The organism is Neorhizobium galegae (genome assembly GCF_017877055.1).
Lineage (GTDB): Bacteria > Pseudomonadota > Alphaproteobacteria > Rhizobiales > Rhizobiaceae > Neorhizobium > Neorhizobium galegae_D.
The window spans coordinates 229,486-287,156 of record NZ_JAGIPG010000001.1 but is presented as its reverse complement, the minus strand read 5'-3'; the positions used below and the strand labels follow the sequence as shown (position 1 = coordinate 287,156).

Annotated in this window: 46 protein-coding genes (2 of these 46 only partly in view); 23 read left to right on the top strand and 23 right to left on the bottom strand. The window is 62.0% G+C overall.

Going from position 1 to position 57,671, the window contains the following annotated elements; all coding sequences use genetic code 11:
• The 3 genes from J2857_RS01145 to J2857_RS01135 all read right to left on the bottom strand — a co-directional run.
• Window positions 1-47, bottom strand: partial view of a carbohydrate ABC transporter permease gene (locus J2857_RS01145; RefSeq protein ID WP_210009980.1) — the start only. 751 nt of this gene lie to the left of the window's left edge; only the first 47 of its 798 coding nucleotides appear in the window; the start codon lies at window positions 45-47; its stop codon lies beyond the left edge, outside the window.
• Between the two features lie 79 nt (window positions 48-126).
• Window positions 127-990: a carbohydrate ABC transporter permease gene (locus J2857_RS01140; RefSeq protein ID WP_432420134.1), complete on the bottom strand. Its 864-nt coding sequence runs from the start codon at window positions 988-990 to the stop codon at window positions 127-129.
• Window positions 991-1,163: 173 nt separating this feature from the next.
• A complete protein-coding gene (locus J2857_RS01135) occupies window positions 1,164-2,459 on the bottom strand; it encodes an ABC transporter substrate-binding protein (protein ID WP_210008158.1) in 1,296 nt (431 codons plus the stop codon).
• 230 nt (window positions 2,460-2,689) lie between these two features.
• On the opposite strand from J2857_RS01135, the gene J2857_RS01130 reads away from it, so the two are divergent.
• From J2857_RS01130 to J2857_RS01120, 3 genes are read left to right on the top strand one after another with little or no spacing between them, the layout of a single operon-like run.
• Window positions 2,690-3,889, top strand: coding sequence for an ROK family transcriptional regulator (locus tag J2857_RS01130; protein WP_210008157.1), 1,200 nt, complete (start codon window positions 2,690-2,692; stop codon window positions 3,887-3,889).
• Between the two features lie 48 nt (window positions 3,890-3,937).
• Window positions 3,938-5,041: a Gfo/Idh/MocA family protein gene (locus J2857_RS01125; RefSeq protein WP_210008156.1), complete on the top strand. Its 1,104-nt coding sequence runs from the start codon at window positions 3,938-3,940 to the stop codon at window positions 5,039-5,041.
• A gap of 18 nt (window positions 5,042-5,059) precedes the next feature.
• Window positions 5,060-5,701: a ThuA domain-containing protein gene (locus J2857_RS01120; RefSeq protein WP_210008155.1), complete on the top strand. Its 642-nt coding sequence runs from the start codon at window positions 5,060-5,062 to the stop codon at window positions 5,699-5,701.
• A 230-nt stretch (window positions 5,702-5,931) separates the two neighbouring features.
• Here the strand turns inward: J2857_RS01120 and J2857_RS01115 are convergent, their stop codons facing one another.
• Both J2857_RS01115 and J2857_RS01110 read right to left on the bottom strand, forming a co-directional pair.
• Window positions 5,932-7,980, bottom strand: a complete 2,049-nt coding sequence (locus J2857_RS01115) for an alpha-glucosidase (RefSeq protein ID WP_348635668.1) — start codon at window positions 7,978-7,980, stop codon at window positions 5,932-5,934.
• Window positions 7,946-8,650, bottom strand: coding sequence for a GntR family transcriptional regulator (locus J2857_RS01110; protein ID WP_210008153.1), 705 nt, complete (start codon window positions 8,648-8,650; stop codon window positions 7,946-7,948). Before J2857_RS01110 ends, J2857_RS01115 begins: the two co-directional genes overlap by 35 nt.
• A gap of 102 nt (window positions 8,651-8,752) precedes the next feature.
• Between J2857_RS01110 and J2857_RS01105 the strand changes: the two genes are divergently transcribed.
• The 4 genes from J2857_RS01105 (at window position 8,753) to J2857_RS01090 (ending at window position 12,608) form a co-directional block, all read left to right on the top strand.
• The gene (locus tag J2857_RS01105; RefSeq protein WP_210008152.1) at window positions 8,753-9,910 is read left to right on the top strand and encodes an LLM class flavin-dependent oxidoreductase; all 1,158 of its coding nucleotides are present in this window, start codon (window positions 8,753-8,755) and stop codon (window positions 9,908-9,910) included.
• A 14-nt stretch (window positions 9,911-9,924) separates the two neighbouring features.
• Window positions 9,925-10,812 carry an aldo/keto reductase gene (locus J2857_RS01100; RefSeq protein WP_210009979.1) on the top strand — a complete coding sequence of 296 codons (888 nt, stop codon included), beginning with the start codon at window positions 9,925-9,927 and terminating at the stop codon, window positions 10,810-10,812.
• On the top strand, window positions 10,809-11,345 hold the full coding sequence (locus J2857_RS01095; protein ID WP_432420133.1) for a flavin reductase family protein: 537 nt from the start codon (window positions 10,809-10,811) through the stop codon (window positions 11,343-11,345). The genes J2857_RS01100 and J2857_RS01095 overlap by 4 nt, the downstream gene beginning before the upstream one ends.
• Window positions 11,346-11,438: 93 nt before the next feature.
• The gene (locus J2857_RS01090; protein ID WP_210008151.1) at window positions 11,439-12,608 is read left to right on the top strand and encodes a pyridoxal phosphate-dependent aminotransferase; all 1,170 of its coding nucleotides are present in this window, start codon (window positions 11,439-11,441) and stop codon (window positions 12,606-12,608) included.
• 539 nt (window positions 12,609-13,147) lie between these two features.
• On the opposite strand, the gene J2857_RS01085 is transcribed toward J2857_RS01090, so the two are convergent.
• Window positions 13,148-15,601 carry a DNA translocase FtsK gene (locus J2857_RS01085; protein WP_210008150.1) on the bottom strand — a complete coding sequence of 818 codons (2,454 nt, stop codon included), beginning with the start codon at window positions 15,599-15,601 and terminating at the stop codon, window positions 13,148-13,150.
• 152 nt (window positions 15,602-15,753) lie between these two features.
• Between J2857_RS01085 and J2857_RS01080 the strand changes: the two genes are divergently transcribed.
• The 10 genes from J2857_RS01080 (at window position 15,754) to cysG (ending at window position 28,924) form a co-directional block, all read left to right on the top strand.
• Window positions 15,754-16,341 carry an ANTAR domain-containing response regulator gene (locus J2857_RS01080; protein WP_210009977.1) on the top strand — a complete coding sequence of 196 codons (588 nt, stop codon included), beginning with the start codon at window positions 15,754-15,756 and terminating at the stop codon, window positions 16,339-16,341.
• 37 nt (window positions 16,342-16,378) lie between these two features.
• Window positions 16,379-17,656, top strand: a complete 1,278-nt coding sequence (locus J2857_RS01075; protein WP_210008149.1) for a CmpA/NrtA family ABC transporter substrate-binding protein — start codon at window positions 16,379-16,381, stop codon at window positions 17,654-17,656.
• A 349-nt stretch (window positions 17,657-18,005) separates the two neighbouring features.
• The gene (locus tag J2857_RS01070) at window positions 18,006-19,304 is read left to right on the top strand and encodes a CmpA/NrtA family ABC transporter substrate-binding protein (RefSeq protein ID WP_210008148.1); all 1,299 of its coding nucleotides are present in this window, start codon (window positions 18,006-18,008) and stop codon (window positions 19,302-19,304) included.
• Between the two features lie 62 nt (window positions 19,305-19,366).
• On the top strand, window positions 19,367-20,260 hold the full coding sequence (ntrB, locus tag J2857_RS01065; RefSeq protein ID WP_210008147.1) for a nitrate ABC transporter permease: 894 nt from the start codon (window positions 19,367-19,369) through the stop codon (window positions 20,258-20,260).
• A 10-nt stretch (window positions 20,261-20,270) separates the two neighbouring features.
• On the top strand, window positions 20,271-21,068 hold the full coding sequence (locus tag J2857_RS01060) for an ABC transporter ATP-binding protein (RefSeq protein ID WP_210008146.1): 798 nt from the start codon (window positions 20,271-20,273) through the stop codon (window positions 21,066-21,068).
• Window positions 21,069-21,073: 5 nt separating this feature from the next.
• Complete coding sequence (gene nirB, locus J2857_RS01055; protein ID WP_210008145.1) at window positions 21,074-23,524, top strand: nitrite reductase large subunit NirB; 2,451 nt, start codon at window positions 21,074-21,076, stop codon at window positions 23,522-23,524.
• Window positions 23,525-23,528: 4 nt separating this feature from the next.
• A complete protein-coding gene (nirD, locus tag J2857_RS01050) occupies window positions 23,529-23,864 on the top strand; it encodes a nitrite reductase small subunit NirD (protein WP_152564228.1) in 336 nt (111 codons plus the stop codon).
• Window positions 23,865-23,912: 48 nt separating this feature from the next.
• The gene (locus J2857_RS01045) at window positions 23,913-24,764 is read left to right on the top strand and encodes a formate/nitrite transporter family protein (RefSeq protein ID WP_210008144.1); all 852 of its coding nucleotides are present in this window, start codon (window positions 23,913-23,915) and stop codon (window positions 24,762-24,764) included.
• 31 nt (window positions 24,765-24,795) lie between these two features.
• Complete coding sequence (locus J2857_RS01040; protein ID WP_210009976.1) at window positions 24,796-27,471, top strand: nitrate reductase; 2,676 nt, start codon at window positions 24,796-24,798, stop codon at window positions 27,469-27,471.
• Window positions 27,443-28,924 carry a siroheme synthase CysG gene (cysG, locus tag J2857_RS01035; protein WP_210008143.1) on the top strand — a complete coding sequence of 494 codons (1,482 nt, stop codon included), beginning with the start codon at window positions 27,443-27,445 and terminating at the stop codon, window positions 28,922-28,924. Before J2857_RS01040 ends, cysG begins: the two co-directional genes overlap by 29 nt.
• A 38-nt stretch (window positions 28,925-28,962) precedes the next feature.
• On the opposite strand, the gene J2857_RS01030 is transcribed toward cysG, so the two are convergent.
• From J2857_RS01030 to J2857_RS00995, 8 genes are all read right to left on the bottom strand, one after another.
• On the bottom strand, window positions 28,963-31,299 hold the full coding sequence (locus J2857_RS01030; protein WP_210008142.1) for a polysaccharide biosynthesis tyrosine autokinase: 2,337 nt from the start codon (window positions 31,297-31,299) through the stop codon (window positions 28,963-28,965).
• A 76-nt stretch (window positions 31,300-31,375) separates the two neighbouring features.
• Window positions 31,376-32,281, bottom strand: coding sequence for a UTP--glucose-1-phosphate uridylyltransferase (locus J2857_RS01025; RefSeq protein WP_210008141.1), 906 nt, complete (start codon window positions 32,279-32,281; stop codon window positions 31,376-31,378).
• Window positions 32,272-33,297 (bottom strand): glycosyltransferase family 2 protein, encoded by a 1,026-nt coding sequence (locus J2857_RS01020; protein WP_210008140.1) that lies wholly within the window; start codon window positions 33,295-33,297, stop codon window positions 32,272-32,274. Before J2857_RS01020 ends, J2857_RS01025 begins: the two co-directional genes overlap by 10 nt.
• Complete coding sequence (locus J2857_RS01015; RefSeq protein ID WP_210008139.1) at window positions 33,294-34,223, bottom strand: glycosyltransferase; 930 nt, start codon at window positions 34,221-34,223, stop codon at window positions 33,294-33,296. Before J2857_RS01015 ends, J2857_RS01020 begins: the two co-directional genes overlap by 4 nt.
• A complete protein-coding gene (locus tag J2857_RS01010; protein ID WP_210008138.1) occupies window positions 34,223-35,233 on the bottom strand; it encodes a glycosyltransferase family 2 protein in 1,011 nt (336 codons plus the stop codon). Before J2857_RS01010 ends, J2857_RS01015 begins: the two co-directional genes overlap by 1 nt.
• Window positions 35,234-35,241: 8 nt before the next feature.
• Window positions 35,242-36,450, bottom strand: a complete 1,209-nt coding sequence (locus J2857_RS01005; RefSeq protein ID WP_210008137.1) for a glycosyltransferase — start codon at window positions 36,448-36,450, stop codon at window positions 35,242-35,244.
• Between the two features lie 20 nt (window positions 36,451-36,470).
• A complete protein-coding gene (locus J2857_RS01000; RefSeq protein WP_210008136.1) occupies window positions 36,471-37,268 on the bottom strand; it encodes a glycoside hydrolase family 16 protein in 798 nt (265 codons plus the stop codon).
• Window positions 37,269-37,271: 3 nt separating this feature from the next.
• Window positions 37,272-38,420, bottom strand: a complete 1,149-nt coding sequence (locus tag J2857_RS00995; protein WP_245362973.1) for an acyltransferase family protein — start codon at window positions 38,418-38,420, stop codon at window positions 37,272-37,274.
• 847 nt (window positions 38,421-39,267) lie between these two features.
• Between J2857_RS00995 and J2857_RS00990 the strand changes: the two genes are divergently transcribed.
• Window positions 39,268-40,236, top strand: a complete 969-nt coding sequence (locus tag J2857_RS00990) for a glycosyltransferase family 2 protein (RefSeq protein WP_210008135.1) — start codon at window positions 39,268-39,270, stop codon at window positions 40,234-40,236.
• Between the two features lie 44 nt (window positions 40,237-40,280).
• The gene (locus tag J2857_RS00985; protein ID WP_210008134.1) at window positions 40,281-41,222 is read left to right on the top strand and encodes a polysaccharide pyruvyl transferase family protein; all 942 of its coding nucleotides are present in this window, start codon (window positions 40,281-40,283) and stop codon (window positions 41,220-41,222) included.
• On the opposite strand, the gene J2857_RS00980 is transcribed toward J2857_RS00985, so the two are convergent.
• Window positions 41,213-42,217, bottom strand: a complete 1,005-nt coding sequence (locus J2857_RS00980) for a glycosyltransferase family 2 protein (RefSeq protein ID WP_210008133.1) — start codon at window positions 42,215-42,217, stop codon at window positions 41,213-41,215. The two genes, J2857_RS00985 and J2857_RS00980, sit on opposite strands and share 10 nt — an antisense overlap.
• Before the next feature lie 87 nt (window positions 42,218-42,304).
• Entirely contained in the window at window positions 42,305-42,601 is a 297-nt protein-coding gene (locus J2857_RS31215; protein ID WP_210008132.1) for an exopolysaccharide production repressor protein, read from the bottom strand.
• A gap of 729 nt (window positions 42,602-43,330) precedes the next feature.
• On the opposite strand from J2857_RS31215, the gene J2857_RS00970 reads away from it, so the two are divergent.
• The 3 genes from J2857_RS00970 to J2857_RS00960 all read left to right on the top strand — a co-directional run bounded on the left by J2857_RS00970 (window position 43,331) and on the right by J2857_RS00960 (window position 46,641).
• Window positions 43,331-44,011 (top strand): sugar transferase, encoded by a 681-nt coding sequence (locus J2857_RS00970; protein ID WP_210008131.1) that lies wholly within the window; start codon window positions 43,331-43,333, stop codon window positions 44,009-44,011.
• Between the two features lie 106 nt (window positions 44,012-44,117).
• Entirely contained in the window at window positions 44,118-45,374 is a 1,257-nt protein-coding gene (locus J2857_RS00965; RefSeq protein ID WP_210008130.1) for a polysaccharide biosynthesis/export family protein, read from the top strand.
• Between the two features lie 7 nt (window positions 45,375-45,381).
• Window positions 45,382-46,641: an O-antigen ligase family protein gene (locus J2857_RS00960; protein ID WP_210008129.1), complete on the top strand. Its 1,260-nt coding sequence runs from the start codon at window positions 45,382-45,384 to the stop codon at window positions 46,639-46,641.
• Here the strand turns inward: J2857_RS00960 and J2857_RS00955 are convergent.
• The 3 genes from J2857_RS00955 to J2857_RS00945 all read right to left on the bottom strand — a co-directional run bounded on the left by J2857_RS00955 (window position 46,631) and on the right by J2857_RS00945 (window position 50,903).
• On the bottom strand, window positions 46,631-48,241 hold the full coding sequence (locus J2857_RS00955) for an FAD-dependent oxidoreductase (RefSeq protein ID WP_210008128.1): 1,611 nt from the start codon (window positions 48,239-48,241) through the stop codon (window positions 46,631-46,633). The genes J2857_RS00960 and J2857_RS00955 overlap by 11 nt on opposite strands.
• A gap of 218 nt (window positions 48,242-48,459) precedes the next feature.
• Entirely contained in the window at window positions 48,460-49,476 is a 1,017-nt protein-coding gene (locus J2857_RS00950; RefSeq protein ID WP_210008127.1) for an aldo/keto reductase, read from the bottom strand.
• 272 nt (window positions 49,477-49,748) lie between these two features.
• Window positions 49,749-50,903 carry an ABC transporter substrate-binding protein gene (locus J2857_RS00945; RefSeq protein WP_210008126.1) on the bottom strand — a complete coding sequence of 385 codons (1,155 nt, stop codon included), beginning with the start codon at window positions 50,901-50,903 and terminating at the stop codon, window positions 49,749-49,751.
• 262 nt (window positions 50,904-51,165) lie between these two features.
• Here J2857_RS00945 and J2857_RS00940 point away from each other — a divergent pair, with 262 nt between their 5' ends.
• On the top strand, window positions 51,166-52,143 hold the full coding sequence (locus J2857_RS00940; protein WP_245362972.1) for a transglutaminase-like cysteine peptidase: 978 nt from the start codon (window positions 51,166-51,168) through the stop codon (window positions 52,141-52,143).
• A gap of 40 nt (window positions 52,144-52,183) precedes the next feature.
• Here J2857_RS00940 and J2857_RS00935 read toward each other — a convergent pair whose 3' ends face one another.
• The 4 genes in view from J2857_RS00935 to J2857_RS00920 are tightly spaced (at most 38 nt apart) and all read right to left on the bottom strand, a layout consistent with a single transcriptional unit that may run on beyond the window.
• A complete protein-coding gene (locus J2857_RS00935; RefSeq protein WP_245362971.1) occupies window positions 52,184-52,813 on the bottom strand; it encodes a ribbon-helix-helix domain-containing protein in 630 nt (209 codons plus the stop codon).
• A gap of 30 nt (window positions 52,814-52,843) precedes the next feature.
• Complete coding sequence (locus tag J2857_RS00930; protein WP_210009973.1) at window positions 52,844-54,094, bottom strand: HlyD family type I secretion periplasmic adaptor subunit; 1,251 nt, start codon at window positions 54,092-54,094, stop codon at window positions 52,844-52,846.
• Window positions 54,095-54,132: 38 nt separating this feature from the next.
• Complete coding sequence (locus J2857_RS00925) at window positions 54,133-56,289, bottom strand: type I secretion system permease/ATPase (protein ID WP_210008124.1); 2,157 nt, start codon at window positions 56,287-56,289, stop codon at window positions 54,133-54,135.
• Window positions 56,290-56,307: 18 nt separating this feature from the next.
• Window positions 56,308-57,671 carry the 3' portion of a TolC family outer membrane protein gene (locus J2857_RS00920; protein ID WP_210008123.1) on the bottom strand. 76 nt of this gene lie beyond the right edge of the window, so the window shows 1,364 of its 1,440 coding nt (coding positions 77-1,440); its start codon lies off the right edge, out of view — the gene reads right to left on this strand; the stop codon is at window positions 56,308-56,310.

Sequence of the window (57,671 nt, the reverse complement as noted above, 5' to 3'; positions counted from 1 at the left end):
AGCGGCACGACCACGATGGCCGCCACGATGATCAGCGACACGTACATGTAGACCTGCGTGCCGGCGCGGATGCGCTGGCCGGAGGTCGGGGCGCTGGCGGCATCGATGGGCGGTGCTGTCGAAATCTCAGTCATTGCGCATGAATACCCGCTTGTAGCTGAAGGCGAGCGTCACGCAGATCACGAACAGCACCACGCCGACGGCGCTGCCGAACCCGACCTGCATGCGGGTCACCCCGAAATTGTACAGGAACGTCACCATCGTCTGCGTCGAGTTCGACGGCCCGCCGCCTGTGAGCGGCATGATCATGTCGAAGAGCTGCAGCGAACCGACGACCGCAAAGAAGACGGAGAGGCGCACGGTGGAACCGAGCAGCGGCAATGTCACAAGCCGGAACTTCTGGAAACCGGTCGCGCCGTCGATGTCGGCCGCCTCCAGCACGCTCTTGTCGATCGCCTGCAGGCCGGCGATGAAGAGCATCATGTGAAAGCCGAAATACTTCCAGACGACGACGCCCAATATCGCGTACATCGCCGCGTCCCGGTCGGCCAGCCAGAAGGGCGCCTCGACACCGAGCATCTGCGAGATACCGGCGACGAGACCGAAATCCCCGTCATAAACGAAACGCCAGATCATGCCGGCCGCAACGTCCGCGAGCACGTAGGGCAGGAAGAAGATCAGCCGGAAGAACAGCGCACCCTTGATCCGGCTGGAAATCATCGTCGCCAGCCAGAGCGCCAGCGGCACCTGCACGCAGAGCGAGGCGAGCACGATCAGGCCGTTGTTGATCAGTGCCTGCGTGAAGGCGCTATTGCGGAAAATGAGCTGGTAGTTGCGCCAGCCGACCCACTGCGTCGGACTGCCATAGCCGTTCCAGTTGTAGAAGGAATACCAGGCGGCCTCGCCCATGGGCAGAATGACCAGCACCGTGAACAGAAGAAGCGCCGGCGGCAGGAACAGGATCAGCACCGGCCACTTGCTATTGGCCATGGACCGCTTGCGGTGCCGCGATACCGCAATTGGGTTCCCGGCAGGCACTGCGTTGGCAGACATCAGCGTATCGCTCATCGATTTTTCGAGCCTTTCGGGCTGCAAAACGGCGTCAGGCGAAAACAGGAACCGACGCTCCCGGGGTCATGACCTCAGGCGCGCCGGCACTGCGCTTACTTGCGCTCCAGAGAATAGGCATCCTCGATCTGCTGGGCCGCAGCCGCCGGCTTCATGCCGCCGGAGACCACTTCGACGCTGATGTCGTTGACGATCGCACCGACATTGGGACCGAGATCCTGGTCGAGGAAGTTCTGGTGCCAGGTTTCCTTGCCAAGAGCCTCCGCAACTTCCTTCAGCAGCGGCTTGGAGATCGCTTCGCTCGCACCCTTGGCGACCGGCATGATCTGCGTATCCCTGGCGAGCACCTTCTGCACGTCGACGCTCGCCATGTAGCGGAGGAAGTCCTCGGTTTCAGGCGGCGCGTTCTTGGTGACCGCCCATCCGTTGAGACCGCCGAAGCTGTCGGTGGTAACCCCGGCCCCACCGCTGACGACGGGGAACGGGAAGCGACCGATATTGTCGTCGGGCAGGCCTTTGCGGCTCGTCGAATTCGACGCCTGGGTCGCGGGCGTATTCTCGAAGCTCAGGATGAGCGCGGCACGGCCATCACCGAACGTGGCAAGTGCATCGTTCCAGGTCGCACCCAGATAGCCATTCTGGAACGGCTCAAGCTTGCCGAGCTCGGCCATGCGCTCGCCAGCCTTGACGAAAGGCTTGCCGGCGAAGCCGTCGTTCTTGCCGGCCTTGGCATCGGCAAAGCCCTTTTGCCCGGCTTCACGCATCGAGAGATAGCTCCAGTAGAAATGCAGAGGCCATTTGTCCCGCCCGCCGCCGGCGATCGGTGTAATCCCTGCCTGCTTCAGCGCCTTGACGGCACCGAGGAAGTCGTCCCAGGTCGCGATCTTGGAGGCATCGACGCCCGCCTTCTTGAACAATTCCTTGTTGTAATAGAAGGAAACGAGGCCGGTCCTGACGGGCGAAGCCCAGACCTTGCCGTCGAAGGTCAGGCCATCGACGGCGGAGGCGTTGACGGACTTGCGCCATTCCCCTCCATTCGCGTCGATCGCCGCATTGATCGGCCGCAACGTGCCGGTCTCCGACTGCGCCTTCAGGACGCCGCCACCCCACGTATAGAAGATGCTCGGCGCATCGTTCGACTGCAGAAGTGTCGGCAGTTTGGCCTTGAAGGCCTGGTTTTCCAGGAATTGCAGCTCGACTTTGACGCCGGGATGCTTGGCCTCGTAATCCCTGGCGATCTGGTTCCAGACCGCTACGTTTCCCGGCACCTGCTCGACATGCATCCAGCGAATGATGCTGTCCGCCGCAGCAGCGCCGGCCGTAAACAGGCCACCCGCGAGCGCAACGGCGGTCGCGGAAATCAAACGCATCCTGTGATATCTGTTGGACATTGAAGGCGCTCCTCCCAAAGCTTTATTCCTGTATCCGAATTAAATAATCGGCAAGCCTAACGCATCTGTCAATAGCCTTGCGCGCCGTTGCAAGATTTTGGCGAAATTTGCGCCAATTGCTGCTTTTATCTATTGCATGCAGCACAAAATCGGCTCTAGAACAAAGCGGATTTAATTTGCACCTCGAATTAAATAGCAGTTCGGTGCAGAAGCCGACGAGTGCGCAGAAGATGAAGACCGCCGATCCCGAATTGTTGCGCGCCATCAACCGCCTGAATGTGCTTGATACGATCCGGCGGCGCGGCCCTATTTCCCGCGTCGAAATTTCCGAGCGCACCGAACTCTCGACCACCACCGTTTCCGCCATTACCGGTTCGCTGCTCGACGACGGACTGATCCTGACCCGCCACGAGGGCGATATCCGCAACGAGGCGGTGCGCGGCCGGCCGCGCGTCATGCTGGAAGTCAATCCGGATGCCGCCCGCGTCGTCGGCGCCAAGATCGCCGCAAGCCGCATGGTCTTCGTGGTCACCAATTTCCGGGGCGACGTGCTCTCCACGCTCACTTTGCCGATCCGTATCGACCGCCAGCCGATCGCCGTCATCGCCGACCTCGTCGAGGACGGCGTACGCCGCTGCGTCGTCGATGCCGGCCTGTCGCTGGAGGATGTCGACAGCGTCTGCCTTGGCCTTCCCGGCGTCATCGAACACCGCACCGGACATATCCGCTCAAGCCCGATCTTCCGCGAGATCAACATCGATTTTGCTGCGGAAATGTCGGCGCGCCTATCGACTCCGACGATCGTCGAGAGCGATGCCCATGCCATCACGCTCGGCCATCACTGGTTCGGCAAGGCCCGCGATCTGCAGGATATGGTCCTGATCTCGCTCGAACAGACGCTCGGCCTCGGCGTGCTGCATGGCAACCGGCTTTTCCGCGGCGCCGGCGGCCTCAGCCACAATCTCGGCGACCTCGTGCTCGGCACCGGACCGCAAGGCATCGTGCGGCTTTCGAGCCAGGCCGGCGAAAGCGCCATCCTCGGCGAGCAGCAGACGGACGGCCGTTTTGCCGAAGCAGTAAGGCTCGGTCGCGGCATGACCCATGTTCAGGCGCTGATCCAGGCCGACGACGACCGGCTGATCGGCGCGGCCGTCCGCGCCGGCGAGGCCGTGGGGCTGACCATCGCCAACATCGTCACGCTTTTCGCGCCGCCGCGCGTCATCCTGGTCGGCTCGTCGCTGGCATTGGGCGAACCGTTCCTGAACAGCCTGCGCGATGCCTATGCGCTCGCCATTCCGCCGTCGCTGAGGGGCGTCAGCGAACTCGTCTTCGACGATTCGACCGACGATTTCTGGGCGCAGGGGGCAGCTGCCGTCGCACTTTACGAACTTTATGAATCGCCCTGGAGCACCACCGGGCCAGCGCTCTGACGCGCCCCAAGGGACCAGGAAGCATCAGCATTTATCGGGAGGGAAATAATGGATAAAGTCGGTATCGGCATCATCGGATGCGGCAATATTTCGGGCGCCTATCTGAAGGCGATGACCTCGGCCTTTCCGATCCTCGATATCCGCGGAGTGGCGGATCTCAACCGCGACCTGGCTGAGGCGAAAGCCTCCGAATTCAATCTAAAGGCCCGCACCGTCGATGAACTACTGGCCGATCCGAAGGTCGAGATCATCGTCAACCTGACGATCCCCAAGGCCCATGTCGCCGTCGGCCTCCAAGCGCTCGATGCCGGCAAGCACACCTATTCGGAAAAACCTCTCGGGATTAATTTCGCGGAAGGGAAAAAACTGGCGGAAGCCGCCAAAGCCAAGGGCCTGCGCATCGGCGCTGCCCCTGATACCTTCCTCGGCGGCGGCCACCAGACCGCCCGCGAACTGATCGACCAGGGCGTCATCGGCATTCCGGTCGGCGGCACCGCGACCTTCATGTGCCCCGGCCACGAGCGCTGGCACCCGAACCCGGCCTTCTATTACGAAGTCGGCGGCGGCCCGATGCTCGATATGGGCCCCTATTACATCACAGATCTCGTCAACCTGCTCGGTCCCGTCTCGCAGGTGGCGGGTTTTGCGATCACCCCCCGCAAAGAGCGCCTCATCACGAGCGAACCGCGCAATGGCGAGCGTATTCCGGTGCATGTTCCAACCCATGTGGCGGGGGTCATGGCCTTTGCCAACGGCGCGGTGGTGCAGATCGGTATGAGCTTCGACGTCGCCGGCCACAAGCATGTGCCGCTCGAAGTCTACGGCACGGAAGGCACGCTGATCGTGCCGGACCCGAACCGTTTCGAGGGACCTGTCGGCTATCTGAAGAAGGGTGGCCAATTCGAGGACCAGCCCACCACCTTGCCCTATGCGGACGGCAACTATCGCTCGATCGGCGTCGCGGACCTCGCTTACGCGATCCGTTCCAACCGACCGCATCGGGCCAACGGCGATCTGGCGCTGCATGTGCTGGAGGTCATGGAAGCCTTCCACACAGCGTCCGCCGAAGGGCGCACGATCAAGATTACCACGGCGACGGAGCGGCCCGCTCCGCTGTCGGAATCGCTCGTTGACGGCCGGCTGGCGAAATAATTCTGGAGGACGAACAAAATGCGTGAAGCACTCATCGTATGGGGCGGCTGGAGCGGCCACGAACCGCAGGAATGCGCCGAAATCATCAGGGACATGCTCGAAGAGGACGGTTTCAAGGTCTATCTCGAGCATTCGACTGAGGCTTTTGCCGATCCCTCCATCCATGATCTCAGCCTCATCGTGCCGATCATGACGATGTCGAAGATCGAGAAGGAAGAGGTGAAGAACCTCGCGGCCGCCATCCAGAGCGGCGTCGGCATTGCCGGTTACCACGGCGGTGCGGGCGATGCATTTCGCGAGTCGGTCGACTACCAGTTCATCATCGGCGGCCAGTGGGTCGCCCATCCCGGCAACATCATCGACTACACGGTCAACATCACCCGCCCGGACGACCCGTTGATGGAGGGGATCACCGATTTCCCCTACACGTCCGAGCAATATTACATGCATGTCGATCCCTCGAACGAGGTGCTGGCCACGACCACCTTCACCGGTGACCACGCCTACTGGATCAACGGCGTCGTCATGCCGGTGGTCTGGAAGCGGAAATACGGAGAGGGCCGCGTCTTCTATTCCTCCCTCGGCCATCAGGCCAAGGAATTCGACGTGCCGCAGATGAAGACGATCTTCCGCCGCGGTGCGAACTGGGCCGCGAGGTGAGGCGGAGCTGAGGCTTCGAGCTCGCGGCGCCACCGCGGGTTACCTCTCCCGTGGCGGGAGAGGTTACAAAATCATGACCTTAGCTTCAGCTAAGTCATAGATTTTGTTGGTGAGGGGGCTGTCTTGCCAGAAACATCCCCTCACTTGCGATTTCTAACCCCTAGCTGAAGCTAAGATGTTGAAATTGCTTTCTCTCCCGCAAGGGGGAGAGATAGAGACGCTGCACCGCCTCACATCCCCTTCAACGCCGCAAACATCTCCGCGAAAACCGCATCCGCCCGATAAAACACCGGCGGGCTGCCAATCGGCGACGCAACCGTCACCTCTTCCCCACCCGCATATTCTTTCCCGCTCCACACATGCACCCAGGTCACCCCCTCCGGCAGATAGACGCTCCGCACCTCCTGCGCCGCATGCCAGACGGGCGCCACCAGCAGTTCCGCGCCGTAGAGATAGGCGTCCTGAATGGCATAGGTCTTCGGATCATGCTCGTGATGCAGGAAGAGCGGCCGCTGCACCGGCAGGCCCCGAGCGGCGGCCTCCGCTGACAGCGTCTTCAGATACGGCGCCAGATGCACATAGATCCGCGTCATCCGCGCGAAATGGGCCAGCACCTCGGGGTCCTGATCGATCTGGATATTGTCGCGCGGCCGGTTGCCCTCGTGGCTGCGCATGACCGGCGTGAAGGCCGCCATCTCGGCCCAGCGCATCAAGAGTTCCGGCGTGCGGACATTGCCGAACAGGCTCGTGTATCCCCCGATATCGGAGTGATGGTAGGCATTGCCGAGCAGGCCCGACGAGAGGGCAGCGCACATCACGGTGACCAGCCCGTCATGTCGGGAGAAATCCACCGACTGGTCGCCGCCCCAGAGCAGCGGGCAATGTTTCTGTACGCCGGTGAAGCCGGCGCGCATGAAGAACAACGCCTCGCCCGTCTTGCCGCGGCTGGCGATCGCCTTGGCATTGACCTCGGCCCAGAGCGTCGGCCAGGCGTTGTGCATCAGCTTGGCATCGATGCCGTTCGCAAGCTCGACATCGATCGGCAGGTATTCGCCGAAATCGGCCATCCAGCCGGTCAGCCCGAAATCGAGCATGCGACGGCCGATGACCTCCTCGGCAAACCAGTCGGCCGCTTCCGGATTGGTAAAATCGACGACCCCGCAATCGAACTCGCCGAAATCGACGATCGCGGTTCGGCCGAGCTGATCCTTGGCGAAATAACCTGCCGCTTCCGCTTCGGGAAAGAGCGAGCCATCGACGCAGAGATAGGGATTGACGTAACCGAGGAAGCGGATGCCCTCCTCGTTCAGTTCGGCGATCCGCCGGCGCAAGTCTGGATAACGCTCCTCGTTCGCCTGCCAGTCCCAGAAGAGACGGGAGCCGAACGAAGTCTGGCGAAGGCCAACCCAATCCTCGCACCAGAGGCCAGACACCTGCACGCCGGCATTGCGCATCTTTTCCAGCCGCTCGAAGGAATTGACGCCGTCCTTGAGGCCGATGATCGCGCCATTGTAGACCCAGTCCGGCAGCTCCGGCTGCCGCCCGAAGCGCAGCGACAGGGCCTCGACCAGTTCGACGAAATTCGGTGCGTCAAACAGCTCGATCCGCTCCGGCACCGCCCAGACTTCGATCTCGTGAAACGTCTTGCGGCGGAAATCGAAGACGGAATAGGCGGTCGTCTCCACATGCAATGCGTAACGCGCCGAGGAGATGTAGGTCGGCTGCGGATAGTTGGTGTTGTAATAGTCGCCGCCCGCCTTGTCCTTCAGGTCGGACTTGAAGGTGATTTCGCTCGTCTTGTCCCGGCCGACACCCGGCTCAGAGGTCCACAGCGGAAAGCGGCGGCCCCGCATGTCGAAATAGGACATCTGCTCGCCGCCACCCCAGACGTGCTCGTCATTTTCTGCATGGGTGCGGATCCAGAAGCGGTTGATCGTCTCGTCCAGCGACCGGAAATGCACGGCGGTTTGCGAGATCGTCAGCTCCAGCCGCGGCGCCCGGCCCTGCGCCTCCGAGAGGCTGATCGTGTTGCCGTCGACATCCGCGTGGCGTAGGGCGCTGCGCTCGACGATGTAATCCTCGACCTCGAAATTGCCGCGGTACATGTCCATCCGCTCCTGCCCCTGGCCCACGAATATGCAGGGCGAGGTAGAGCTGTGCCGCAGGATGCTGCGGCCGTTCAGGGAAATGGAAAAACCGTCTTGTGTTGTCTCGAATTTCATCGTGTCGGTACTCGATTGTTGTCTACCGCAGCCGCGATACGTAGCGCGCCACGGAATGGTCGAACCATGTGCGGGAAACCTCGGCCAGCGCTCCGTCCTGTGCCAGGCTCGTCCGAAGCACGTGGGGGATCGGCGAGCCCGGCTTCTGGCCGAAAACAGGCGGCGCCCAGTCGGGCACGGTGTCGAGGTCGATCTTGTCCTCCGCCCGGACGATCCAGAGACCCAGCCGGGTGCGGTAGTAGAGATAGAGAGATTCCGACAGCTCCTCCGGCGCGATCGCCGCCACATAGGACCCATCGAGCCAGATCTCCTCGAGCGCCGCGACTTTGCCCGACAGCCGACGAATGCGGCGGATGCGGTGTCCTTCCGGCGAAAAGCCGAACCTCGGCAGGTCCTTGGGTTTGTCGAGCCGCATCACGTCGAGCAATTCCGCGGTCGGCAGGCCGCCGCCCTGGATGAGTTCCAACCGGAACATCGCATAGACGCTCTTCGGATCGCTGATCGCCCGGACGTAGTTGCCTGATCCCTGCACCCGCTCCAGGAGCCCGCGGTTCTGCAGTTCCGCCAGCGCCTTGCGCAAGGTGCCGACAGCAATGCCGAGCTGCACCGCCATGTCGCGCTCGGGGGCCAGCTTTTCGCCATCGACAAGCCGGCCGGCGGCGATGTCGCGAACCAGCAGTTCGGCGATTTGCAGATAGATCGGCAGGCTGCCCGGATAACTGTCCATAAGCCGTTTCCCCCTCCCCGGGAATGACGCACTCAAATTGATACACCATTGATTTACACAAACACGGATGATATTCAAGGGTCAGGAGTTGAGGAGAATCTGATGACTGTCGTGCCCATAACATCGCCGGATCTCGATGCCGCTGAGGTATCCTGGTTCGCCGCCCTGTGCTCAGACGACTACGCCTATCTCGGCGTGCCAGATGACGCGCTGAAGTCTAGCTGGGAACATTGCTCCGACATCGTCAGGCGCACTGAGGCGCTCGGCTTTCGCAACATCCTCTGCCCGTCTTCCTATCAGGTCGGTCAGGACACGCTGAGCTTCGTCGCCGCCTGCTCGCAGATAACCGACAGGATCAATCTGCTGGCAGCCATCCGCTGCGGCGAGATGCAGCCGATCATGCTCGCCCGCACCGTCGCGACCCTCGACCACATGCTGAAGGGCCGGCTGACGCTCAACGTCATCAGCTCCGATTTTCCCGGCGAAGTCGCCGACAGCGCCTTCCGTTACCGCCGCAGCCACGAGGTCGTACAGATCCTCCGTCAGGCCTGGACGCGCGACACGATCGATCACGAGGGCGAGGTCTATAATTTCAGGGGCGTCACCACCGAGCCGGCGAGGCCCTACCAGCAGAACGGCGGCCCGCTCCTCTATTTCGGCGGCTATTCGCCGGACGCACTGGAGCTCTGCGGCGCCCAATGCGACGTCTACCTCATGTGGCCGGAAACCAGGGACCAGTTGGCCGAGCGGATGAAAGCGGTCCACGCCCGCGCCGCCGCCCATGGCCGGACACTCGACTACGGCCTGCGCGTCCACATGATCGTCCGCGACACCGAGAAGGAGGCCCGCGACTACGCGGAGCATCTGGTCTCCAAGCTGGATGACGAATACGGCCAGCTGATCCGCAGCCGCGCCCATGACAGCACCTCGCTCGGCGTCTCGCACCAGGCGAAGGCCCGCGAACTCGCCGACAAGTTTGGCTACGTCGAACGGCACCTCTGGACGGGCATCGGCCGGGCCCGTTCTGGTTGCGGCGCGGCGCTGGTCGGTTCCGCCGACCAGGTGCTCTCGGAAATCGAGGCCTACCGGAAGATGGGCATCCGGGCTTTCATCTTTTCGGGCTATCCGCATCTCGACGAGGCGGAACATTTCGGTCAGAAGGTCCTGCCCGAGCTCAAGACCTGTTCGCTGCCGCATGCCTATGGTCGCGTGCCGGCCGAGACACCCGCAACGCCGCTCGGCAACGGGAGACGACACTGATGACCCCTCACCACCTGGACCGCGTTCAACTTTCGCCCGACCTCCATCTCAGCCGCCTCGTCTATGGCATGTGGCGGATCGGAAACGATGCCGATACCTCGCCGAAACATGTCCAGGCGAAGATCGAAGCCTGCCTGGCGCAGGGCATCACCACCATGGACCAGGCCGATATCTATGGAGGCTACACGGCGGAAGCGATTTTCGGCGCGGCGCTGAAAGCCTCGCCTTCGTTGCGCGACCAAATCGAGATCGTCACCAAATGCGGCATCGTCGCGCCGGCCGGTCGCCATTCCGCAGTCCGCGGCAAGCACTACGATACCAGTGCGGCCCATATCAACGCGTCGGTCGAGGCCTCGCTGCGCGACATGGCGACCGACTATATCGATCTGTTGCTGATCCACCGGCCCGACCCGTTCATGGATCCGGACGAGACAGGCCCGGCGCTCGACGCGCTGGTCGTATCCGGCAAGGTGCGCGCCGTCGGCGTTTCCAATTTCCGTCCCTGGGATTTCTCCCTGCTGCAATCCTCCATGGAAGCCGAACTCGTCACCAACCAGATCGAGATCAGCCTTGTGGCGGCAAGCGCCTTCACCAATGGCGACCTCGCCTACCTGCAGGAGCGCAACATCGCGCCGATGGCCTGGTCGCCGCTCGGCGGCGGCTCGCTGTTCAAGAATGAGAGCTTGATGTCGGTCCTGGAGCGCGTCGCCGCGGAACAGGGCGTCGATGCCACAGCCGTCGCGGTCGCCTGGCTGCTGGCCCATCCCGCCAACATCCTGCCGGTACTCGGCACCAACAATCTTGCCCGTATCGCCACGATCGCCGACGCCGCCAAGGTGACGATCGATCGCCAGACCTGGTTCGAACTCTACTCAGCCGCAATCGGAAAGCAGGTGCCATGATGATCACTGCCGACACCGCAAGCACGCTCAGTGAACAGATCTTCATTCCGGACGCATCGACCGCGCGGCATTATCGCAATGCGCTCGGGGCATTTACGACCGGCGTGACTGTGGTGACGGCAACGACCCCGAATGGCCCGATCGGCATGACGGTCAACAGCTTCACCTCGGTATCGCTCGATCCGCCGCTGGTTCTCTGGTCGCCGGCCAAGAACTCGTCGCGCCACGCGGCTTTTACTGCCGCCAGCCATTTCGCCATCCATGTGCTGAGCGCCGACCAGGATCTACTGAGCGCCCGGTTCACGCGCGGCGGCCTGGGGTTCGAGGAGCTGTTCTGGAACCAGAACCACGAAGGCGTGCCGGTCATACCCGGCACGCTGGCTCGCTTCGAATGCGAACTCTCCTCGATGCACGATGCCGGCGACCATACGCTGATCCTCGGTCGCGTGCTGCGCGCAGCCCACCGGGAAGGCGATCCGCTGTGTTTCTCCCGTGGCACATTCGGCCGCTTCGCCAGCGCCACCAGCCAGTAAACAATAAAATCCGGCACCGGAAATATTGACCCGCGGGCGCGGTTGGGCCAAGTCAGTTTTGCGACAAACCAGCCAGGACCGACAGGGCAATCCATGACAATCATAAGACCGGACATCAGCGCCCGCGCCGCGGCCGCGCCCCGCAGCGGCATTGGCGAAATCGTCACCTATGCCCGAGGCCGCGAAAACCTGATGCCGCTCTGGATCGGCGAAGGCGACCTGCCGACGCCCGATTTCATCACCCGCGCCGCCAGCGAAGCCCTGCTCGCCGGAGAGACCTTCTACACCTGGACGCAAGGCATTCCCGCACTCCGCGAGTCGATTGTCCGTTATTACCAGCGGCACTACGCGAAGGACCTGTCGGTCGACAACATCTACGTCACCGGCTCCGGCATGCAGTCGATTGTTCTCGCCATCCAGACGGTCGCCTCCGCCGGCAACGAGATCGTCTATCTCTCCCCCGCCTGGCCGAATGTCGTCAACGCCATCGGCGTTTCGGAAGCCAAGCCGGTCACCGTCGAACTCGGCTTTACCGACGGTCGCTGGGTGCTCGATATCGAGCGGCTCAAGGCAGCGATCACCCCGAAGACCAGCGCGATCTTTATCAACTCGCCGTCCAACCCGACCGGCTGGACCGCCACCCATGACGATCTCAAGGCGATCCTCGATCTTGCCCGCAAACATGGCCTGTGGATCATCGCCGACGAGATCTACGGCCTCTATTATTTCGAGGGCGCCCGCGCGCCGTCTTTCATGGATGTGATGGAGCCGGAAGACCGGATCATCTTCGCCAATTCCTTCTCGAAGAACTGGTGCATGACCGGCTGGCGGGTCGGCTGGATGGTGGCACCGGCGGAAATCGGCCAGACGCTGACCAACCTCATCCAGTATTCGACCTCGGGCGTCGCCCAGTTCATGCAGAAGGGCGCGATCGCCGCTCTCGAACAGGGCGACGATTTCATCCGCACCAATATCGAACGGGCGCGAAAATCTCGCGACATCCTCTGCGACGCGCTGATCGCCACCAACCGGGTGGAAACGCTGAAGCCCGAGGGCGCCCTCTACGCCTTCGTGAAGATCGACGGCGTTACCGACAGCCGTGAGGAGGCCTTCAGGATCGTCGACAAGACCGGCGTCGGATTGGCGCCGGGAACCGCCTTCGGTCCGGGCGGACAGGGTTTCATGCGCGCCTGTTTCCTGCGCGATCCGCTGCAGGTCGAGGACGCCGCCAACCGGCTCAGCGATTATATCCGCGGCCGGTGATACCGGTTGCAACTCGCCAAGAACTGACCTTCGGCCGCGCGAGATCCCCCCGCGCAGTTTCCTGCCGTGGCTTTTCAAAGATCGGAGAGCCCACACGAATGCGGAACCTCAATAGAGTTTAGTAGGTGGCTCCGCATTCGCGTGGCCTTCGGCGTCTTGTCAGGGCTTCCGGCCCCTACAGGTGATCACCTGGCCTCGCTGCGTGGCTTCGTTCGCGGCTTCCTTTCGGGAAACCTTGCCACTTGCACGGCTCAACCGAACCCTGCCCGGCGGCCAGGGGGAGGCTTGATAGGAAGGCTTGCCTTTCAGCGCACCCTCCATGGCTTTCACCTCCCTGACCTTTCCTGCACGTTACAGGTCCAACCAGGGCGCCGGCCTCCGCCTGCCCGCGAACGTCTCGCGAAACACTCCGGCGACGGAGGCGGGGCAATTGTAGGCACGGGTTTCAGGGATGGGGACAATCGCAGCGGAATTTTTTTGCGGGCGTGCCGTGTGACGCCCACCCGATCCGTCGCGTGTATGAACTTCAGAAATCCGCTTCAGTCCCCGAAATCCTCGGCGGCGGCAGAACGCCCGCCGGCAATGATCTCACGTTTGCCGACATGGTTGGCCGGGCCGACCAGACCTTCCTGCTCCATACGCTCCACCAAAGAGGCGGCGCGGTTGTAACCGACAGAAAGGCGGCGCTGGATATAGGAGGTCGAGCACTTGCGGTCCTTCATGACCACCTTGACGGCCTTGTCGTAAAGCTCGTCGCTGTCGTCTCCGCCCATCGCACTCTTGTCGAACACGGCTTCCTGGCTGGAGACGTCCTCGTCTTCCTCGTCGTCTTCGTCCTCGGTGACCGTGCCGAGATAGTCAGGCCGGCCCTGGGTCTTGAGGTGGCGGACCACCAGTTCCACTTCGGCATCCGAGACGAACGGCCCGTGGACGCGGGAAATCCGTCCGCCGCCGGCCATGTGCAGCATGTCGCCCTGGCCGAGCAGGTGCTCGGCACCCTGCTCCCCGAGAATGGTGCGGCTGTCGATCTTGGAAGTGACCTGGAAGGAAATGCGGGTCGGGAAATTCGCCTTGATCGTGCCGGTGATGACATCGACCGAAGGACGCTGCGTCGCCATGATCAGGTGGATGCCGGCGGCACGCGCCATCTGCGCCAGCCGCTGGATCGCGCCTTCGATATCCTTGCCGGCGACCATCATCAGGTCGGCCATCTCGTCGACGATGACGACGATATAAGGCATCGGCGAGAGATCCATCTCCTGCTCTTCGTAGAGGATCTCGCCTGTCTGCCGGTCGAAGCCCGCCTGGACGCTGACGGTGATCACCTCGCCTTTTTCGCGGGCACCCGCGGCGCGCTGATTGTAGCCGTCGATATTGCGCACGCCGAGGCGCGACATCTTCTTGTAGCGATCCTCCATCTCGCGGACCGCCCATTTCAACGCCAGCACGGCCTTCTTGGGATCGGTCACGACGGGGGTCAGCAGGTGCGGAATGCCGTCATAAACGGAAAGCTCGAGCATCTTCGGATCGATCATGATCAGCCGGCATTCCTCCGGCCGCAGCCGGTAGAGAAGCGACAGGATCATGGTGTTGATGGCGACCGACTTGCCGGAACCGGTGGTGCCGGCGACGAGCAGATGCGGCATCTTGGCGAGTTCGGCGATAACCGGTTCGCCGCCGATCGTCTTGCCGAGGCAGAGCGCCAGCCGATGCTTGGTCTCCCAATAGTCCTCGCACTCGATCAACTCGCGGAAATAGACGGTTTCGCGGGTGGCGTTCGGCAGTTCGATGCCGATGACGTTGCGGCCGGGCACCACGGCGACGCGGGCCGACAGCGCCGACATCGAACGGGCGATATCGTCCGCAAGGCCGATGACGCGCGAGGATTTGACACCCGGCGCAGGCTCGAATTCATAAAGCGTCACGACAGGACCCGGACGCACGTCGATGATCTCGCCGCGAATGCCGAAATCCTCGAGAATGCTCTCGAGCAGGCCGGCGCTCTGCTGCAGCGCATCCGGCTGCATCGCCTGGCCGCGCTCGCCCTGCGGCTCCTGGAGCAGCGAGATCGGCGGGAATTCATATTCCGCCTCGGCCGGCCGCACGGACCGCGGACGTACGATTTCGGGCTGCACGGGAGCAACTTGTACGAAAGCGGGTTCGGCGGCTACGACCGGCGCAGGTGCTGGCAACGGGACCTGGACGATAGGCGCCGGTACAGGTTCGACGACGACCGGTGCCCTGGTTTTGATCACACGCTGCGGAGCGATCCGGACGGGGGCCGCAGGCTCCAGTGCCTTGACCGGCTCCGGTCTCGGAGAAGGCGCGACCACGACGGTTCTGGCCACGGTCCGGCGCGGCACCTCGCGATAGAGGTCGGTGACGGGCGCGCCCGGCTGCGCCACGGCGACCGGCAGGATTTCCGGTTTGATCGGCAGGGGTTCGGTCTCGATGACCACAGGCCCTTCGAGCTCGAACGGCATGGCGTCCCAGAAGGCGAAGTCGGAGATCGCGATATCCTGGCGCGGCACGACGACGGGTGCGCCGTCCTGAACCGGCTCAGGCTGCGTGACGATGACCGAATGGGATTCCGGCACGTGATAACGCATGGTCGCGGCAAGCTGCTGCAGGCCCGCTATCTGTTCGAGCGGAGCGGCGGGCGGCTGATAGGTTACCGGCGAATCATGCGCGACGGCCGTCAAAAACACTTCCGAGGGAATGACCTCGATCTCCTCGGCCAATGGCGCCGGGACCGGCGCCTCGGGGCCTTGTCCGGCATTCGCCTTGCGGGCCAGCGCGCTTTCCGGCGTGCGGGTGAACCGCACGTTCGGGGCCAGCCGGAAAGCCGCCTGCCATGGCGCCTGCTCGATCGCCGACTGGTTGAGATCAGCCAGATTCTGGCGGCGAAGACCCGGCTGCGCCGGATCGACGGCGTCGTCTTCGGCGTTGGAAAGGTCAGAACTCTGAGGGTGATTATTGCGTGAGAACTGCATGACAACCAGACGAGATACGGGAAGGGCACATTCTCACAGGAAGTAGAAAATAAAGGTTAACCGGTTCTTTCCAAGCGGCGAATGATGTCATGAATTGATCGAAGTGGCGGTCACCCTTGCCAAGATTGCTGCGCTGCGTCATCACTATAAGAATGCCGCCACCCGATCTCACCATTCTGGTTATCGATGAAAATGCCATCCGCGCTTCCATCATCGAGGAAGGGCTGCGGGAGGCTGGGCATGCCAATGTCACCGTCATCCACGAGGTCCAGGGCGTCGCGCGCATCATCGAAACGTTGAAGCCGGACGTTATTGTCATCGATATCGAAAACCCCAACCGCGACATGATGGAGCATCTGTTCCAATTGACCCGCACCGTCAGCCGGCCGATCGCCATGTTCGTCGACCGCTCCGATACGGCCCTGATCGAGGCGGCGATGGATGCGGGTGTCTCGGCCTATGTGGTCGATGGCTTGAAGAAGGAACGCGTCAAGGCGATCCTCGACATGGCGGTGAGCCGCTTCAACGCCTTCAGCCGGCTTCAGCGGGAACTCGCCGAGGCGAAATCGGCGCTCGAAGAGCGCAAGGTGATCGAGCGGGCCAAAGGCATTCTGATGAAGATGCGCGGGCTGTCGGAAGAAGATGCGTTTGCGCTGCTGCGCCAGACGGCAATGAACGAAAAGAAGAAGATCTCGGATATCGCCCAGAGCGTGGTGACGGCCGCGGGCCTGTTGATGTGATGGTTCCGGGTACCGAAATGTCCGGGAGAAAGCCGGAGTGAACATGATGACCAAGACAGACCGATCCGGAACCAATCTCGCCGCCCCCGTGCGCGCCAATGGCGACGGGCCGAAGGTCCTGCGCGCCGGCTTCATTCCGCTGGTCGATGCCTCCGTGCTGATCGCCGCCGCCGAATTCGGCTTTGCCGCCAAAGAGGGGCTGACCCTCGACCTGGTCAAGGACGTGTCCTGGGCAAACGTCCGCGACCGCCTCGCCTTCCGTCAGTTCGACATCGCCCATATGCTGTCGCCGATGCCGGTCGCCTCGATGCTCGGCCTCGGCTCCAACCCCTCGCCGACCATCACGCCGTTTTCGCTCGGCCGCGGCGGCAACGCCATCACGCTCTCGACCCGCCTGTTCGAGCGGATGCGCGAGACGGCGGGGCTTTCCGAAACAGCGGGCGCGCTGGAAAATGCCCAGGCGCTGGCAGCCGTGATCCGCAGCATGAAGGCCAATGCCGAGACCCTGCCGACGCTCGGCATGACCTATCCGTTCTCTTCGCACAATTACGAATTCCGCTACTGGCTCGCCGCCGGCGGCATCGATCCGGACCGCGACGTCAAACTGGTCGTCGTGCCGCCGCCGCTGACATCGGATGCGCTGGCAGCCGGCGCCATCGACGGCTTTTGCGTCGGCGCGCCATGGAACATGGTCGCCTCCGAACGCGGCGTCGGCCGCATCGTCGCCGCCAAGCAGGATATCTGGCCGTCGGCACCGGAAAAGGTGATCGCCATGCGGCCGGAATGGGCCGAAAGCCATCCCGAGATAGTCTCCCGCCTCATCGTTTCGCTCGATGCGGCCGCCCGCTGGTGCGACCAGGCGGAGAACCACGATGCGCTGGCGGAGGTCCTGGCCGGCCCGCGTTTCATCGCCGCCCCGGTGAGCATCATCCGCCACGTTCTGTCGGGCGAATTCAGCCTCGACGCCAAGGGCAACCGCCGCATAATCGCCGATTATTTCACCTTCCATCGCGGTTTTGCGAACTATCCGCGGCCGAGCCACGCGCTGTGGATTTACAGCCAGATGATCCGCTGGGGCCAGGTGGAGTCCAGCGCGAATGGTTTGCGTGCCGCCGCCGCGGCCTATCGCCCCGATCTTTATCGGACAGCACTCGGCATCGGACCGACGGAACCGGACGTCGGCGTCGAAGGCGACCGGGACGGCGACCGCTTCATGGACGGCCATGTTTTCGATCCTTCCAAGATGGCGAACTATGTCGAAAATTTCGCCGTCAGCAACTCTCTCGCAGCCCCTGCCGACCGCCATGAAATCTGAAACCGGAGATGCGCTGCACAGCAATTGCGCGCATTCAATTTAGCAACCGCACAAAAATATTGCAGCCACACAGGCTGCCGACAATTTAAGCCAAAAGTTTCACATCAAAAAATACGTTTATTTTCAACGTATTAACCGATCACATCAAACTTGGCACGCTGCTTGCTTGGTAACAATCGCCCCAGTCAATGGCGATTGGAGCAGATGAGCGCGTCATAAGCGCTTCCAAAGACATCGACGTCGCAAGGTTTTTGCTGCCCGGAAACTCCTCCCAGTTTCCGCGGGCGCAATCTCCAAGCGGCGTTTTTTTGTGCCTGAATTCCTAAGAACCAGCAGAGGGAACCTGCGCATGACCAAGATTTTGACAAGCGGCATCACCCGCCGCAGCCTGATCAAGACCACCGCCACCGCCGCCCTCGTCGGCGCCGTCAAGACCGCATTCCCGTCCGGCGCCTTCGCGGCCGCGGCCGGCCCGGAAGTCAAGGGCGTCAAGCTCGGCTACATCGCACTCACCGATGCCGCCCCGCTGGTCATCGCCAAGGAAAAGGGTTTCTTCGACAAGCACGGCCTCCCCGATGTCGATGTCGCCAAGCAGGCGTCCTGGGGTGCTACCCGCGACAACCTCGTGCTCGGCGGTGGCGCGAACGGCATCGACGGCGCCCATATCCTTTCCCCGCTGCCCTACCTGATGCACACCGGCAAGGTGACCCAGAACAACAAGCCTGTGCCGATGGCGATCCTCGCCCGCCTCAATCTCGACAGCCAGGCGATCTCTGTCTCCAAGGAATATGCCGAAACCGGCGTGCAGCTCGACGCCTCCAAGCTGAAGGCCGCCTTCGAGAAGAAGAAGGCCGAGGGCAAGGAAGTGAAGGTCGCGATGACCTTCCCGGGCGGCACGCACGACCTCTGGATCCGCTACTGGCTCGCCGCCGGCGGCATCGACCCCAACAAGGACGTCTCGACCATCGTCGTGCCGCCGCCGCAGATGGTGGCGAACATGAAGGTCGGCAACATGGACGTCTTCTGTGTCGGCGAACCCTGGAACGAGCAGCTCGTCAACCAGGGCATCGGCTTCACGGCCGCCACCACCGGCGAACTCTGGAAGGGCCATCCGGAAAAGGCGCTCGGCCTGCGCGCCGACTGGATCGAGAAGAACCCGAACGCCGCCAAGGCGCTGCTGATGGCCGTCATGGAAGCCCAGCAATGGGCAGACAGCATGGCCAACAAGGAAGAGATGGCTGACATCCTCGGTCGCCGCCAGTGGTTCAACGTGCCCCCGAAGGACGTCCTCGGCCGCCTGAAGGGCGACATCAACTACGGCAACGGCCGTGTCGCCAACGGCACCGACCTCTACATGAAGTTCTGGAAGGACGGCGCGTCCTACCCGTTCAAGAGCCACGATAGCTGGTTCATGGCCGAGAACATCCGCTGGGGCAACCTGCCGGCCAATACCGACATCAAGGCGCTGGTCAACCAGGTGAACCGCGAGGACATCTGGCGTGCCGCCGCCAAGGATCTCGGGGTCGCGGCAGCCGACATCCCGGCCTCCTCTTCGCGCGGCAAGGAGACCTTCTTCGACGGCAAGGTCTTCGATCCGGAAAACCCCTCGGCCTATCTCGACAGCCTTTCGATCAAGGCGGCGTCCTGATTTCCCCACCTCCGGCGCGTGGACGCACGCGCCGGCCTTTTCCCTTTCTAAGGAGCGCGCCGATGTCCGCCCTGGCAAAAAAAGAAAATGTACCCGCAGTCGCTACCGCAAAGCCGGCAGCCAATATCGTCCCCTTTTCCGGCAAGCCCGTATCGAGGATCGATTTCAGGCAGGTCGGCATGGCGACATTGCGCAACGTCGTGCCGCCGGTCGTCGTGCTGGCGCTGATCCTGCTTGTCTGGCAGGTCCTCTGTTCGGCGCCGGATGCCTCGCTCCCCTCGCCGCATGTGGTCTGGACCGAGGCCTACGACCTGATCGCCTATCCGTTCTTCGTCTACGGTTCGCAGGATATCGGGCTCGGCTGGCGGGTACTGGTCTCGCTGCAGCGCGTCGCCTACGGGTTTGGCCTCGCCGCCGTGACCGGGGTCATCGTCGGTGCGATCATCGGACAATCGATCTGGGCGATGCGCGGTCTCGACCCGATCTTCCAGGTATTGCGCACAGTGCCGCCGCTCGCCTGGCTGCCGCTGTCGCTCGCAGCCTTCCAGGATTCGAGCCCCTCTGCGATCTTCGTGATCTTCATCACCTCGATCTGGCCGGTCATCATCAATACCGCCGTCGGGGTGCGCAACATCCCGCAGGACTACCGCAACGTCGCGCAGGTGCTGCGGCTGAACCAGATCGAATTCTTCTTCAAGATCATGCTGCCGTCGGCCGCGCCGTACATCTTCACGGGCCTGAGGATCGGCGTCGGCCTCTCCTGGCTCGCCATCGTCGCAGCCGAGATGCTCACCGGCGGCGTCGGCATCGGCTTCTTCATCTGGGATGCGTGGAACTCATCGCGCCTGCCCGACATCATCGTCGCGCTCGCCTATATCGGCATTGTCGGTTTCGCCCTCGACAAGCTGGTTTCCGCGCTCGGCAAGATCATCACCCGCGGCGCTTCGGCAAACTGAGGAGCGGACCATGAACGCCTATCTCAAGCTCGACCATATCGACAAGCATTTCGACCGTGGCGGCAATCGCGCCGAGGTCCTGAAGGACATCAACCTGACGATCTCCAAGGCGGAGTTCGTCTCGATCATCGGCCATTCCGGCTGCGGCAAGTCCACGCTGCTCAACCTCATTGCCGGGCTGACGCCCGTCTCGGCGGGCGCTGTGCTGCTCGAAAACCGTGAGGTCAACGCACCGGGTCCGGAACGGGCCGTCGTTTTCCAGAACCATTCGTTGCTGCCCTGGCTGACGGTCTACGAAAACGTCAACCTAGCCGTCTCCAAAGTCTTTGGCCGCACCAAGACCAAGGCGCAGCGGCATGACTGGGTCATGGAAAACCTGGACCTCGTGCAGATGGCCCATGCCAAGGACAAGCGCCCGGCGGAAATCTCCGGCGGCATGAAGCAGCGTGTCGGCATTGCCCGGGCTCTGTCCATGGAACCGAAGATCCTGCTACTCGACGAGCCCTTCGGCGCGCTTGACGCGCTGACCCGCGCCCATCTGCAGGATGCGGTCATGGAGATCCATTCGCGCCTCGGCAACACGATGGTGATGATCACCCACGATGTCGACGAGGCCGTGCTGCTGTCCGACCGTATCGTGATGATGACCAACGGCCCGGCCGCCAAGATCGGCGAAGTGCTCGAGGTGAGCATACCTCGGCCGCGCAACCGCATCGAGCTCGCCTCCGACCGAACCTATCTCAAGTGCCGCGAGGCGGTGCTGAAATTCCTCTACGAACGCCACCGCTTCGTCGAAGCCGCGGAGTAAGAACCATGACAGAAAAACTTGTTATCATCGGCAATGGCATGGCGCCGGGGCGCATGCTTGAACACCTCTTCGAACAGGCGCCTGGCCGCTACGAAGTGACGATCTTCAACGCCGAACCGCGCGTCAACTACGACCGCATCATGCTCTCGCCGGTTCTTTCCGGCGAAAAGAGCTTCGAGCAGATCGTCATCCACGGCGACGGCTGGTACATCGACCACGGCATCACGCTCTACAAGGGCCACAAGATCGTCGCGATCGACCGTGCCGCGAAGACCGTCACCTCCGATCACGGCGTTACCGAAAGCTACGACAAGCTGGTGATCGCCACCGGCTCCGTGCCCTTCATCATCCCGGTGCCGGGCAAGGATCTGCCGGGCGTCATCACCTATCGCGACCTTGACGACGTGCAGGCCATGCTGCTCGCCGCCCAATCGCGCGAAAAGGCAGTCGTCATCGGCGGCGGCCTGCTCGGCCTTGAAGCCGCCGCCGGCCTTGCCCAGCGCGGCATGGACGTGACCGTTCTGCACGTGATGTCGACGCTGATGGAGCGCCAGCTCGATCCGGCCGCCGGTTACCTGCTGCAGAAGGCCGTCGAGGAACGCGGCATCAAGGTGATCTGCAAGGCCAATACCAAGGCGATCATCGGCAATGGCAAGGTCGAGGGCGTCGAACTCGACAACGGCACGATCATTCCAGCAACGCTGGTGGTCATGGCCGTCGGCATCCGCCCGAGTGCCGGGCTTGCCAAGGAAGCGGGCCTTGCTGTCAATCGCGGCATCGTCGTCGATGCCGGCATGCAGACCTCGGACGGCGATATATACTCCATCGGCGAATGCGCCGAAGTGGGCGGGATGGTCTATGGCCTCGTCGCGCCGCTCTACGAGATGGCCCGCGTCGCCGCGTCCCATCTGGCCGGCGACACAAAACCGGCTTTCGTGCATTCCGACACGCCGACCAAGCTCAAGGTCACCGGCATCGACCTCTATTCGCTCGGCGACTTCGCCGATGGTGACGACCGGCAGGAAATCGTGCTGCGCGACGCCACCGCCGGCATCTACAAGCGCCTCGTTCTGAAGGACAACCGCATCATCGGCACGGTTCTTTACGGCGAGACCTCCGACGGCGCCTGGTTCAACGATCTGAAGAAGAAGGCGACCGATATCTCGGAGATGCGCGACACGCTGATCTTCGGCCAGGCTTACCAGGGAGGGTCCCCGCTGGACCCTATGGCGGCCGTTGCAGCCTTGCCGGATGATGCGGAAATCTGCGGCTGCAACGGCGTCTGCAAGGGCAAGATCACCTCAACCATCACCGCCAAGGGCCTGACATCGCTCGACGACGTGCGCGCCCACACCAAGGCCTCCGCCTCCTGTGGCACCTGCACCGGCCTTGTCGAACAGCTGATGGCTCTGACGCTCGGCGACGCCTACAACCCGAAGGCCGTGCAGCCGATGTGCACCTGCACCGAGCTCGGCCACGACGACGTGCGCCGCCTGATCAAGGCAAAGGGCTTGAAGACCATCCCGGCGGTCATGCAGGAACTCGAGTGGAAGACCTCCTGCGGCTGCGCCAAATGCCGCCCGGCGCTCAACTACTACCTCGTTTGCGACTGGCCGGATGAATATGCCGACGACTACCAGTCGCGCTACATCAACGAACGCGTCCACGCCAACATCCAGAAGGACGGCACCTATTCCGTCGTTCCGCGCATGTGGGGCGGCGTCACCAATTCGCAGGAATTGAGGGCGATCGCTGACGTGGTCGACAAGTTCGAGATCCCGATGGTGAAGGTCACCGGCGGCCAGCGCATCGACCTTCTGGGCATCGAGAAGGAAGACCTGCCCGCCGTCTGGGCCGATCTCGGCAAGGCCGGCTTCATCTCCGGCCAGGCCTATGCCAAGGGCCTGCGCACCGTGAAGACCTGCGTCGGCTCCGATTGGTGCCGTTTCGGCACGCAGGATTCGACCGGTCTCGGCATCCGCATCGAGAAATTCATGTGGGGCTCCTGGACACCGGCGAAGCTGAAGATGGCCGTCTCCGGATGTCCGCGAAACTGCGCCGAAGCGACCTGCAAGGACATCGGCGTCATCTGCGTCGATTCCGGCTTCGAGATCCACTTCGCCGGCGCTGCGGGCCTCGACATCAAGGGCACGGAAGTGCTCGGGCTGGTGAAAACCGAGGACGAGGCGCTCGAATACATCGTCGCCCTCACACAGATGTACCGCGAACAGGGCCGCTATCTCGAGCGCATCTACAAATGGGCAAAGCGCATCGGCCTCGACGAGATCCGCCGGCAGATCATGACCGATACGGAGAAGCGCCAAGCCTATTACGAGCGCTTCGTCTTCTCCCAGAAATTCGCGCAGGTCGATCCCTGGTCGGAGCGGGTCTCCGGCAAGGACAAACACGAATTCCGGCCGATGGCGACGGTCGGTTATTCGCATGCAGCCGAGTGAGGAGATGGACATGAACTGGATCGCAATCGGCAAGCTGACCGACATTCCGCTCCGCGGCGCGCGCTGCGTGAAGACCCCGCAAGGCAAGATCGGTGTGTTCCGCACCGCCGCCAACGAGGTCTTCGCCATCGAGGATCATTGCCCCCACAAAGGCGGGCCGCTCAGCCAGGGCATCGTCCACGGCACCTCGGTAACGTGCCCGCTGCACAACTGGGTGATCTCGCTCGAAACCGGCAAGGCGCTCGGCGCCGACGAAGGTTCAGTCCGGACTATCCGGCTCGAACTGCGCGGCGAAGACATCTTCATGGCACTCGAAGAACAGCTGGCCGCCGCCGAATAACCGGGGCGGCCATTTCAAACGACTAAGCTCTAGGGAGACGAGAAAAAAATGTCCTATGTCACACCCGCGGAATTCGTGACGAAGATGATCGACGCCGGCGAGGCGAAGATCTTCATGTCCACGCGCGACACCCTGATCCGGGCTTTCATGGCGGGCGCCATTCTTGCGCTCTCCGCCGCCTTCGCCGTAACCATCACGGTGCAGACCGGCAATCCGCTCGCCGGCGCAATCCTCTTCCCGGTCGGCTTCTGCCTCCTCTATCTGATGGGCTTCGATCTCCTGACGGGCGTCTTCACGCTTGCGCCTCTCGCCCTGATCGACAAGCGGCCGGGAGCGACCGCGGGCGGCGTGCTGCGGAACTGGACGCTCGTCTTCATCGGCAATTTCGCCGGCGCCTTCCTCGTTGCGCTGATGATGGCGATCATCTTCACCTTCGGCTTCAGCGAGGCGCCGAACGAGGTTGGCCAGAGGATCGGCCACATCGGCGAAGGCCGCACGCTCGGATATGCCGCCCATGGCGCGGCGGGCATGCTGACGCTCTTCATCCGCGGCGTTCTCTGCAACTGGATGGTTTCGACGGGCGTCGTCGCCGCGATGATGTCGACCTCGGTGTCCGGCAAGGTCATCGGCATGTGGATGCCGATCATGCTCTTCTTCTACATGGGCTTCGAACATTCCATCGTGAACATGTTCCTGTTCCCGTCGGGCCTTCTGCTCGGCGGCAAGTTCTCGATCATGGACTATCTGATCTGGAACGAGATCCCGACCGTCATCGGTAATCTTGTCGGCGGCCTCACCTTCGTCGGTCTGACGCTCTACTCGACCCATGGCCGCAAGGGCGGCAAGCAGAGCGTTCCGGCTGGCCGTATCGTCAATCCTGCCGTCGTTCCGGCGGAGTGAACCGATGGGGGCGGGCCTTCTGGAAACGGAAATGCAGGCGGGTGGAACCACCACCAGGACGACCTGCCCCTATTGCGGCGTCGGCTGCGGCGTGATCGCCACAGTGGCGGACTCTGGCGCCGTAACGGTCAAGGGTGATCCCGAGCATCCGGCCAATTTCGGCCGGCTCTGCTCGAAGGGCTCGGCGCTCGCCGAAACCATCGATCTCGACGGACGCGTGCTCTCGCCCCAAATCGGCGGGCGGCAGGCGGATTGGGACGCGGCGCTCGATCTCGTCGCCCAGAAATTCTCGCAAACCATTGCCGAACACGGCCCGGATTCGGTCGCCTTCTACGTCTCCGGCCAGTTGCTGACCGAGGATTACTACGTCGCCAACAAGCTGATGAAGGGCTTCATCGGTTCGGGCAATATCGATACGAATTCAAGACTTTGCATGTCGTCGTCCGTCGCCGGCCACCGCCGTGCCTTCGGATCAGACACCGTTCCCGGCACCTACGAGGACATCGAGCTCGCCGATCTGGTGATCCTGACCGGCTCCAACCTCGCCTGGTGCCATCCAGTGATCTACCAGAGGCTTGCGGCGGCCAAGACCGCGCGGCCGGGCATGAAGATCGTCGTCATCGATCCGCGCCGGACGATGACCTGCGACATCGCCGACCTGCATCTGGGGATTCGGCCGGATGGCGACGTGGCGCTGTTCATGGGCCTGCTTGCCCATCTCGCGCAAACCCCGGCGATCGACCAGACCTATATCGCCGCGCATACGCAAGGGTTTGGTGAAGCTTTCGCGGCTGCCGCCGGGCTCTCGTTCAGCGAGATCATGGAGCGCACCGGCCTTCCCGCCACGCAGCTCCGCGAATTCTTCCGCCTGTTCGAGACGACCGAGAAGGTGGTCACCTGCTACAGCCAGGGCGTCAACCAGTCGTCGTCGGGCACGGACAAGGTCAACGCCATCATCAACTGTCACCTGGCGACCGGCCGCATCGGCCGGCCGGGCATGGGTCCGTTCTCGCTGACCGGCCAGCCGAACGCCATGGGCGGCCGTGAGGTCGGCGGGCTCGCCAACATGCTTGCTGCCCATATGGCGATCGAAAGCGCCGAGGATCGCGACCGGGTGCAGCGCTTCTGGGCCTCTCCGCGGATCGCCGAAAAGCCGGGCCTGAAGGCCGTCGACATGTTTCGCGCCGTCGCCGAAGGGCGGATCAAGGCGCTGTGGGTCATGGCCACCAATCCGGTCGTTTCGATGCCGGATGCCGATGCGGTCGAGGCCGCCATCAAGGCTTGTCCTTTCGTGGTGGTCTCCGACATTCTTCGAGACACCGACACCGCCCGCCACGCGCATGTTCTGCTGCCCTCGCTCGGCTGGGGGGAAAAGGACGGCACGGTCACCAATTCCGAACGCCGCATCTCCCGCCAGCGCTGGTTTCTGTCCGCGCCCGGCGAGGCCAGGGCCGATTGGTGGCAGATGGCAGAGGTCGGCCGGCGGATGGGTTTTGCCGGTTTCGACTATCAGACACCCGCCGATATTTTTGCCGAGCATGCGGCGCTTTCGGCCTTCGAGAATGAGGGCAGTCGGGATTTCGATATTGGCGCTCATTCGGATATCGGCCTCGCGGCCTATGATAGCCTGTCTCCCTTCCAATGGCCGGCACCTGCTGAAGGTACCTCCCTCCTGAGGGATGGCGACAAACGCTTCTTCGCGGATGGCGGCTTCTTCCATCCGGATCGCAAGGCACGTTTCATCCCCGTCCAGGCTCCGGCCACCGACCGCACCGACGAAAAATACCCGCTGACGCTGAACACCGGCCGCGTCCGCGACCATTGGCACACGATGACGCGGACAGCCAAAAGTGCCAGGCTTTCCGGCCATATCGCAGAGCCTTTCGCTGAACTCCATCCGCGCGATGCGATGGAACTCGGCATTCGCGGCGCCGGCCTGGTCGAACTCGAAAGCCCGCATGGCAAGGCCATCGTCCGGGCGCTGGTGACCGAACGCCAGGCCCGCGGAAACATCTTCGTGCCGATGCACTGGAACGACCAGTTCGCCGCAAAGGCGCGCATCGATGCGCTGGTCGCACCCGTCACCGACCCCTTTTCCGGCCAGCCGGCGTCGAAGAACGTCGCGATCGCCGCCCGGCCATTCGCCGCTTACGTCTACGGCTTTGCGGTTTCCGCCTCCAAGCCTTTGAACCCCCAGGCGGATTACTGGGCACTCGCCAAGGCCGAGAACGGCTGGCGGATCGAACTCGCGTTCGCTGACCCGGTCGAGGATTGGGTAACGTGGTGCCGGGGAACATTCGGCATTCCGGCCGAGATCGAACCGCTGGGTTATGCCGACCGTCAATCCGGCGATCTGCGCCTCGCCTTTTTCGATGGCGGCAAGCTGCTTGCCGCCCTTTTCCTCGCGAACGAGCCGGTCGCCGTCGCGCGCAACTGGGCGATCGGCCAACTTGCCGTGGAACACGCCGACCTGCGCAAACGCTTCGCCATCGTCGCCGGGCGCCCCGGCGCCGACCAGCCGGATCCCGGCGCCACCGTCTGCTCCTGCTTTTCGGTCGGCGTCAACCGGATCATCGGCGCGGTGCGAGGCGGCTGTCACAGCGTCGAGGCGGTCGGGAAAGCAACCAATGCCGGCACCAATTGCGGCTCCTGCCGCGCCGAAATCAGGGGGATCATCGATGGATGTCTTGCAGCCGCCGCGGAATGAAGCATCTCGTGATCGTGGTGCCCGCATGGCGCCACTCGCCAAGCTTCCAGTCTTCTGGGCGCTCGAGGGCCGACGCGTCGTCGTCGCCGGTGGGTCGGATGCAGCCGCGTGGAAAGCCGAGCTGCTCGCCGCCTGCGGAGCCGATGTGCATGTCTATGCGGATAGGCTGTCCGAGACGTTCGAAACGCTGATCGAACGCGGGGCGGAACATCCGCAGGGCCGCTTTATTCATCATCCGAAAATGTGGGACATTTCGATTTTCGAAGCCGCAGCGATTGCGATTGCGGATTGCGAGGATGAGGCCGAGGCGCAGGCGTTTTTCGACGCGGCCCGCGCGGCCGGCGTGCCGGTCAACGTCATCGACAAACCCGCCTTCTGCCAGTTCCAGTTCGGTTCGATCGTCAACCGCTCGCCGGTCGTCGTTTCCATTTCAACCGATGGCGCGGCGCCGATCCTGGCGCAGGCGATCCGCCGTCGTATCGAGACCCTGCTGCCGGCCTCGTTGAAAAATTGGGCGGAACTCGCCCAGTCGCTCAGGGAAAAGATCAACGACCGCCTGGCGCCCGGCCCTCAGCGAAGAGCCTTCTGGGAACGTTTCGTCGACCGCGCCTTCGGCAGCGAACCGGGATCGGGCAGCGAAGCCGATATTCTCGCCGATGCCGGCCGCGTCGCATCCTCGGCCCAGAAGGGCCGTGTCACCCTCGTCGGCGCCGGCCCGGGCGATGCAGAGCTTTTGACATTGAAGGCGGTGCGCGCCCTGCAGGCGGCGGACGTCATCCTGTTCGACGACCTCGTCTCCGACGAGGTGCTGGAGCTCGCGCGCCGCGAGGCAAAACGCATGCTGGTGGGAAAGCGCGGCGGCCGGGTGAGCTGCCGTCAGGAAGACATCAACGACATGATGGTGACGTTCGCCAAGGCCGGCAAGCGCGTCGTTCGCCTGAAGTCCGGCGACCCGATGGTCTTCGGCCGTGCCGGCGAGGAAATCGCCTGCCTGGAACGCGAAGGCATTGCGGTCGATGTGGTGCCGGGCATCACTTCGGCCAGCGCCATGGCTTCGCGGCTCGGAGTGTCGCTCACCCACCGCGACCACGCGCAGGGAGTCCGTTTCGTCACCGGCCATTCGCGCAAGGGCGTATTGCCCGACAATCTCGATTGGAAAAGCCTCGCCGATCCAAGGACCACGACCATCTATTACATGGCGGGGCGTACCGCGGGCGAGATCGTCAGCAAGCTGACGGACGCCGGCATGACGCACGACATGCCGGTCGTGATCGTCAGCGCGGTGACCCGGCCGAACGAGCGGCGCTGGGCCGGACGGCTGAGCGGCATCGCTGTGGCCATGGCAGAGATCGGCATCGACGAACCCGTGCTGATCGGAATCGGCCATGTATTTCGCAAGGCTGATTTCGCCGACTGCACGCAGTGGAGCGACCAGACCGCGGCAAGCGCCTGACGAAAAAGGGGCGGCAAACCGCCCCTTGAATGACAGGTCTACCGTGGCGCCGAGACGGAGCCTTCCTTGTAATAGGAGACGTAGCTGCTGTGCAGCCGTTCCGGCGAGCCCGGATCGGCATAGCGATGCAACTCCGACATCTCCGTCTTGTTGAGGATCACGCCCACCGTTTTCGCGGCGATCTGCGGCTCGGACCGCATCACCGACTGTACCGCCTTTGCGGGGGTCACGCCCCACTCGGTGACGAAGATGAAACCGTCGACATAAGGCTCGAAGGCCTTGGCGTCGATCACCGGGAGAAGCGGCGCCAGATCGACGACGATGACGTCGAACGTATCCTTGATGCTTTCGAGGAAATGGCTCATGCCGGAAGAAGCGAGGAGTTCACTCGTATGGGCGAGCTGTTTGCTGCGCGTCGTCATCGGCAGGATCGTCAGGCGCGACCGGCGATCGACCCGCGCGGCATTGGTCCATGGCGTCTGCTGGAGCACCACCTCGACCAGGCCGACTTCCGGCTCGGAGGCCAGCATGCGGCTGAGGCCCGGATTGCGCAGGTCACCGTCGATCACCAGAGTGCGAACGCCCGTCGAGGCGATCAGCCCGGCGAAATTGGCAGCGACCATGGATTTGCCTTCGCCCGGCAGGCAGGAGACCACGCCGATCACCCGGCACTTCCGTTCCTGCAGCATGATATCGCATGCAAGCTTGGCATTGCGCAGCGTCTCGGCGAACTGAGACCGCGGCGCCTCGACCGCCACCCGCATCAATCGCCGGAACGAGATCGGGTTCCCGGGAGGAGCTCCGGCCGCTTCGGCGTCGGTCGTTGCCGGCGGCGGCGTTTCCTCCGCACTGGCGCCGCTCACCATCGGCAGATAGCCGAGGAAGCGAAGGCCCAGTTTCTCCTGCACATCGTCGCCGGTCCGGAAGAACCGCTCGCGGAATTCCAGGAGCGTCGCCGCCGCTCCGCCGATCAGCAGGCCGAGCACGATGGAGAGCGCCATGGTCAGCGTCTTGCGCGGGCTGGACGGGGCCGTCGGCAGACCGGCATCGGAGATCACGCGGGCCTTGGCGATCGGGAAGGATTGCCGTTGCGTCGCTTCTTCGAAACGTCCGAGATAGGATTCATAGAGCGTCTTCAGCGCCGCCGCCTTCTGCTCCAGTTCGCGCAGCTGGACCATCGAGACATTCGCTTCCGAATTGCGGCCCGCAACCCGGTCGATACTCTCACGCAGCGATTTTTCGCGCGAACTCGCCACTTCGAATACGTTGCGGAAGCTGCCGGTCAATTGCTGCAGCTCGCGGTAAATCTGCTGCGCGAGTTCGCTCTTTTCCGCCTTGAGCGCGACGGCCTGCGGATGGTTGGCGCCGAACTGCTGGACGATGCCCTGCTCGCGGTCGGAAATGTTGATATAACGCTTCCGGAGATCCTGAATGACCGTGTTGTCCGTATCGCGAGCCGAAATGACGGCGTTCTGAACGGCCGCGTCAGGCCCCTTGTCGATGATCGCCTGATATTGATTATAGCGTGCCGAAGCAGTTGCCGCATCGGCCTGCGCCACGATCAGCTGGCTGTTGAGATCCGAAAGCTGCTGGGTCGACAGGAGTTCGCCGCGCGGCGAAACCAGACCGTGCTGGGTCTTGAACTGCTCGACGGCAAGCGAGGCCTGCTGCGAGCGGCTATTGAGATCGTTCAGGCGCTCCTGCAGCCAGAGCGAAGCCCGCTCCGTCGCGTCGAAATTGGCGTTGAGCTGTTCGGTGAGATAGGATTCCGCATAGGTCCGCGTGATCATCGCGGCAAGCTGCGGGTCCGGCGAACGAACGGACAGTGCGATCACCGAGCTGCGGCCGACACGCTCCACGGTCAGCGATTGCTGCAGGACGGCCGCCGCCTTTTCGCGCCGGCCCATCCGGATATTCTCCTCGGATGCCGGCGGGCTGCCGGGCGTCAGAAGCGCGACGACGCTGCGGATGGCGCCCTTGGCGAGATCGACCGGCGACTGCGGCGGATTGACCACCGTCTCGTTCTGATCGAGCTTGGCCTTGTCTACCACCCTCACCGCCAATGCCTTGGATTTGAGGATCTCGACTGCGCTCGACATGCGGTTGTCGATCTGTTGGGCCGTCTGGCTGTCCTGCGGGTCGTCAGCATAACGGGAAAGGTTCTCGTCGATGAGGATCTGCGTCAGGGCGGTGTAGATCGGCTGCGCCATCACCAGGTAGAGCCCGGCAAGGGCAACGGTGGCGATGAGGCAGACGACGACGATGCCCGAACGGCGGATCGCAGCCGCCCAGAGCTTGTCGAGATCGATGAACGTGTCGTTATCCCGCGTTTCGCTCGGGAATATCGTTCTCGGCCGGAAGTTTACCTGATCCATAGGGCTCGCTTTCTGGAGCTTTGGGGAACGGATGGCGAAACCGCCGCCATCCGTCTCGTAATGATTTGAATGCGCGTCAGGCGGCTTTGACCCGCATCTCGTGCGACATCATCAGTTCCTTGATGGAGGCGTAAATCTCAGCCCCCATATCCTGACGAAGCATGGCGAAAGCGACATTCGCTTCGATAAAGCCGCGCTTGCTGCCGCAGTCGAATGTGCGCCCCTGATAGGGATGCGCATGGAACGGCTGGACCTGCGCAAGCTTGTGCATGCTGTCCGTCAGCTGAATTTCGTTGCCGGCGCCGCGTTCCTGCCGGGCAAGCAATTCGAAGATTTCCGGCTGCAGAATATAACGCCCATTCAGGTAATAATTGGACGGTGCTTCGGCAGGTTTCGGTTTTTCGACCATCTCCGTCACCTCGAAACCATGCGATACGCTATGGCCGACACCCACGATACCATAGCTCGACGTCTCTTCCGGTGCGCATTCCTCGACCGCAAAGACATTGCCGCCGACTTCTTCATAAAGATCCATCAGCCCGGCCATGCAGCCCTGCGGACCGTAGGAAACCATGTCGGGCAGGAGCAGCGCGAACGGTTCGTTGCCGACCAGTTCGCGAGCGCACCAGACCGCATGGCCAAGCCCGAGCGGCACCTGCTGGCGCGTATAGCTGACGGTGCCGGCGACCGGCAGCATCTTTTCGAGCTGGGTAACCTGGACCGTCTTGCCCGAGCGGGTCAGCGTTGCGACGAGCTCCGGCGCGCTGTCGAAATAGTCCTCGATCGCGGTTTTGTTGCGACTGGTCACGAAAATGATGTTCTCGATTCCCGCCTGCATGGCTTCGTCGACCGCATATTGAACGACGGGTCGATCGACGATCGTCAACATTTCCTTCGGCATGGCCTTGGTTGCCGGCAGGAACCGAGTGCCGTTGCCTGCGACGGGTATCACCGCCTTTCGAACTGGTCTTTTCATGTCCATTCCTTCGTCCTTTCTGAGGGCGCCCCCGCCCTATTGATCGGATTTTCAGTTGACGTCGGCCGTTTCACCAGCCGACGCATGCGAACGGCGATCGGCATGCGCAGAAGTCGGAGCGCACGTGGGTTCTCGATTGCCGTTTTCAGGAAGCCGCCGACGGAACCCTTCTTGATTTCGTCGACGAGCGTGAGAAATGAACCCGCTTCGAGGATGCTGCGGGTGCGCCTGCGCTGGGCAGCCGAGGCTTTGGCATCCAGCTTGTAGCGGGAGAGAAAAACGCGGTCGGAGGCGAGCATCGCATCCAGATGGCTCTGCTCCAGAACGCGCGAGATCGAGTCCTGGCGCAGGTGATAGACATATCCGATCTCCGGCACGATCGCGCACCGTGCACCGCTCGCCAGGGCAGAAGCAAGCAACAGATAGTCCTCGCCGATCCGCAGCACCTCGTCGAAATGCAGCCCGTGCTCAACGAGAAACGCGCGCTCGAAGATCGGCTTCATGTAGCCGAAGTTGAAGGTCGATTGGAAAATCACGTTCGAGCCGATGAAATCGGCAAGCGTCAGCATCGACTGCTGCCTGAGCGCCTCTTTGGAGAACATCGCATGGGGCTCCCCGTGGTCGAACGGGATGACGTCGAGATTGTCGACGACGATCTGTGCCTGCGCATCCTCGGCCCGCTCCAGCATGTTCAACAGCCTGACGGGATAAACCGTGTCGTCGGAATCGAGAATGGCGACCCACCGGCCCCTCGCCGCAGCAAGTCCGGCGTTTCGGGCCGCAGCCGGCCCGCCGTTCACCGCCTGGGCGATCAGCCTGACCCGCTGATCGGAATAGCCTTGCGCGATTGCCCGCGTCCGGTCCGTCGAGCAATCGTCGACGACGATCACTTCCAGCGTTACGCCGATCTGCGCGAGCGCACTGTCGATGGCACGCGCGAGCGTCTCCTCGGCATTGTAAGCCGCAATCACAAAGCTCACGTCGGGCTGGAAATCCGGGGCCTGCATATCATTCATCGTCATGTGGCTTCGGCGGCTCCGTATTGGCGGATCTCGCGAATGCCGAGCGTGCCCGTGACCGCGCCGGCATGGAGTGCCGCACGAAGAGCGTAGCGCGTACGGGTGACCGGCGAGGGAATGGTCGCCGCCGCCACTGCCAGGCAGTAACCGAGCTTCAGCGCAGCAAGCGCGGTCTGCTTGATCCGGCCGAGGCCGGAATTCTTTGTCGCAAGAATGCGCCCATGCGTCTGCCCGGAACGGAACCTGCGCTTGGCGAGCCAGGAAAAGCTTGCCCGCTTTTCGGGAACCAGTTCCTCGACCGTTGCATCCGATGCAAATTCGATCCGTCCGCCCGCATCCGTCAAGGCGGTGAAGAAATGCGTATCCTCGCCGCCGCTCTGGCCGAGCGACAGCGCGAACCTGCGGCCCGCAACGACCGGCGAACGCATGTGGAGAAGGGTATTGCAGGTATAACCCGTCCTGATCTGCCCGCCGACCCAGACGGGCATGGTCGAATGAAAATCGCCCTTGCGCATCCAGTCGGCGCTTTGGGTTCCATAGACCGCCCTCACCGGCCCGAGAACCGCATCGGCTCCGGTCAGCCTCGCCGTCGATACGAGCCCGACCAGCCATTCCGGCTCCGCCGTCTCGTCGTCGTCGATGAAGGCGAGGTAGTCCGCATCGCTTTCCGCAAGGCAGGCATTGCGGGCAATCGAGATGTTCGACTTCGGGCAATGGACATAGCGGATCGGGAACGGCGAACGCTCCCGCAAACCATCCACCAGCCCGCTTGCGCTCGGGCTCGCATCGTTATCGGCAACGATCAGGCGCAGGTCCGCGCCCGCCGGGACGGCAATCTCGAAGAGCGAGATCAGCGTCTCGGCGAGTTCCGGACGCCGATAGGTGCAGATACCGATATCGATGCGGAACGGCCTTCCCTCTGCCGTCATCAAGCGATCCTCCGCGCTCGAATGCCGATCAGTTCCAGCCAGAAGCCCGCCGACCAGGCGAAATGCATGATCATCGCCGAAAGCGAGGCGAGCGGGCCGTAGGGATTGTTCTTGCCCACCGCCAGCCAGAAGCCGTAGCCGATACAGACCGCGGCCCAGATGACCATCGGTATGGCCGCCCACCAATAGAGAAGCGCAAGCACTGCGCCGACTACGACCGGCGCCACCGCGAGCGGGATCGCCTGCCGGAGCTTCGGGATCGAGCGATGTTTGATCAGGTTCTTCGCCCGGCCGCGGCCATAGGCGAGATATTGCCGGAACAGCGCGGGAGCGCTCGAACGCGGATAATAAGTCATGTAGGTCTTGCCGGTCATCCAGATGCGGAAGGCGTCGGCGCGTAGCCGGAAGTCCAGCTCGGCGTCCTCGTTATGGCTGAAGCTTTCGTCATATCCGCCGACCGCGCGGAAGGCTTCGATCCGCATCAGCGCGTGGTGGCCGTGATCGACCCATTCGCCGCCACCGCCGGCACGATGTTTCGATCCGCCGTTTCCGAGCTTGGAATTCTGCGCCACCGCGGTCGCCTTCTGGAAAGCGCCGAAGCCGACCGTCTCCATGCCGACGACCACGGAATCGGCATCCATGTCGATCGCCTCCTGCAGAAGCGTGCGGCAGTAGTCGTCCGGGTAGTCCCCATGCGCATCGATGCGGATGAGAAAGTCCCGGCCCTCGCCGAACCGATCGACGGCGAGATTGATGGCGGCGCTCTGGATGCGCTTGGGATTGCCGAGCAAGACGACGTCCCGGATCTCCGGGATGAGGCTCTGGACGATCTCCGGCGTGCCGTCCTGGCTGCCGCCGTCGGCAACGACGATCAGCATGTCCATGTCGCCGCGCTGATCATTCAGCTTGTGCAACAGCGGCGCGATCGTCGCCGCTTCGTTGAGGCACGGGATCACCAGAAGCGTCCGGATATCGGACATCTGGGCATTGGAGTGAGAACGCGAAACCATACTCCACCTCACGATTGCACGGTTGAAACAGTCGGCACTTCTGCCGGCGACGAGACGTTGGGATGTAGGGCAGCGAGCCGAGAGACAAGCGCACGGCAATCCGCCGGTCCGGTGACCCACTGGCTGCGCTCCACGGCGGCAAGCCGGGAAAAGAGATCGAGGTAGCGCGCGTCCGTCATCTCGTTGAACAGCGCTTCGAGGGTTTCTGCCGTCACCTGATTGCGCACCAGACCGATGCCGCGCTTGCCGATGAAGCGGCCGGTCTCGGTGCCTGCCAGCGCGATAGGAACCGCGCCGTACAGCCCGCCTTCATAGAGACGGTTCGGCAGCAGCCAGCTGGAATTCAGCCCTTCCTCGAAAAGGTCGATCGCCCAGGTGAACTGCACGTCGCCGTAGATCGCAGAAAGATCCTCGGGATTGCGGTAGGCACCGTGGAACTCGACATGCGGGGCGGCAGCAACCTTTGCATCGAAATCGTCGAACTCGCTGTAAGCCGGGCGGCCGCGCAACACGATCTCGACCTTTCCGTCCATGCGGGCTGCGAAATCGATCAGCATATCGAGCGACTTGCGGCAGCGGATCGCCCCGAACCAGCCGATACGCCAGGGCTTCCCCGGCTCCGGGGGGCGGGGTTGGAGCGGCCCGGAAACCGGTTCCGGCTCAAGCGCAAGCACCTTGTTTTCCAGAAGCATCACCGGCAGGTCGAGGCCGGAACGCGGTTTGAAGAAATTTTCCACGAAAGCCGGGGAGCTGGTGATCAGCAGGCTGGCATGGCGGCCGAAAAACAGCTGCGCCTGGCGCATCAGACGGCCCTTCATTCCCTCGTCGAGAAGCAGGCGGTGAATATCGAGGCATTCGTAGACGACGGGAACCTGGCGGCCGAGCATGGACGCGGCACGTCCGGCAAGCGCCAGCGTCTCCAGATTGCGGGCGATGATGACGTCGGGTTTGGCGATATCAGCCAGCGTCCGCTTCAGCCTCATGCGAGCGGCAAGAACCGCTCCGATGCGCTGCGCAAAACGCCCGTCCGCCGTCTGCCCGAGTGAAACGGTTGTCACATCCCGCTCGCCGGCAAGTACGTTCGAGCCACGCTCGAAGCCCGCGACGGTGACGGTCGCACCGCCGGCCTTCAAGGTCAGCACGCGCCGCCGGATGGCCGCGTCGGCCATGTCATGCGCGAGATAGAGAACGTTCAAAGTCAAATCGTCCAACTCCATTGTCGAGCCGCCAAGGCGGCTCAGCCGAGCGTGCAGAGCACGGATTCAGGAAAGCGGCATTTCTCGCCGATCGCGGTAAAGGAGATCCGGTCGACGGTCATCGAGGTCGGCTGAGTGTAGGAGAATGCGCCCATCCACTGCTTGAGCGTGTCGGTTCCCCAGAGGCTGAGAAAGATCTTCTGGGGGTTTTGCGGGATCTTCGTCTTGTCCGTCACTTCGTGGACGAGCTTGCCGTTCACGAAGTAACGGAGGCGGCTCTCCTCCCAGATGAACGCATAGTCGTTGAAGCCCTGGTCTGCACCGCCTGCGACCGGAACCAGCTTTTCATTATTGCCCTTGGCGGAAACATACTGATTGAGCTGTACCTGCCCGGTATTCTTGCCGAGCACTTCGAAGTCGATCTCGTCATGCGGTTTCTTGTCGGTCGGGCCGATATAGGTGAAGAACGCCGAATTGAGCCCTGAGCCCGTCGCGGATTTCATGCGCACCTCGTAGGTCCCATAGCCGAAACGCGCCTTGGTCTGGATTTCGCCGCAGGCGAAGTCGCGATCGCCGGTCTTGTCTCCCGTGAAGCTGAGTTGCAGGGCGCCGCCCTCGACCTTCACCTGCTTTTTCGACCAGGTGCAGTTCTGGTGCTTGCCGTTGTTCCAGCCGTCCGAGACGTACCAGACGGAACGATCGAGGCTGTCGAAGTTCTCCACGAAGGACTGACCCGCAGCACCCTGTTGGGCGTATGCTGCGGGCGAGAGAAGTCCAGACACCGCCGCAGCGATGATAACCTGGCAGGTTAGTTGAATCTGTCTGGCCTTGGCCGTCATGTTTCACCTATGCAGTTGCGTCATTACGGGTTCGCCGGGATGGTTGGCCCCGGCGGGTGAGTGGGACCTGGCGGCGGCCGAAAGCTTGGCCTTGCGACCGCGGCTGCCCGTCAACACTTCGTACAGACCGCGCATTCTGCGCGAGACGAGGCGGTTGCTGATAAAAAGAATGAGGAAGCTTCCGACGACAGCGGCCACGTAGAAGACGGGATAAAGGGCATCGCCTGCCACCCGGTTCCACACCATCCACATCAGGACGAGCAGCGGGTAATGGGCGCAGAACATCCAGAAGCTCAGGCTTCCGGTGGCGGCAAGCCGCTGGCCGGCCCAGGAACGGATGACGATCGCCGACATCAGCCAGAATCCGCCGGCGCCGACAATCGAAAGCGCACTGCGCGCCATGTCGAGAGGCCAGGGGAAATCCGGGCCGGTCCAGTAGAGGCCGATGGACAGCAGTACGGCGGCGGCGAGCATCGCTGCCGTACCCAACCCCGCATACCGGTCCGCAACCTTGAGGTCCACCCGGTGGAGCGCCAGGAAGATGCCGAGGGTGAAGCTGAACAGGATCGATTTCTTCAGCACGATGACGAGCGTCAACCCCGGAGTGATCGCCAGCAGGAACAGCACGCCAAGGGTCGCTGCCGGAAACCGCCGCACCGACATGGCAAGGATCGGCGACAGGATGATGCAGACGATCAGGTCGCGCAGAAAGTAGAGAGGAATATTGATCGGCAACCCTTCCGTGGCCAGTGCATTGCTCAAGAGTTCCCGCGTCGAAAGGTTCCAGAGATCAGGGAAATACCCAATACTAATTTCCATGGGTTGGACGACGAGCACGGCCCCAAGCAGGCCGAGGTTCCACAATAGGAAAGGCACCAGGACCGTCCTCGCCTTGGAGCGAAGCGTCTTGGCATAGTCGAACGTCTCCCAGCCACGCTGGAACAGCAGGTAGCCGGAAATCGCGCTGAGGCACGGCACGCCGATACGAAACAGGCTATCCCCGAGGAAAACCCTGAGCCAATCGAACAGACCATTCAGCCCCAGGAAGGGGCTGGTCGCGGGATCGTGCGGCACGTGGACGAAGAGTATGCCGGAGATCAGCAGGATACGCATCAGATTGATACGGGAGGATATGTTTGGATCGACAGTCAAACGAGTCACCCTTTTTGGGCGGTGCCTCCCGTCACCACCATTTCAATCAGAGCAGACTTGAGCCCGCAGTCACGCAAAAAGGATCGGGCCGAGTTTGGCACAAAATGTGGCGGCGCAGCAAAAAAGCAACCTGCACGAAAATACTCGCGCTCGATGAGGCTCCTGTCCGGGAACCCGGTACGGCTCCCTGGACTTATGGTTTTCAAGGGCTCAGGCCTCAATGAAGGGCTCGGAATGTTGCACCGCAACAGCACAAAAAAATCTTTTTGCAATAGGCCGAAACGGCTAGCCCTTTCGTATCCATGTACCTCAATGGCTGGTAGGCGGCACACAATGTGGCAGAATCTGGGCAAATATGCGACACGATCAGGCGAAAACGACAGCGGTCGCGTCGTCCCCATCTCCGGCGATGGACGAACGCCAAGATCGTCTGCGAAACGCGCGCTCGATCAGTAAAAAAGCGGCGGTTGAAAGGATCGCCCCGGCTGCACCGCCCCTTATTGCCTCGAGAATAACGGTTCGTTAACTGCGCCGCAAAGATAGGCAAGCCGACCTGTCGATCGTCGCCGAAAACAGCGCCGGGTGGGCACCAGGGGGACCGATCCTGGATCTTCCGAGGCCGACGGACTTGCCAGATTGAAGCCCGTGACAAATTTCGGCCCGAATGTAACGGTCTTTGATAGCGCGCTCCACCGACGTCGGTTGTGATCGCCTTCACGCCTTGGCGGGAGCCATATGGTCAAATCCTGCTACGGGAGGTCGTTCGATACGGCAGCAAACTGCCGTCAACCCGGAGCCCGACAAACGTCAGAGGCTTGTAATTCTTTGAAGAGGCAGGGGCTAAAACATGGCGACGTTCACGGTTGTTATCCCATTTTTCCAAAAGGAAGCCGGCATACTCCGCCGCGCACTGAAATCGATTTTCGATCAGACCTATCAGGACTTCGATATCGTCATTGTCGACGATGAGTCACCCCTATCCGCATATATGGAGCTTCAAGGTATTGAAGATGCCTGGAGATCCCGCATCCGCATGATCCGCCGGCAGAACGGCGGGCCGGGTGCCGCACGCAATACCGGCCTCGACAACATACCCGCCGCCACCCGTTACGCAGCGCTTCTCGATTCGGACGACGTCTGGCTGCCGGATCATCTGAAGAATGCCTTTGAGAGCATGAGCCGCTTTGATGCCGAGTGCTACTGGGCCTCGATGCAGGCGAGCGACGAGTTCTATTACCACTTCGGCATGGCCGAACTCGAACAGACGGAAGGCGGTACGCGGCTTTCTGAAAGCCCGCTCCTGATCGAAATGCCGGATCTCGCAAGCGTCATGCTGAAGAACTGGAGCTTCCTGCATCTCTCCTGCATGGTCATTGCCCGGCCGGTCTTCGAAACGGTCCGTTTCGAACCCTCGCTACGGCTGGCGGCCGAAGACGTGCTGTTCTTCGTCGACTGCATCCTGAAATCGAAGCGAACCCTGCTGTGCGACGAAGAGGGGGCGGTCCGCGGCATGGGCCTCAACATCTTCCACAGCATCGACAATCGCTCGCCGCAGTTCCTGCGACAGCAGTTCAACACCTGGGTGGCGCTCGATACGCTGGAGGAACGTTTCCGTTCGCGCCCCGGCGACGTCGCCTCGATCGCATCCTACAAAGACACCGCCCGGCGGCAGGCACTCTGGAGCCAGGCCGGACGGGTGAAACGCCGCCAGGCGCCGGACCTCGGCCTGCTCGCCCGCTGGGTGATGCGCGATCCCGCGCTGATTCGGGCAGCATTCGAACTCGGGGCCGGAAAACTCGGCCGCAACGCACGTTAAATGGCTGCGTTTCCTTTTAAATTCATCATCCCACGGAGGCCCGCATGAAAGCGTACTACTGGGAATCGCATCACGGCAATTTCGGCGACGACCTCAATCTCTGGCTTTGGGACGCGCTGCTTCCCGGTTTTCGCGATGTCCACCCTGAAGTCCTGCTGGTCGGCGTCGGCACGGTCCTCAATCCGGTCCTGCTGCCTGCAGGCCAGAAGAAGCTGGTCATCGGCAGCGGCTACGGTTATGGCACGCCGCCTGATGTCGCCGACGCGGCGGAATGGGACGTGCGGGCGGTCCGCGGGCCGCTGACGGCCGCCAAGCTCGGCATTTCGGCCGACAAGGCGATCACCGACCCCGCGGTGATGATCGCCGACATGCCGGAATTTCGGAACCTGCCGAAAATCCACAGGAAGACCTTCATTCCACATTGGGAATCGGCCGAGTTCGGCATGTGGAACGCTGTCTGCGAGCCCGTCGGCCTTACCTATCTCGATCCGCGCGGCGAGGCGAAATCGGTCATTCGCCATATCGCCCAGTCGGAGCTGATCATCGCCGAATCGATGCATGGCGCAATCCTGGCGGATGCCTTCCGGGTGCCGTGGGTCGCCGTCAGCAGCTCCCGTTCCATCAACAATTTCAAGTGGAACGACTGGGCCGCATCGGTGGGGACGACATACGAACCGCGTTATGTGCCGGTCTCCACCCGCGCAGAAGCGGTGGCCAAGCGCTCGCGCTTCTGGGGCATCAGCTTCGACGGCCAGCAACCCGCGCATGAGGCGGTGCCGGAGCCGCACAGCGGCGAGGTCATTACCCGGACGCCCTCGCGGACAGGCCTTCGCGGCATGGCAAAGCAGTTGCTTGCAGCTCCGTCCGTGCTGGCGCTCTGGCAGGCAAGCCGCGCGGAGCCGCGGCTCAGCCCGATCGAGGTTCTGGACGAGCGCAAGGAGCGATTCCGGACGATGCTGGAAGAAATACGCAGCGATTATTTCTGAACGGCGGGTATGCCGGGCAGAAGATAGCGCATGCCGGCCGGCTGCGCCGGCGGCTTGGACGACCTCACCCGCAGGAGATCGAGCTTGTCGAGGAAGATGCCCGTCGCAACCGCCGGCAGGACCTGCGGGCGGGAGAGCAGGTGTCGGATGGCCGCGCCATTCCCTGCCTGCGACTTGACGTCGAGGAAGGCACGCAGCTCGTAGCGGTCGCGCGTATGGTCGCGATGCCGGACGATCACCGCCCTCTCCTCCTCGCTGAGCGCCGGATCGGCAAGCATCGCGTCGTCCGCCTCGTAGAATTTGCGCAGGTCGTCGGTACGGTGCCGGCCGCTCAGTGAATCCTGGCGCACGAGCGCGCCATAACCGCAATGCTCGATCACCTTGTAGCGTGCGCCCTTGGCAAGCGCCCGGGCGTAGAAATCGTAATCCTCGCCGAAACGCATGTTCTCGTTATAACGAAGGCCGTGGGCGTCGAGGAACGCCCGGCGCATCACCGGCTTCAGGAAACCCGTCTCACCGCGTTTGATACCGCGCTTGGAGATGTTTCCTTCCACGAATTCCTCAAGCGATATCGTCCGCGCCCGGGTCTCGAAGCGTTCCGGACGGAGGAATTCGCTCGGTTCGTAGATGAAGGCGATATTGTCGGCGATGAGGTCCCAGCCCTCCTCCTCCAGCATCGGCGCGAACCGGCCGGGGAAGAAGAAGTCGTCGGCATCGAGGATACCGATCAGCGGCGCGTTCGATATGGCGATCGCGTGATTGCGGGCTGCGGAGGGGCCGCGATTCTTTTCGAACGAAACAACCGTCAGTCGTCCCGACCTGTCATCGGCATCACGCGCGACATCGGCGGTGCCGTCGGTCGATCCGTCATCGACAACCACGACCTCGCTGACGCGCTCCTCATTCAAGGCAGATTGGATCGCAATTCCAATGGTTTCCGCGCCATTCCTGACCGCGATGATGACGCAGATCGTCTGAGAAGCGTTTTCCGCCATAGCCCACTCCATGTTGCATCGCCACGCAACTATGGGCTCAGGAAAATGGCCCTCGTGTGAAACTGGCAGAAAAAAGCGCGATTTCGTTCAGGTATCGCTGGCCGGGAGGTGCGGGGCGGGATCGGCACGCAGCCCGTCACGCCGGCTGCCGTCCTTTGAGCTCTTGGCCGCCGCAGCGGCGTCCGAAGTTATCCCGGCATCCCGCAACTGCTTTTCACGGCGGACCAGATAGAGGATGGCGACGAAATATCCCGCCTGGATCAGAACAGCACAGATCAGGGTCTGTATAAATGCCGTATAGAGCGACCCGGTGATAAAGTACGCAGCCACCGCGAACACGAGCAGAGTCCCTGTCATGCTGATAAAGACGCGCGGCGCGTACATGATCCTTCCTCCCGAACATAAATGTTCCGCTCTAGGCTTTTCAGGCTCCTCTCCCGATAAAACAACCATATGAGTCTGGCGGAGAGGATTCAAGTTTTCCGATCCCGATAGTGCCAGCTATTGGTGAAACTTTCGTAAGGTCCTCGAGGTTCCCGATAAATACTGCAGGCAATGGATCGATCTTTATCTCAGTACCACAAGCCCTCAAGCCTCGGTTTTGCCACATTTTCGCCGGGATTCGACTGGGTTGGAACGAAATCCGTGGCCAGTTCTCTCAACTCCCGTCAAACCCGATCAACTTTTGTTACAAAGCTCACGCGAACCCGCCAACCATTGTTGCGCTGCAGCATTGTATTGCGACGCAACAGGAGTGGGCCTTTGGTCCCAGACGGAAGCTACTTTGGTCCCCCTCGCCAAGCAGCTGCGCGATTTATGACTAGCAGGCCTACAGGAGAGTATGCGGGGATAAGTTTCAACCAAGATGCCAATATTGACTACATGGCCTATTTTACACGCCTTCTACAGTATTGACTGTACTTTCGGCGTATATCCCCCAAGTTGTTCCCGCCCAATCGCGGGTTGGGAATAGGCCCCAGCCTCCTGCCCGGTGCGGTTGGCGGAAAAGTTTGATCTTCATCAAATTGCGAACACAGACTTATTATCACATTAACGCTCAATGACGCGCCGTAATGGCACCGACTATCGCAAAACCTAAGTGGAGTTCACTCTATGAAGTCAGCGACACGTTCGGCAGGTTCGCCGTTCTCAACGTCAGACCAAGCCCGCATGAACCTCCCAACAGGGGGCTTGGTAAAACGCAGCTTCGATATCACCGCCGCCGCCCTAGCCCTCATCCTGTTCAGTCCCATCTTCCTGATGATCGCGGCGTTGGTGAAGTTTACAGACCATGGCCCTATTCTCTATGGCCATCCTCGGATCGGCCATAACGGCCGCACCTTCAAATGCCTCAAGTTCCGCACGATGGCCGTGAATGGCGACGAAGTCCTGCGGAACCACCTGAAAGCCGACCCGCAGGCCGCGGAGGAATGGCGAGCGACGCGCAAACTCAAGGCCGACCCCCGCGTGACGGTGGTCGGCACCGTGCTGCGCAAGCTCAGCCTCGACGAGCTCCCGCAGCTTCTCAACATTCTGCGGGGTGACATGAGCGTTGTCGGCCCCCGCCCTGTGGTCGACGAGGAACTGAACCTCTATGACAGCTTTGCGGCCTACTACCTGAGCACGCGCCCGGGCCTGACCGGCCTTTGGCAGATCAGCGGCCGCAATGACGTTTCCTATGACAGCCGTATCGCATTCGACACCCAATACGTCCAGAACTGGTCGCTCATCGGTGATGTCGCCATCATCGTCAAAACGATCCCCGCCGTCTGCATGGCGCGCGGCAGTTACTGATCAGATCATCCATACCCTCTGCTGAGGCGTCGGCCCCTGACGGGATCGGCGATTTTGGCGGGCTTCGAGCGCGGACCTGGTTCCGCGCCTTTTGAAGGAAAAATCCATGCAGATACAAACCGCCTCCGCAAGGGGCCTGCGTGCTTTATGTTTTCTGGCCGGTGCGATCACAATCGCTCTGGCCGGTAGCGCGACTGCAGACGAGCCCGGCTATCGCCTCGGCGTGATGGACAAGCTGCGCATCCGCGTCGCGGAGTGGCAACCGGCCGACGGTACGATCCGCAACTGGGATGCGGTGAGCGGCGACTATACGATCGGGCCGACCGGATCGCTCTCGCTTCCCTTCATCGGGGACCTCCCGGCGGCCGGCAAGACGGCGGGCGAGGTGGCAAAGACGATCGGCGAGGAATTGCGCGGCAAATTCGCGTTGCGCAACCTGCCGTCGGCGTCCGTGGAAATCGCCCAGTTCCGGCCGGTTTTCCTGGCCGGCGACGTGCATACGCCGGGCGAATATCCCTATACTCCCAACCTGACCGTGCTGAAGGCCATCAGCCTCGCCGGCGGACTTCTGCGGTCCGATTCGGGCCAGCGTTTCGCCCGTGATTTCATCAATGCCCGCGGCGACGCCTCCGTCTACGACTCCCAGCGCGGCCGGCTTATCGCTCGCCGTGCACGGCTGCTGGCGGAAGTGGCCGGCGCCACCGATTTGAAAGTCCCCCCGGAACTCAAGGAGGTCAGCAACGCCGAAAAACTGATCGCCAGCGAAGCTTCGCTGATGAAATCGCGGCGCGAACGCTACGAACTTCAGTTGAAGGCGCTCACCGACCTGCGCACGCTGCTCGAAAACGAGGTCCAGTCGCTCAGCCAGAAGACCGATACCCAGAAGCGGCAGCTGCAGCTCGTCAGCGAGGACCGGGAAAAGATGGCGAAGCTGACCGAACAGGGACTGGCGACATCCAGCCGCCGCATCACCGCCGAGGAAAGGGCCGCGACCATCGAAGGGAACCTCCTCGATATCGACACCGCCACCCTTCGCGCCAAGCAAGATATCAACAAGGCGAACCAGGACGAGATCAACCTGCGCAACGACTGGGAGGCCCAGCGCGCCCAAGAGCTGCAGAACACCGAGGCCGAACTCGATAAGCTCGGTCTGCAGCTCGGCACCAGCCGCGAACTGATGTCGGAAGCCGTGGCTCAATCGGCCGAAGCGCTGAAATTCGACCCTTCGGGCAAGTCTGCCACCATCAAATACACCGTGGTGCGCGACGACGGCCGCGGGCCGAAAGAGGTTGTCGTCGGCGAAAACGACAAGCTTCTGCCCGGCGACGTCGTCAAGGTCACCGCCGAGCTCCTGATGCAATGAGGATCGCATGAGGATTGCGAAATCTGCACTGATCGACCCAGCTCGAAATGAAGTCTATGGCGTGGCCGCGGTCGCGCTGTCCTTCTTCGTATTCGCCTATTCGAGCCGGTTCGGGCAGATTTCGATCCTCGCTTATTACGGCGTCTGGTTCCTGCTGCTGCTCGCCGACTATCGGCAGGCTCTCGGCAACTATCTCAAATATCTCTGGATATTCGGCTTTGCGCTATTCTGCTTCATTTCCGCCTTCTGGTCGCCGGCCTTCGGCATCTCGCTGCGCACCGCGATACAATACCTGACCCATGTGGTCTGCGCGCTGATCGCCATGCGCACGATCAGCGTGCTGACATTGACCCGCGGCGCGATCGTGGGCACGGCGATCGTGCTCCTGTTTTCCATGCTGTTCGGGACCTACCTCTACGATGCGATCGACGGCAGCTACAGTTTCGTCGGCGCCTTCTCCTCCAAGAACCAGCTCGGCTTCTACGCCTCGCTCGGCCTTTTCTTCGCAGCCTCCTATCTGCTCATCTGGCGGCAGAAAGGTCTCTGGTTGATGGCTTCGGGCGGCGTCGGCCTGTTGAGCGCCTATTGCCTTCTCGCCTCGCAATCGGCGACCTCCGCCATCACCACCGCCGGCGTTCTGGCGCTCTGCCTCGGTTATATGCCGGTCGCCCATCTTTCCCCCAATCACCGCAAGCTGCTGGTCGCCGGACTTGTGGTGATTGGAGTGGTCGCGATAGTCGGGGCGCTCCAGATCGGCGCCGTCGACGCGGTACTCGGCATATTCGGCAAGGATTCGACGCTGACGGGACGGACCTATCTCTGGCAGCAGGGGATCGAGGCGATACGCGAAAACCCGATCCTGGGCACCGGTTATCAGGGTTACTGGGTTCCTGGCTTCGCCGATGCCGAGAGACTGTGGGACGACTTCTTCATCACCGCCCGCAGCGGCTTCCATTTCCACAACACGTTCATCGAGGTCACCGTCGAGACCGGCCTCGTTGGGCTCGCCCTGCTGTGCATGATCATGCTGACAAACGTCTTCGGCCATCTGAGCGCTATGCTGAGCCGCAACCGCGATCCCGGATCGACGGTATTATGCGCCCTGAGCGTTCTGTTGCTGATACGGGCTTTCGTGGAGGTCGACGTGCTCTTCCCCTACCAGATCGGCTCGTTCCTGATGTTCTACGCCGCCGGCCGGCTGACCCTTCGCCAGAAGTCCGCCGCAATGACCTACCCCTCCAGACCCCGGCGGACCATCATCGCCTGAGCTTTTCAGAAAGATGTTCGGCGAGCCGGAGCGCCAGCGCCACGGCCGGCAATGTCGGGTTGGCATGGCCTCCTGTCGGGAACAGGCCGCTGCCGGCGAGATAAAGATTGCCAATGCCATGCACGCGGCAATCGGCATCGGTCACGCCATCGTCAGGATTGCCGGACATGCGGCTGAGGCCGATCTGGTGATAGCCGTCGAATGCCTGGCTCAGCACCGCCTGCCGCCGGTGGAGGGTATCATGCAGATATTCCAGCCGTCCGAGCCCGGTTCGGCGCAGCCACGTATCCAGAATCTCGTGCGATTTCAGGACTGAACTCAGGTCCTGTTCAGTGACGCGATAATCGACGACAAGAGCAGCCTGGGTGCCTGCTCCGCCCTGAGGTTGCAGTTGGACCCGGCTTTCCGGATTGGGCACCTGTTCGGCATGGTAGCGAAGCAGATAGCGGCCTTTTGGATTGATAAGCGTGCGCCACGGCTCGATGCGTCGCTCCAACATGTTGAGAACCGATCCGAACAGATCGAATGCCGACCGGCGATCGGTGCGGATATTCCGCCAATGCTGTCGGCCGTCGATATTCTCAGGCCCCCTCGCCGTCGGCGCCAGGCCGTTCGAGAGGCGGCGATAGAGACCGAACATCTTCAGGAACAGATAGATGAGCGACAGGGCGCCCGAGCCATGCACGGGATCGGCAACCGAAATCGCGTCGATCCAGAAGACACAGTTGAGAAGCTTTTCCTCCGCCTGGATCGCCGGCGTGATCTGCAGCCTGCGACGGAAGATGTAGTTTTCGTCGTCGATATTGAAGGCGAAGTGGCTTGCGAGCCTGGGTTTGTCGAATTGCAGCACGGCAATGTAGCCGGTGAGGTGCCCCTGGTAGAAGCGGCCAAGCGGACCCTCGAGGCCGCCCAGTGCCTGTGGCAGCCTCTCCCTCAGGGCGAGCAGCAGGCGGGCATTTTCCAGCCCTCCTCCGGCGAGGACGAAAGTTCTTGCCGTGATCTGGCTTTCCTGTTCGGCGCTGTAGGCCGTGAGACTTTCGACACGCGTGCCGGACGCGTCGAGCGTGATGCCGGCGACGGTCGCGTTCACGAGGCGAATATGCGTGGAAGTCTTGAGCCTCTCTCCATAAATCGGCCCAAGATCCGGAAAACGGCTCCATCGCTCCAGAGCATTGGTGTCGATCCCATTATCCGAGACACCGATCGGCTCAAAAGCAGGCTCGCCGGCACTGCAGTTGAGGAATGTCAGCGCTTCCGGATAGTGGCGGCGAAGCTCCTCGTGGGAAATTGGCCAACCGGAAAACGGCACATGGCCCCGCACCTCGAAATCCAGTTCGTCGAAAGTGACGCATCGGCCACCCCAGAGCGCCGACGCACCACCGATGCCCGGGCGGGACATCGCCATGGAAGGAGCATGATGGCCGCTGGTGAATTTGATATCGCCGGCACCTGCGTCTTCCGCCGCTCCGCCCGCACCCATTTCGAGCAGGGTTACAGTGAGCCCGAGTTTCTCCAGCTTCAGAGCGAGTGCCAACCCGACGGGGCCTGCGCCGACGATGCAGACATCCGTCGTTTCCGTCTCAGAATCTGCTGAAGCCATGTATGCCTTTGAGAGAGAACCCCGGATCAGCAGCAGATAGAGCAGGCCTGCAGAAATGGAACTGCCCATTCGGATTAGGCTTGGGGAATTCCCGGCTTCCGATATCGAGCGCTGCTCCTGTTGCTCTTTGAGCTATGGAGCGCCAAACCCAGGTTCCCGATCCCTCGTGTCGGCTAGGCGACGCGTTGCGAGCACGTGAGCGGAGCGACCGACGCCGATCAACCTGCCGAACGGGCAACGCGACCCTCGACCGGGTGAGCCGGATCGGTGAAGCCCGGTGTCGACGGATGGCCGGTTGCGACCAAGCGATCGACCAGCGCCTCGTCCTCCGCGTCAAGCTTGACCTCGAGCGCGCGGACATAACCGTCCCAATGCTCCTCGGTGCGCGGGCCGGCAATCGCCGATGTGACGAGTTGGTTGTTGAGCACCCAGGCGAGCGCAAAATCCGCAGCCGCAATCCCCTTCGCTCGTGCATGCGCCGCGATCTGCTTGGCGATCGCGATCGATTCCTCGCGGAACTCCACGTCGTGCATGCGCTTGTCCCCGCGCCCGGCACGCGTATCGGCGGCTGGCGCCTCCCCGATATTGTACTTGCCAGTGAGAATGCCGCGCGCGAGCGGGCTGTAGGAAACCACGCCGAGACCATAAGCGGCAGCGGCCGGCAACTGCTCGGCTTCCGCCGTGCGATTGACGATGTTGTAGAGCGGCTGGCTGGCGATTGGCCTGTCGATTCCCAGCTGGTCGGCGAGGTGCGAAACCTCTGCGATACGCCAGCCGCGGAAATTCGAAACGCCGAAGTAACGCAGCTTGCCGGCCTTGATCAGATCGGCGATGGCCCGCATCGGTTCATCCAGAGGCGCATCGAAAACGGAACGATGGAAATAGAGGATGTCGATATAATCGGTGCCCAGATTGCGCAGCGAATTCTCGACCGTCTGGAAGACCCATTTGCGCGAATGGCCGCCCTGGTTGGGTTTGTTATTGTGGAAATTGACGAACTTCGTCGCCACAACCCAGTCGTCACGATGAGCCTTGATGCCGCGCCCGACGACCTCCTCCGACTTGCCGTCGTGGTAAACGTCAGCGGTATCGATAAAATTGATCCCCTGGTCGCGCGCCTTGTCGATGATGCGCAACGCCACGTCGTCCGGCGTCTGGTTGCCGAACATCATGGCCCCCAGTGTCAGGGGCGAAACTTTGAGGGCGCTGCGGCCCAGATAGCGATACTCAACCATGTAAAATCTCCCGGTATTTCCATTGGATAATATTCGGCTGGCAGTGTCCGGGAAATAGCGCACGCCCGAAAGGTCGTCACGCACCAAAAGATAGGAGAAGCCGAACTCCTTTTGCGCCTTGGCCGGCAGATCGAGGATTTGCTCCCGGATGGGCGAGATTTGGCGCCGGTACCGGTGCGTCAAAGCCTCTGGGCCCCGTCGATACGCTGCGCCGTCCAAGCTCCACCTGTCGGCTACAGCAGGATCTCCATCATTGGCGACGGTTCGTTCTTTTAAAAGCTGACCGCCTTCGGCTCGATGGCTACCAACCGGCCGCCATCGATCTTGTAGAGCCCGATCTTGCGCTCCGCCATTCCGCTCGGCGTGAACCGGAACAGGCCCGTAACACCTCGAAATCCCGTCTTCGTCGTCAGCGCTTCCGGCGTCAACGCCGTTGCGCCCTTGCCTCTGACGATGCCGGCAGCGACCGCGATACTGTCGTAACCCTCCGCGGCATAGACCGAGAGCGAACGCTTGTTGAAGCGGCGATATCGCTCGCCGATCAACAGGGAGGCGTCGGGATCGACCGCCGCGATGATGACATTGGAGGCAGCCGGATCGGCATAAAGCTCTATTGGCCAATGACTGGTTCCGACCACGGCCAGCTTGGCGAAAGAGGCCCTGACACCCTTGAGGACGGTTCCGACCGCCGGCGAGTCCCCCATCAGCACCAGGGCACCTGCATCATCGAGCAGGGCCTTGTTGCGGGTAAGGAGGTCACCAGGCGGCGCGGCCGGATCATAACGGACCACGCCGATCAGCGCACCGCCGGCCTGGCCGACCGCAAATCTCAGGCGCTCCTCGTCGACACCGGCCATGCTATTGGGCGCCAGGACGACAACTCTCTTATGGCCGGAGGAAATGACCGCGCGCACGCCCCGTGCAACACTCGCCACCTCGTCGAACCCGAAATTGAAGACTTTCGCGCCGGTCACAGGGCTTGAAAGATTGATCAGCGGCGGCCGCTGATCGGCCGGAATGGCCGCAATCGCCGCCGTCGTCGCCTGCGGCGCGTAACTGATCAGCAGGCCGGAATTTCGGGTCCTGGCCGCCGCGAGCGCCGGGGCCACGGCAGCCGGTCCCTCCGCCACGTCGATCACCTTGATCTTCATGACGCCGGCATCGTCAAGTTCGCCGATGGCAAGCGCCGCACCATCGCGTATGTCGCGCGCCGCACCCTCATAGAGGCCATTCGGCGACTTGGTTAGAAGCACGGTGACTTCCGTCGAACCACGCCCGAATGTTTCCTCAACCACGGATGGCGGCGGCTTCAGCGCCTTGTCGTCGAGAACCTTGTCGGCAACGGACGAGGACTCGCAGCCGGACAGCATGGCGGCAGCCAACAAACCCAGCAGCGACATGCGTATCGGACGCAGGCGCGTCGTCATTCGGAAGGCCTTATGAGTAACGTCGGCGAGATCTGAAGGGGAAAAAAACGAACGTCCTTGGGGCATTTCCTGGACCACTCTGCGGCCTTCTTGGTTGTGGCAATGGCATGCTATCCCAGACAAAAATCATTAACAAGCACCCACGCGGAAATATAAAATTTTATACGTTTTCTCTCAAATAACTTATTTATAGATTATCTATCTTCAAAAACCAGAAATTCAGCAGCGCTTGTTAGTATCTCTCCATAAAGGGAGATAAAAAATGGCGAACAAGAAGAATACCCTGAAAGTCGCAATCGCTACAGCTCTCACATTACCATTCATTGCTTCCGTGGCAATCTCCGCTCCGATTACAAGCGAAACGCCTTCGGTCAATACTGGAGCCGGCGTAGCAGTTATCGGAAGCCACGTCCTGGAATATCTTCCGACACCGCTCTCCATCATGGCTTCGCTTGCGTTCCGGAACGTACAGGTTGCCGCAGCATTTCAGACATTCAGCCAGCTCGGCTCGACGATCGCTCTGCCCGCGGCGAGGCCTGCGAACGTAGTCGAGGTCGCAATCAAGCCGGCCGACATGTCATCATCCAAGCGCGTAGAGCCGACGGCGCCCAATGGCGCCGTGTTCGATACGATCGCCATCCCCTTCAAGCGCCTTGCCGCCTTGAAGAAGCTCGCGCCCGCCCTCGAAGAAATGGACAGCGGCACCGCGGTGAAATGCAACGGCAAAGGCTGCAGCCCGGCCTTCGCCGCCATCCAGCTCGTCGGTCTGAACACGTCGCAATCATCGATCCGCGACAAGCTCAACGCCGTCAATGCCGCGGTGAACCAGTCCATCCGCTACCGCACCGACCAGGACGCCTACAAGGTTACCGACCGTTGGAGCACGCCCCGGGAAACGCTGAGCCAGCAGCAGGGCGATTGCGAAGATTTCGCGATCCTGAAAATGGCAGCACTTCGCGCGGAAGGCGTCGACCCCGACCAGATGTCGATCGTCGTCCTGTTCGACCAGAAGCGGCACTTCTACCACGCCGTCCTTTCGGTCGAAGCCGGCGGCAAGTTCTTCATCCTCGACAACATGCGCAACCAGGTTCTCCTGGATACGCAGCTTCCCGACTACATGCCGCTCTATTCGATCAAGGGCGGCAAGGGTTTCCTGCACGGCTCCCGCCGCAAGGACCAGAACGTCGCGATGGCAACGCCGCTGGAAAAGATTGCGCCAGGCGAAGGTGTAAATTTCTGAGCTTTCCGGGCCGGAATGCGATGCGTTCCGGCTCTGGACGTCAATAACGGGAAATATAGCCGATCAGCATCGGCTTTTCGTGTGCCGGGGCAAGGGCCAGGTTGATCTGCCCCTTGATGACCTGTCTGGCGCAGGAAATCGTGAAACCGGTATTCAAGGTCTTGCCGCGGTTCATCTGCAGCGTATCCATTGCGTCTTCGATCTGCGTGTCGATCGAGAACTTCAGGGTCTTCATCAGCTGCGACGGATCCTCCCCCACCAACCGCTGCCGAAGCATGACAAGAAACGGTTCGTTGAAGAACTGCAGTCGCTTTTCACGTGTCAGCACGACCGTCGGGGACGGCGATGCCTGAACCAGCGCACCGAGATTTTCGAGCGACGAGACATCCTCGACCGTCGCAAGCCGTCCAAGCGCCCATTTGAGGCTGAGGACGCGCAGCAGCGAGGTGAGATTGCCCGCCTCCGGCATCTGAGCCGCAGTGTATTGAACCAGGTCGCCGGTGGTTATCTTGCCTGCCGCCGACATGCGGCTGAGGCCTTCCCAATAGATCTTCTCAAGCCTGATACCACGGCGCTCGCCATTGCGCGCGACAACCGCGCGAAAACGCGGCTCGACTTCTTCCTTGTCGATAATCGGCAGCGGATCGCCCGCAGGTTCGATGCCGGACATTGAAAGCGCACCTGATTTCATTGGAGGGCTCTACCGTTCGGTAAGCGCATCGGAACGCGCCCGATTGATAGGCTTCATGAGATAGCTGAGGACTGTCTTGCGGCCCGTCATGATTTCGGCGGACGCAATCATGCCAGGAATGATCGGATAGGACTTGCCGTTGCGTTCCAGCTCGGACTTGTTGGTCTTGACCTGGACGAGGTAGTAGGTCTCGCCCTTTTCCTTCTCAACGATACTGTCGGCTGAAACGTTGGTCACTTCGCCGTCAAGCCCGCCGAAGATCGCGAAATCATAGGCCGTGATCTTGACGATGGCCGGCTGCCCGCGGCGGACGAATGCGACATCGCGGGGTGATATGCGGGCTTCGATCAGCAGCGTGTCGGCCGTCGGAACGATGCCGGCAACCACACGGCCCGGATCCACATAGGCGCCGATCGTATTGACTTCCAGGGTATTGACGATGCCATCGACCGGAGAGCGAATATCGGTGCGCTTGACGCGGTCCGAAGCACCGCGGATCGTTTCGTCGATGACGGAGAGCTCCGCGAGGGCCTGTGCCTTGTCGGTCAGGGCCTGCTGGCGGATAGCCAACGAAATTTCCCCGACCTGGAGCTTTGCTTCTTCGACGGCACCACGAAGGCGTATCAGGCTTTCCTGATAGACCCTGAGCTGGCCTTGCTGGTCCGTAAGCTGGCTTTCGATCGTCAGAAGCTGCGTCTGCGAGACCAGTCCTTTTTTTGCCAGAGGTCCGTAAAGATCGCGCTGCCGCATCGACGAGGCGATATTCTGTTCAAGCCGATCGATATTGGCATTGGCTTCGCTGAGTTCGTTCTGCCGCTGCTTCATGCGCTCCTGAAGCACATCGAACTTGTTCTTGTAGCTGGCCTTGTTGGCCTGGAACAGCCGATCTTCGTTGTCGCAGACGTTCTTGGCGACCGCCAGGACATCCGCCGGACATACGAACGGCTGGTCGTATTCGCCTTTTTCTTCCATCTGCAGGCGTGCAATCTTGGCGCCGAGCGCCCTCGCCTTGGCAACAGATTCGCCGAGCGTGGATTCGGTCGTCGTATTGTTCAGCTGAACGATCAGATCGCCCTTGCGGACAATCTGGCCGACCTGGACGGCTATCTCCTGGACGACGCCGGCTTCAGACGACTGGATGATCTGCGTTTTGGAAACGGGAATGACCTTGCCTTCGCCGCGGGCGATCTCGTCGATTTCCGCAAGCGCTGCCCAGGCGAGGAACGTCGCCATGCAGGCCGCCACCAGGCCGACCAGCATGCGGGCGAAGAACGGGGGATTGTCGTGAACGCCTCTGCTCACGGCTTTGCTCCCTTGCGCTGCATCGCCTCGAGCACGGCCGCCTTCGGGCCGTCGGCAACGATGCGGCCCTTGTCGATCACCACCAGCCGGTCGCACAGTTCCAGCATGCTGAAGCGGTGCGTGGCGATCAGCAGCGTCGTCTCGCGGCTGAATGCGGTCGAGAGTTTGGCGAGGAGATGGCGCTCGCTTGCAAGATCCATGGCGCCCGAAGGCTCGTCGAGGAATACGATCTTGGGCTTGGTCAGAAGCAGGCGGGCAATCGCCAGAGCCTGTTTCTGGCCGCTTGAGAGATTGCTGCCGCGTTCGCCGACCGGCATGTCGAAACCGCGCGGATGGTTGGAAACGAACTCGTCGACGCCGGTCATGCGCGACACATGGAGCAATTCCTCGTCCGACGCATCGGCACGGCCGATCAGCAGGTTTTCCTTCACCGTCCCCGAGAACAGATCGGAAGATTGCCCGGCCACCGCGACCGCCGAGCGGACTTCCGACATGTGATACTGGCGGATATCGACGCCATCGATCAGCAGGCGACCATCGGACGGCAGGAAGAGGCCGTCGAGAAGGCGGCCGAGCGTCGTCTTGCCCGAGCCGATGCGGCCGATGATCCCGACCCGCTCGCCGGGAGCGACGGTCAGCGAGAGCTGATTGATGACCTTGTAGTCAGATCCCGGATACTGAAAGGAGACGTTCTGGAAGCTGAAGCCGCCCCGCTTGATCTCGCGATTCACGAAACCCACCGTGGACGGACGGTCCTCCGGCTGCTCCATGATCTTATCGAGGATCTTGAGCGACGTCATCGCCTGCCGGAAACGGGCAAGCGCCATGGCGATCTGGCCAAGCGGCGCCCCCGCGCGGCCTGCCAGCATGACGGTGGCGATGATCGCGCCCATTGCCAGATGACCTTCGGAAAACTCGTAGGTGCCGGCAATCACGATCAGAACGCTGACCATCTGCTGGACAAGATTGGTGAGGTTTACGGCATTCGAGGAGACATGCTTGATTTCCTCGCTGGTGCGGCTCGAAAGCTTCATCAGCTCTTGCCAGCGACGCAGCATGCCCGCTTCGGCGCGAAGGCTCTTCACCGTCTCGATCGTCGAAATCGTCTCGACCAGCAGCGACTGCCGGCGCGATGCTTCGTTGGTGGCGGCCGCCATGCGGTGGCCGATCTTGGCCTGGGCATGCAGGCCGATCAGCACGGACAGCACCAGCGCCACGGCCGGGATCACCACAAGCCAGCCTGACAGCATGTAGATCACGATCAGGAAAATGAACACGAACGCCGTGTCGATCAGCAGGCCGACCGTGTTGGACGTGAAGAACTCGCGGACGAATTCGTACTGCGTGACGCGGTTGGCATATTCGCCCGTCGACAGCGGACGCGACGCGAGCGTCGAATTCAGCACCTTGTCGAAGATCATCTGGGAAAGGCGCAGATCCGCGTTTCGTCCGGCATGATCGATGAGTGCCGCGCGGGCGGTCTTCAGGAGGAAATCGAACGTGTAGGCAAGCGTGATGCCGATGGCGAGCACCCAGAGCGTCGGAAACGCCTTGTTGGGAAGCACGCGGTCGTAGACGTTCATCGTGAACAGCGGCGAGCCGAGCGCGATCAGGTTGATGAACAGCGCTGCCATGATGACGCGCATATAGGTGCGCCAATAGGGAACTAGCGCTCGTAACAACCAGTGGCGGCGCTCGATTTCCCCGGCCTCGCCGACCGAGGCATTGTCGGACGCGTTCTGATAATAAAGCGTGAAGGCAAAGCCGAAGCTCGGCTTTAGCGCCACGAGCTCCTGACGCGTCAGCTTGACGGGATTTCCCGACGCCGGAACCAGGTCTGTGACGTAGTTTCCATCGACATCGGCTTCCAGCAGCGGCAGCACACCGCCGTTCTCGAAGACGATGATGGCGGGACAGTCGAAATTGCCCTCGCGACACTCGCGTTCGCCGTGACGGATGACTTCCAGTCCGATGCGCTGGGCAAGATGCTCGACATCGTCCAGTTCAAGAGATTCGGAAATCTCGTCCGGCAATCCGGAGAACAGGACGATGTCTGACGTTGGACGCCCGTAAAAACTCGCAACAGACCTGAATGCAGTTTTAAATGTCCGAAACGGCGTAGTGTCTGCGTGGTCGAGCTTTACGTTGAGCATTTGGTCCTTGCCAATCCGTTACTGTCGGATCGGCGCCAGGAGATCCATGGGCATGCCAGCCTTTTGACGGGAGTCAACTTCGACATAGCCAGGATTCGTGACGCCACCCGGGACAGCAAACTCATTCCGGGCATACGCCTCAGCCTGACCAACGGGCTTCAGCTTCATCGACTGAAGCAGGCTGCCCGATGCGGCCAAGATCTTGTATTCGGCGAAAAGCGAAGCAAATCGTGCGGTTTCCGCAAGAATGCTGGTGTTGAAACGGGTGTTCTGGGCATCCAGCACGTCGAGAAGCGAACGTTGGTTGACCTTGAACTGCTCGCGATACGAGGAAACGAGGCTGCCGTTCGTCGAGGATTGGCGCGCCAGGATCGTCGACAGTTCGCCGCGGCCGCTGCGCTCGTTCCATGCGGAGCGGATGGATTCCTCAACCTCGCGATGGGCCTGCGCCAGACCGTAACGCTGCTCGCTGGCGCGACGGATCTGCTCCTGCTCGCGAGCCTGGTCGATACCGCCGCGATAGAGGTTCCAGCGGGCGGTCACACCAACCTGAACATCGTTGGTATTGCCCTGGTTGCCATCGATGTCGTTGCCGACACGCGCGCTACCCTGAAGGTCGACCTTCGGGAGATAGTTGGCGCGCGAACCGCGAACGCCTGCGTCCGCCGCATCGACGTCGGCATCGGCCGCGTGAATCTGCGGGCTATTCTTCTTGGCGATGAAGATCGCGTCGTTGAGCGTCTTCGGAATGAACTTCGCGAGCGATACCGGCACCTTGACCGGACCGATCGGCTCCCCGACCGTCTTCAGGAAGCGAATCTTCGTGAGTTCCAGCTCTTCCTGGGCTTCGCGCAACCGGGCACGTGCCGCCTCGAGGCGCTCACGGCCCTGCAGACGGTCGGCGTCGGTCAGCGCACCACCCTGGATGCTGGCGCCGATATCGCCGAGAATCTGGCTGTGGATAGCGACGTTCTGCTGGGCGATACCGACAATCTTGGACTGCAGGATATACTCAAGATAATCTTGAGTAACCTGAAGAGCCAGCGACTCGGACCGCTCAACGACGCGGAACGAAGCGCCGTCTACGCGCGATGCCTGCTGCTCGACCTGAGAGCGGCGGCTGCCGCCATCAAACAACGTTTGAGTAATCGTCAGGCTCGCATCGGAGCCTTTGAAGTTTTCGTAGTCACGGGTCAGCGTGCCAGTACTGCTGTTTGACAGTCTACGTCGGCTTACACCTGCCTGCAAATCTATGGAAGGAAGATAAAGACCTCGCGCCTGCCGCAGCTCGAACTCGACCGCTTCACGGTTTTCTACCGCCTGCATGATTTGCGGGTTGGTCTTGAGAGTCTTTGCCACCGCCTCATCGAGCGTCATTGCGT

Bases quoted from the DNA above. Each gene is read 5' to 3' on its own strand.
- J2857_RS01140 (WP_432420134.1), bottom strand. From the start codon at position 990: ATGGCCAATAGCAAGTGGCCGGTGCTGATCCTGTTCCTGCCGCCGGCG.
- J2857_RS01135 (WP_210008158.1), bottom strand. From the start codon at position 2,459: ATGTCCAACAGATATCACAGGATGCGTTTGATTTCCGCGACCGCCGTT.
- J2857_RS01130 (WP_210008157.1), top strand. From the start codon at position 2,690: ATGAAGACCGCCGATCCCGAATTGTTGCGCGCCATCAACCGCCTGAAT.
- J2857_RS01125 (WP_210008156.1), top strand. From the start codon at position 3,938: ATGGATAAAGTCGGTATCGGCATCATCGGATGCGGCAATATTTCGGGC.
- J2857_RS01120 (WP_210008155.1), top strand. From the start codon at position 5,060: ATGCGTGAAGCACTCATCGTATGGGGCGGCTGGAGCGGCCACGAACCG.
- J2857_RS01110 (WP_210008153.1), bottom strand. From the start codon at position 8,650: ATGGACAGTTATCCGGGCAGCCTGCCGATCTATCTGCAAATCGCCGAA.
- J2857_RS01105 (WP_210008152.1), top strand. From the start codon at position 8,753: ATGACTGTCGTGCCCATAACATCGCCGGATCTCGATGCCGCTGAGGTA.
- J2857_RS01095 (WP_432420133.1), top strand. From the start codon at position 10,809: ATGATGATCACTGCCGACACCGCAAGCACGCTCAGTGAACAGATCTTC.
- J2857_RS01090 (WP_210008151.1), top strand. From the start codon at position 11,439: ATGACAATCATAAGACCGGACATCAGCGCCCGCGCCGCGGCCGCGCCC.
- J2857_RS01085 (WP_210008150.1), bottom strand. From the start codon at position 15,601: ATGCAGTTCTCACGCAATAATCACCCTCAGAGTTCTGACCTTTCCAAC.
- J2857_RS01080 (WP_210009977.1), top strand. From the start codon at position 15,754: ATGCCGCCACCCGATCTCACCATTCTGGTTATCGATGAAAATGCCATC.
- J2857_RS01070 (WP_210008148.1), top strand. From the start codon at position 18,006: ATGACCAAGATTTTGACAAGCGGCATCACCCGCCGCAGCCTGATCAAG.
- ntrB (WP_210008147.1), top strand. From the start codon at position 19,367: ATGTCCGCCCTGGCAAAAAAAGAAAATGTACCCGCAGTCGCTACCGCA.
- J2857_RS01060 (WP_210008146.1), top strand. From the start codon at position 20,271: ATGAACGCCTATCTCAAGCTCGACCATATCGACAAGCATTTCGACCGT.
- nirB (WP_210008145.1), top strand. From the start codon at position 21,074: ATGACAGAAAAACTTGTTATCATCGGCAATGGCATGGCGCCGGGGCGC.
- nirD (WP_152564228.1), top strand. From the start codon at position 23,529: ATGGACATGAACTGGATCGCAATCGGCAAGCTGACCGACATTCCGCTC.
- J2857_RS01045 (WP_210008144.1), top strand. From the start codon at position 23,913: ATGTCCTATGTCACACCCGCGGAATTCGTGACGAAGATGATCGACGCC.
- J2857_RS01040 (WP_210009976.1), top strand. From the start codon at position 24,796: ATGCAGGCGGGTGGAACCACCACCAGGACGACCTGCCCCTATTGCGGC.
- cysG (WP_210008143.1), top strand. From the start codon at position 27,443: ATGGATGTCTTGCAGCCGCCGCGGAATGAAGCATCTCGTGATCGTGGT.
- J2857_RS01030 (WP_210008142.1), bottom strand. From the start codon at position 31,299: ATGGATCAGGTAAACTTCCGGCCGAGAACGATATTCCCGAGCGAAACG.
- J2857_RS01025 (WP_210008141.1), bottom strand. From the start codon at position 32,281: ATGGACATGAAAAGACCAGTTCGAAAGGCGGTGATACCCGTCGCAGGC.
- J2857_RS01020 (WP_210008140.1), bottom strand. From the start codon at position 33,297: ATGACGATGAATGATATGCAGGCCCCGGATTTCCAGCCCGACGTGAGC.
- J2857_RS01015 (WP_210008139.1), bottom strand. From the start codon at position 34,223: ATGACGGCAGAGGGAAGGCCGTTCCGCATCGATATCGGTATCTGCACC.
- J2857_RS01010 (WP_210008138.1), bottom strand. From the start codon at position 35,233: ATGGTTTCGCGTTCTCACTCCAATGCCCAGATGTCCGATATCCGGACG.
- J2857_RS01005 (WP_210008137.1), bottom strand. From the start codon at position 36,450: ATGGAGTTGGACGATTTGACTTTGAACGTTCTCTATCTCGCGCATGAC.
- J2857_RS01000 (WP_210008136.1), bottom strand. From the start codon at position 37,268: ATGACGGCCAAGGCCAGACAGATTCAACTAACCTGCCAGGTTATCATC.
- J2857_RS00990 (WP_210008135.1), top strand. From the start codon at position 39,268: ATGGCGACGTTCACGGTTGTTATCCCATTTTTCCAAAAGGAAGCCGGC.
- J2857_RS00985 (WP_210008134.1), top strand. From the start codon at position 40,281: ATGAAAGCGTACTACTGGGAATCGCATCACGGCAATTTCGGCGACGAC.
- J2857_RS00980 (WP_210008133.1), bottom strand. From the start codon at position 42,217: ATGGCGGAAAACGCTTCTCAGACGATCTGCGTCATCATCGCGGTCAGG.
- J2857_RS31215 (WP_210008132.1), bottom strand. From the start codon at position 42,601: ATGTACGCGCCGCGCGTCTTTATCAGCATGACAGGGACTCTGCTCGTG.
- J2857_RS00970 (WP_210008131.1), top strand. From the start codon at position 43,331: ATGAAGTCAGCGACACGTTCGGCAGGTTCGCCGTTCTCAACGTCAGAC.
- J2857_RS00965 (WP_210008130.1), top strand. From the start codon at position 44,118: ATGCAGATACAAACCGCCTCCGCAAGGGGCCTGCGTGCTTTATGTTTT.
- J2857_RS00960 (WP_210008129.1), top strand. From the start codon at position 45,382: ATGAGGATTGCGAAATCTGCACTGATCGACCCAGCTCGAAATGAAGTC.
- J2857_RS00955 (WP_210008128.1), bottom strand. From the start codon at position 48,241: ATGGCTTCAGCAGATTCTGAGACGGAAACGACGGATGTCTGCATCGTC.
- J2857_RS00950 (WP_210008127.1), bottom strand. From the start codon at position 49,476: ATGGTTGAGTATCGCTATCTGGGCCGCAGCGCCCTCAAAGTTTCGCCC.
- J2857_RS00945 (WP_210008126.1), bottom strand. From the start codon at position 50,903: ATGACGACGCGCCTGCGTCCGATACGCATGTCGCTGCTGGGTTTGTTG.
- J2857_RS00940 (WP_245362972.1), top strand. From the start codon at position 51,166: ATGGCGAACAAGAAGAATACCCTGAAAGTCGCAATCGCTACAGCTCTC.
- J2857_RS00935 (WP_245362971.1), bottom strand. From the start codon at position 52,813: ATGTCCGGCATCGAACCTGCGGGCGATCCGCTGCCGATTATCGACAAG.
- J2857_RS00930 (WP_210009973.1), bottom strand. From the start codon at position 54,094: ATGCTGGTCGGCCTGGTGGCGGCCTGCATGGCGACGTTCCTCGCCTGG.
- J2857_RS00925 (WP_210008124.1), bottom strand. From the start codon at position 56,289: ATGCTCAACGTAAAGCTCGACCACGCAGACACTACGCCGTTTCGGACA.